Genomic DNA, 57,671 nt, shown 5'->3' on the forward strand with positions numbered 1-57,671 from the left:
CTCTCCGTCTGGAGTTTTAACATTAAGCACTAATACTTCTTGCTGCTCTACCTTGGCTTGTTTTGTTTCTGATTTTTTCTCTGGTTCTATTGCCTGTGGCTGAGTAACGTCTTTGGTGTCTTCTTCATCAAAATCAATTTTCATTTGATCTTCAGCAATTTTGGGCTCTCGACGTTTTCGAGTATTTTCAGACTTTTGACGTTTTACCAAATTACGTGCTTGTTCACTAAGGCTAGGCTTTTCAGTGACACTTTTTTCTGAGCCAACGGATTTAATATCTTTAACTAGTGGCTCGTCATCGGCTTTTGGAATGTCTTTTGTAATTTCAGTCTCGGGGGAGGTATCTTTTTTAAGTAAAAATGGGGGGGGCTCTGGCGCTTGATATCCATCAGAAATCGAATTAGTACTACTTTGGCTTGTGCCAGTGCTCATTGATGGTTTTGGGTTTCCAGTCGTGCTAGAAGACACTACTTTATGCTGCTGTGATAGGTCACTGTTTTTAGACTTAGAAACGTGGCTTTGTTTTGTGTACTCAGGCTTAGGTTGTGTTACAACCGAAGCATAAATTTTACTTGGAGATTCGTTAGATTGCTGTTCTGTTTTAGACTCTTGTTGATTATCAATTTCAGTATTGGCGATACTTGGGGAGCTCTGGTGTTTAATTTCAGTTGCCTCATTGGGCTCTGTTGAAGTATTACCCGACACCACTCGAACACTACTTAGTCCTAAATCATCGAATTTAGAAGAATTTACAGATGTACTAGTAACCTCAAGCTCAACAGAGGGCTCTTTAAAATCATTGTCAAAGTTTATGGAAACATCTGCGTCTTTTTCAGCGACATCATTAACTGGGTATTGATCTTCTGTTTGTAACTCTGGTCTAGTTCTAGTTTTTTGGGAGGTTTGCTCACTATTTTTACGCGACACCCATATACCATGCAAGGCCACACCAATGATGGCACAACTTCCGACAACCACTAATGACCAACGTAACACATCTTCCATTTAATTCACTCGTACTTTCTATTTATTGTAATTGTTAGGACTAACGTCATTTAAGCATTTGCAATAGCAACGGCTTCTTCCACATCTACAGCGACCATTCTAGACACACCAGGTTCCGCCATAGTGACACCCGTTAAATGGGTGGCCATTTCCATGGCTATTTTATTATGAGTAATGTAAATAAATTGCACACTTTTCGACATTTCAGATACCAGCTTACAAAAACGCCCTACGTTAGCATCATCTAGCGGCGCATCCACTTCATCTAACAAACAAAATGGCGCTGGATTTAATCTAAATATCGCAAACACTAATGATAAAGCGGTCAACGCTTTTTCACCACCCGAAAGCAGGTGAATTGTACTATTTTTCTTACCAGGAGGTCTTGCCATAATACTCACCCCTGTTTCTAATAAATCATCCCCCGTTAATTCCAAGTAAGCGGAACCGCCTCCAAACACTTTTGGAAATAACATTTTTAGGTCGTCGTTAACGATATCAAAGGTCTCTTTAAATCTTGTGCGAGTTTCCTTATCAATTTTGCGTATAGCTTGCTCAAGAATATCCATAGCAGAAACAAGATCATCGTTTTGGTCGTCTAAATGTTTCTTGCGTTGAGCTTGTACTTCGAACTCTTCAACTGCCGCCAGGTTTACCGCACCCAATCGGCTTACTGCTGCTGATGTCTTGTCCAGCAATTTTTGCCATTCATTTTCTTCTGCCTCATCAGTTAACCCATCTAATACAGTTTGTAAACTTAGCTGCATCTCTTCAACTTGCTCGAAAAAACCATTTGCTCGAACTCGATATCCTTCACATTCTAATTTAACACTTTGCAATTGGGTTAACATAGCTTGAATTTTGTCAGTTACACCTTGTTGCCCTTTTTCTGCTTCACGTAGCTTTTCTTCCATCTCAGACAATTTTTCTGATAAGTCGTTCTGTGTAATTTCCAGTGTCGCCTTTTGTTCTAGACTTTGCTGTAAACTCTCGACTTGATCTTCAAGGGGCATGGCCATTTCCGCCAATTCGTTTTGTAATAAATCTAAATTTTGATTGATAGAATGAAGACGTTTCTGCTCTCTGTCTTGTTCGCTTAATAAGGCTTGGTGCTGACCTTGAATAGTCTGTAAATGCAATGCCAGTTGATGCAATTTAGTTTTACCACTTTCCAGCGTACCGCGACTGTCGGTAATATTTTGTTGCAAGCGTTCACGACTTTCTTCGATAGAAGCTTGCTGTTCCTGAAATTCATCAACGGCTAAATCTAATTCCTCAGCATGCATAGCTAATTCTTCTAGTTGTTCACGTTCGTCCTCAAATGTTTCTTGATTGCGAATCAACTCTTCACTCAAACGGTTACTTCGGCTAAGTGTTTGTTGCTGCTGACCACTATACAGTTGCAACTGGTTTTTAAATTGTTGCCAATTTTGTTTTATTCCTTCGAGCTGCTCGTTTACTCGCTTAGTTTGCTGTTTTGCATCATCTAATTTGAGTGTTGCTTGCTTTAGATCTAACTCAGCCTTTTCAAACTGCTTTATGGTGATGTCTTTTTCTATGCTCAACTCTTTAATCTGACTGGCTCGCTGTAACACTCCAGCTTTTTGTTCACGTGTACCGGCAACTACCCAATCAGGCCCAAACCAAATGCCGTCTTGGGTGACTACGGATTGATAACTTTTTAAACTAGGTAAAAGCTGTTTGGCTTCTTGCTGATCTTTTGCATACATTATATGCGTTAGCCATGTAGGTACTCTTTGATTGTTCAGTTTTCTGGCTAAAGAGTCTGGAGGTACTTCGTCAAGATAGTTATCAGAGTACAACCAAATCCCATTAGCTAACATTAATGATTCAATGGCAGCACTATCCTTAATTTCATATGCACTATGCCAACCTTGAGTAACTGTCTCAAAAGCCTTTTCCCATCCAGAGCTAATATCTAAGGTTTGCCACCAAATAGTAAAATCAATACTTTTAGATTTAAGGGCATCAGTTAGAGAGCTCTTGTCTTCGGTAGCTTGTTGAAGTGCATGTAACGCGGCAATTTGCGCATGTAAACTTTGCAGCTCACCTTGAATACTAACTTTAACTTTATCAGCTTGTTGCTGTTGTTCGATACAACGATTTTCAACTTTGAGTGCAACATCAGCCTGCTCTGTTACCTCAGCAAGCTCTTGTTCTATATCAAGTATTTGTTCATGGCATTGTTCAATTTGACTACTTAGATTTTCATCTGACTCCATAGCTAACTCATCTTTGAGCTCGCCAATACGCTGCTGAGTACGCATTTGCATTGACATCATGGCTTGAATTTTACCATGGCAGCTTTGGGCCTGTTGTTTACTATGATTAAACTTTTGGTCTTGTTCACGCCACGCAATTTGCGCTTGGCTAAACTTCTCTTCACAATTAACTAATGTAAATTGAGCCTGTTCTACTTTTTCATGTAACAGGTATTTTTCTGGTTCAGCAAGTTGTATTTGTTGCTCTAACTCTTCAATGGTTTCTGTATGTTGCTCACGGGATATTTCAATATCTCGGATTTCTTCTCGTAGCCCTTGAGAGTCTTTCTGTATTTGTTGCTGCCGTTGTTTGGTATGTATCTGGATCTGCTCAATACGAGTGATATCTGTGCTGACTTTGAATAATTGTTGCTGTATATCAGATATTTTTTGCTTTACATCACTCTGTTGCTCTTTATAGAAGGTAATGTCTTTTTCTTCATTGCGCTGAGTGGCAACATACGCTTCAACATCTGCATTTTTTTTTGTAATATCCGCTTCTAGCAGCTCTACTTTTTTACTATGTTTAAGCCACTTAATGGCTGCAAGCTCTACTTTAAATTGACGTTCGCTCTTCTTTAATTCTCTATAGCGATTTGCTGCCGCGGCTTGACGTTGCAGTTTTTCTAGTTGTTGGCCTAATTCACCACGAACATCTTCGAGCCTTTCTAAATTTTCTTTTGTATGGCGAATACGGGTTTCTGTTTCTCTACGACGTTCCTTGTACTTAGAGACACCTGCCGCCTCTTCAATAAATACACGTAACTCTTGAGGTTTTGATTCTATTAATCGCGAAATCATGCCTTGTTCAATAATGGCATAACTACGGGGCCCTAACCCAGTGCCCAAAAATAAGTCAGTTACATCACGGCGACGACATTTAGCATTATTTAGCAGGTAGCTTGATTTTGCTTCTTTCGTAACAATTCGTTTTACCGAAAGTTCATTATACCCTGCATACTCTCCTTGAATCCGGCCTTGAGAATTATCAAAGACTAATTCGACACTACACTGCGAAACTGGTTTTCTGGCAGTTGAACCATTAAAAATAACATCTGTCATAGCATCGCCACGAAGATTTTTAGCTGAGCTTTCACCCAGCACCCAACGCACAGCATCAATTACATTAGATTTACCACAGCCATTAGGGCCTACGACAGCCGTCATGTCGTCGGGAAAAGGGATAATGGTTGGATCTACAAATGATTTAAACCCGGCCAGCTTTATTTTTTTCAGGCGCATAAATTGAAAGACACTAAGTCGTAAAGTCCCTAAAAATATTATAATTATTATTAATTAGTAAGAGAATGTACCAAAAGTCATCAAGTGTAACAATTGACGTTTTGAACATCCGTTAGAGATCCGTATACTTCCAGTAAATAAATTAACGTTTGTACCGATAAAAACCAGGGTTAATTCAAACAAAACAAAAGGTTATTAAAGCATATTATGCATTATTTTTTCTTGGGATTTAGTCTAATAACAACCAAAGGATTAAAACGCTTTGTGTTTTTCCCCCTAGCAATTAATCTAATTTTATTTTCTGTTGCGCTGTATTTCTTATTTGGTGAAATTAGTGCGAGTATTGTATGGATGGTTGATCTCATTCCTGATTGGGATTGGTTAAGCTGGTTAAAACAAGGCTTAAGTTACATTATCTGGCCCATCGCGGTTATCAGCATTTTATTGGTATTTTCCTTAATTTTTGGAACGTTAGCAAATTGGATAGCAGCTCCATTTAACGGTCTACTGGCTGAAAAAGTTGAACAACATTTGACAGGCCAACGAATGGATGACACTGGCCTTTTAGATATTTTTAAAGACATTCCTCGTACCTTAGGCCGTGAATTGTCAAAGCTTACTTATTACATACCTCGGGCAATTGGTTTTTTATTGTTATTTTTCATGCTACCAGTAGTAGGACAAGTTCTTTGGTTTCTATTTACAGCTTGGATGATGGCAATACAATATTGCGATTACCCTTTTGATAATCACAAAGTTTCTTTTACCAAAATGAAGCATATTTTAAGAGACAATAAATCACAGAGTTTTAGCTTTGGTATCACTGTTAGCGTGTGCTCTTTAATACCCATTTTAAATTTTTTGGTAATGCCAGTTGCAGTTTGTGGCGCAACGGCTTTGTGGGTTGAAGAATTGAAAGACCAAGTTTAGTTCTCCTTAAAAAGGCAAGACCCGTAACTAGTTATAGTTGCGGTACACATCTATCTAAACTCACTTTTTTGCGACATAGGTTTGAGCGATAGCCACCTTTTATCCGTTGATAGTAGGATTGCCATGTAAAACCCAAATTTTAAATTAGAACTAGTTGCGCCCAACGCGCGAGTGCAATAGGTCTGTTTGCTTTTTCACAGCATATAGTATTATATATTAATACTTATAAAACACTTATATGATACTAATCGCACAAAGGTTTACCTATGAGGAACCATTGATTACTTTAGAGACAGTTAAACAATACTACTGAATCTAAAGAAAGGAAATATTCATGAAAATCCAAGCTCCGACAAAATCATATACGTTAGCGTCAATCGTTACTTTAATCACTGGTGGTGGCGCTTATGGAGTTGGCTTATTTAACGCAGAAATGGCATTAAATGAAAAAGGGTATTACTTGGCGATAATTTTATATGGTTTATTCTCGATGGTATCCTTACAAAAAACCATCCGCGACAAAGCAGAAGGAATTGCAACGTCTAAAGTTTATTATAGCCTTTCTTGGGCCTCGGCGGGGATATCTCTTGCTTTGCTAATTATCGGTTTGATTAACGCAAATTTATTATTGAGTGAAAAAGGCTTTTATGGGATGGCTTATGCTTTAAGTTTATTTGCTGCTGTTACCGTACAAAAAAACGTACGGGATCTACAAGCTTTTAAACCAGACGAAAAAGAAGACAAAGCCGAATTATCTGAAACCCTCATCACGCCATAGTATATTTAAACATTAAGAGGGAATACGATCCCTCTTAATTGTTTTTAACACCACAATGGTGTTTTGCTCAAACAATTTTGATAGTAAAACTTTCATTATTAAATTCTATAATATCCCCTGTCATAATTTTTTTACGACGCCTAGTTTCGACTTCACCATTGACTAATACTTGGCCATTATCAATTACGCCTTTGGCCTCACCTCCGCTAGACACCAACGCCTCAAATTTTAGTAGTTGATACAAAGCAATTGGTTCTTTGTTAATTTCTATATTTTTCATATAATTAATTTTAGTGTAATAATGTTATCTATCGTTGAAATTAATTTACTCTATCGAGATTTACAATTACAGTATTTATATATTGTGGATACAATATAAAATTTTTCTAATCCCTATACTTGATTCAAAGAGCCCAATAAATGAAATTCTTTATTAACCTTTTACGTAACATGCTAGGCAGCATTATTGCTGCCATTGATTTAGTCACACGAGGGCCTAAAAAGAAGCGCACACCAGAAGCTCATCAGGAAATTGCAAAAGACATTGATAAATTATCTTTGTACCAGTTTTTTGCTTGTCCATTCTGCATCAAAACTCGTAGAGTAATGCATAGGCTTAACCTGCCAATTGTGAGGCGTAACGCATCTAAATCTCCCTACAGAGAGGAGTTGTTACAAGGCGGTGGCAAAGTACAAACGCCTTGTTTACGAATTGAGCATGAGGATAGTGTTGAATGGCTTTATGAGTCATCTGACATTATTAGCTATTTAGAAAAACATTTTTCGTAAAAACAAAACACTACATATTGACTAAGAAATAAGGCCACATAAACCAGTTAGTTAGATGTGGCCTTATACGTTAATTAAATTTAGATAGGCGCTCTGCCCTCATCATTTAATTTTTGCCCTTTTACAAATAACGATATTCTACGGCACATAATGTAAAACACTGGAGTAAACAGTAAACCAAATAATGTTACCCCTAACATTCCACTGAATACAGTTACACCTAATGCTTGTCTCATTTCAGATCCAGCACCTGTTGCAATAGCCAAAGGTACAACGCCTAAGATGAATGCGAATGAAGTCATTAGTATTGGGCGTAACCTTAATTTACCCGCTTCAACAACCGCTTTATACATAGGCATTCCTTGCATCTCTAAGTGCCGAGCAAACTCAACAATTAGAATTGCATTCTTACTCGCTAGACCAACCAATACAATCAAGCCAATTTGGGTCAGTATGTTGTTATCCATGCCTAATAACCACACGCCTGTAATCGCACTTAGTAAGCACATAGGTACAATTAAAATAACCGATAACGGTAATGTCCAACTTTCATACAGTGCGACTAACAGTAAAAATACAAACACCACCGCTAATACAAACGCAATAACCGCTGTATTGCCAGCCTGCTGCTGCTGATAAGCAAGCTCTGTCCATTCAAAATCAATACCTGGTGGTAGAATTTCAGCAGCCAGCTTTTCCATTGTAGCTATCGCTTCACCAGAGCTATACCCAGGCGCTGTATTTCCCAATAAATCAGCTGCTGGATACAAGTTATAACGTGGTACTCGAGATGGACCAGACCGGTACTCAAATGTGGCAACTGAGCTTAAAGGCACCATTCGGCCATCATCATTTCTAACTCTAATACGACCGATATCTTCGGGGGTCATTCTAAAGGGAGCATCAGCTTGGGCTGTCACCCTAAATGTTCGACCTAAATAACTAAAATCATTTACAAAGGCACTGCCAAGGTAAACTTCTAAAGCTGAAAATACTTCTGATACAGGCACCCCTAAACGCTCAACTCGCTCCCTATCAATATTCGCATATAACTGAGGGGTATTCGTTTCAAAAAGACTGAAAACTTGTGTAGTAGCAGGGGCTTGATTAGCCGCTCCTGCAAGTTGCCACATGGACTGCTCTAGATAAGGTAAGCCATGCCCTGCCTTATCCTCAATCATCATTTTAAAGCCACCACCATTACCGATACCACGAACAGAAGGCGGTGGAATAACCACAATAAAAGCCTCTTTTATTTGGGCCATTTGAGCTTGCACATCCGCATAAATTTTTTCAAAAGTCAGGCCTTTCTCTGCCCTATCTTCAAAAAACAGCATCTGAGTAAATATCGCAGCTGAGTTAGAGGCACTGGTAAACGTTGCCCCAGAAAATCCTGCAAAGGCAACAGAAGTGCGAATACCATCAACGCTTAATAAGCGTTCAATGGCTTCGTTTACCACTTCATCAGTACGAGATAGTGAAGACCCTGGAGGCAGCTGAATACTAACAATGACATAACCTTGATCTTGTTGTGGGATAAACCCTTTTGGAACAGATGAAAATAGATAGCCTGCTAGTATCATTAAACCAACATAGACCAATAACACCAATGGAATCAAACGAATAAGTTTGCTAGTTATGACGCCATAACCATGTGCTAACTTATCCATAAAGTTGTTAAATCCATTGCTGAGGATTGTGGTAATTTGTCGCTTATCGTTTTTTTCGTTATTTGTTTTGTGGGCCTTAAGTAATACTGCAGACATAGCCGGGCTTAGAATAAGTGACACTGAAACAGAAATCATAGTAGCTATGGCAATAGTAATACCGAACTGGCTATAAAATTGGCCAGATATCCCGCCAATAAATGCAGTGGGCAAGAAGACTGCAACCAATACCACACCTATGGCAACAACCGCTCCGCCCACCTCTTTCATTGTTTCTTGCGCCGCTTCAATTGGCCCTTTGCCTTTGGCTAATAAACGCTCCATATTTTCAACCACGACAATAGCATCGTCAACCACAATACCAATTGCCAAAACTAATCCAAACAAAGTTAGATTATTAAGGGAAAAACCAAGGGCACTCATGATTGCAAATGTGCCAATTAAGGAAACAGGAATAGCAACAACAGGAATAATAGCAGCTCGCCAGCTCTGTAAAAAAATGATGACTACCAAGACCACCAAGGCAATGGCTTCATATATCGTCATCTTAACTGCATCAATTGACTGGCTGATAAATTCTGTTGGATTATAGGCAATCTTATAGGCTAAGTCTGGTGGAAAGTCTTGTTCAAGTTCTTCCATTATACTTTTTATGGTGTCTGCTGTTTCTAAAGCATTTGTTCCTGGACGCTGGAAAATGGGAATGGCAATAGCTTTTTTGTCTCCAAGGTATCCACGTGTCGTATAGCTTTCAGCTCCAAGCTCTACTCGGCCTACATCTCTTAACCTTACTATTTTACCATCAGTGTTCTTTATGATGACATTTTCAAATTCTTCAGGTTCTTGCAAACGACCTTGGGTTTGTACTGCTAGTTCAAACGCTGTTTGTCCTTGTAAAACTGGGGCTTGATTTAATGTTCCACTAGAAACCTGAATATTCTGACTCTGCAATTCTGTTACAACTTCAGAGGCTGTCATCCCTATTGAAGCGACTCGGTCCGGATCTAGCCATACACGCATAGAATATTGACTTGCTCCAAAAATTCGTAAGTTACCCACTCCGTCAACTCTTGATATACGGTCTTGAATATGTAGTGCAACGAAGTTGGCAATATAAGTTTGATCATATGTACCATTTGGTGAAAACATGTTAACAACTAACATTAAATCAGGAGAGTTTTTAGCTGTGGTAATACCAATACGTTTAACGGCTTCAGGCAGTCTTGGTTCTGCTATGGCTACACGGTTTTGTACCTGTACTTGGGCTTTGTCTAAATCCGTACCCAATTTAAAAGTAACAGTGATGGCAACCGAACCATCTGCGGTAGATTGCGAAGATAGATACAACATATCTTCAACACCATTAATTTGCTGCTCTATCGGCGTTGCGACAGTTTTAGCTGCTATCTCCGCATTTGCGCCTGGATAAAATGCGGTAACTTGAATAGTTGGCGGGGCAACTTGTGGATACTGCTCTATAGGTAGACCTGAATATGCAATGCTACCTATTATCATTACCATGATGGCAAGTACAGAAGCAAATTTGGGGCGGGAAATAAAATATTGAGTGAAATTCATGTGTAACCCTATTTAGATGTCATATTGTTTGCTGATATCGACAATATTGGGCGAGACCGTGGCTCCAGGACGTGTACGAACAAAGCCATTAACAATGATTTTATCTTCTGCTGTTATGCCTGACTCAATTATCCTTAGCACTTGAGTGTGTAATTTACCTACGGTTACATATTTCCTCCCGACTTTGTTATTGCCATCAATAACGGTTATATATTTACGGGATTGCTCTGTTCCAATTATGGCATCTGGCACTAAAATTACCTTTGTGTTTTTTGTCTCAATTAAACTAATTCGTCCAAATAATCCCGGTAAAATAAAACCATCTTTATTTTCAAAAATAGCGCGCCCTTGGATAGTACCAGTACTGTTATCTACTCTATTATCGACAAAGTCCATTACTCCAAAATGACTGAAATTAGTCTCGTCTTGCAAGCGAACTTTTACTTCATTCGGGTACGTTCTGGAGCTTTTTCTGGTATCAGATTGAGCTAAGCGTAAATATTTCAGTAAGTCACGCTCACCTGCATCAAAATAAAAATGGATAGGATCCACAGATACAACCGTCGTCAACAAAGTACTACCAGAGGCTCCCCCTGTTACTAAATTGCCAATATTAACTAAATCTCGAGAAACCACACCGTCTATTGGTGATTTAACCTCAGTAAACTCTAAATCTAACTTTGCTTTCGCATAGGCAGCCTTAGCTAGTTGGTATTCCGATGCTCGACGGTCAAATTCTTCTTGTGAAATCGAGTTATTAGTTTTTAATTCTATACCACGCTTATACTCTTTCTCTGTAATGTCCAGTTTCGATTGTGCGCTTTGTAACTCTATTTCAAAAGGACGCTGATCGATGACAAACAATATGTCTCCAGCTTTTACATTTTGCCCATCTTCAAATTTTATCTCATCTAAATACCCGCTAACTCTCGCCTTTATTTCTACAAAATTAACCGCTTCAAAACGGCCAGTATATTCGTCCCAAATATCCACTACAGCAGAAATGGGATTACTAACGTCAACTTCAGTTAAAACTGTTGCCTGTACAACGGATTCTTCTTTATTGCAGGCAACTAAAACTATGCTTGCGGCAACCACAGCAAACGTGCAAAAAGCCCTAAGTTTTTGAATAGGCATAACTAACCTTGTATGTTTTTAATGTGTTTAGAAAATAATACTCACAACGACCTACACATTAGTGTGATGTTAGCCGTTATGAGAGATAGACCATTGGAAAATAATTGAAGTAATTTGAAAAATTACGATGTAATACAACTGCAACAAAACCTCGGAGGCTGTGCAGCTATTCTACTTTTTAAAGCAATATCTGAACTCATATATCTATTAGATATCACGTTTCGCATCCACTGAATAAGAGTCATATTCCTTGAAAGCAATCAATACTAATGAAGCAAATAACAATGTTGTAGATGGGAAGAAAGTCAGTTTGGATGAATCAGCGATATACTTTCCAAATGGGTCTATTATGTAGGGTAAGATCGGTAATAGTCCAATTATATACCATACAAGTTGACCATAATATGAAATACGCCTAAACAGACCAATGACCACTAAAGCCCCGACTATTACTTGCAAAGACCCTAAACCAAGATTAATGACGTCTCCGCTTAATAAGCCATTGTAATATTTGTCAGAGACTGCATTTGCCTTATCAGCTGCAACTAATTTAACTATGCCCCAAAAAATTAAATATAAACCAGTAGACACCCTAAGTAATAGTAAACTGACAGCCTGCATGTGTTTCCTTTGTAAAATAAAATTGATAGTTGAGCGTACATGACCAGATTGTTTCTAAAAACCTTTCGTCAAAATAAAAATTATTATAGAAAGCGTAAAGCTATCTTCTACGTTTTCTATTAGAAGGTTTATTCTTTCGGCTTTTAGGATAGTTACTATCAGCCTCAAAGTTACCATAAAGCTCATCATCAGTTTCTTCCTGTGATAGCTTTGTGTTTCTCTTTGATGGTACAAACCCAGATACAACTTCTCGCTTGAGTTTTTGCCTTATTACTTTTTCAATAGACAAAAGCTGTTTAGATTCTTCTTCATTAAACAATGTAATAGCGACACCCGACGCTCCCGCCCTACCCGTTCGGCCGATTCGGTGTATGTAATCTTCTGCAGCAAACGGTAAGTCAAAATTAATCACGCAGGGTAATTGGTTTACGTCGATCCCCCGAGACGCTATATCAGTGGCAACTAATACTGATAGTTTGCCACTTTTAAAGGCATCTAACACATTAACTCTTGCATGCTGACTTCTATTAGCATGGATAGATGCGGCATTAATCCCTGACTTTTCTAGTTTCAATACTAACGATTCTGCACCATGCTTAGTGCCAACAAATATAATGACTTGCGGCCATCGGTGTGTCTTTAACAGGTAAATCAACAAGGCCGATTTACTACTTTTATCAACGGGATGTACCACCTGTTTAATATTATTACCTGAAGTATTAACGTTATTAATCTTAATGATGTTAGGTTGGCTAAGCATGCTCAAAGCTAGCTTATTAATTTCGTCAAAAAATGTAGCAGAAAACATTATGGTTTGATGCTTTCTTGCCAAAAGACCTTTAAGTTCAAGAATATCGTCAATAAAACCCAGCTCCAACATACGATCTGCTTCATCTAGTACCAAAATATCTAGCTGCTCAAAGCATATCGATTGCTGTCGATAGAGATCTAATAAGCGCCCGGGTGTTGCAACTAATACATCAACGCCGCCACATAATCGCGTTATTTGGGGTTCTATTCTCACCCCCCCATATACTCCAAAGGTGTTTAGATTCAAATCAGAACCGTATCGCTCAAAACTGTTAGCAACCTGTGACGCCAGTTCTCGTGTTGGCGTAATCACCAATGCTCGTATATGTTTACTAGAGATACTTGGTTTTGAAGCCATCAATTGCAAGACAGGTAAAGCAAATGCGGCAGTTTTACCAGAGCCTGTTTCTGATATAACCACTAAATCTTCATTATTTAGTAGCGCAGGAATAGCCTTCCGTTGCACTAACGATGGTGCTGAATAACCTAATTTTTTAGCCGTATTTGATAACACATCACATAGGCCCAAATCAGCAAATGACATTAAATTTCCTTAGGATTAATAACTAAAATTAAAAAACATTGGCAATTTTAATACGCCACCTTGCCACATGTAAGTCTTAGATAATTCATTTGTTACTTTGTTTTAGTAGAAAACGAGCTGAACTGGAGGGAGTGGTTCATCTAACAACCATTATATTAACGTGGTTCAGAACTGATTGATTTAGATGCCCACTAACTTTAAGTTTACCTTAGTATATATTTATTTATATGAATGGCAGTATAACGGGAATTACTTCTAACAAAGTTTTAGCTACTAGTGGTTTTCATATGCCATTGATGCATCAACCTTCATTTAGTAATCTTACAATTAAGTAGATAATAACAAGCAAGTATACCGATGTTTGTAATATGCTTTACAATAGCCGTATTTTTGTGAAGAAACCAAGTCAAACAAAGATAAGATTTTGTCCCAAACATTAGGGTAATGGGTCTTATAGCACCTCAACAAGTATTAAATTGATGAATAAAGAGAATGTATTAGTTTTAGGTTATGTATGGCCTGAGCCCAACTCATCTGCCGCGGGAGGTCATTTATTAAGTCAACTACAGTTATTTTTAAAACAAGGGTGGAAGGTAACATTCGCAAGCCCAGCACAATTCGGTGAGCACAAAATTGATTTAAGCCAATTTGGAATTGAACAAGTACTTATCAAAATTAATTGCAGCAGCTTTGACAAATTTTTACAGGAGCTTTCCCCATCTATCGTGCTATTCGACCGTTTTATGCTGGAGGAGCAATTTGGTTGGCGAATAGCAAAGCTTTGCCCCAATGCGCTAAAAATTTTAGATACAGAAGATCTGCACTCCTTACGCAACGCTCGTCACCAGGCTCTTAAACAACAATCCGAAGTAGACCTCAATAGTGAGATGGCAAAACGTGAAATTGCGGCAATATATAGGTGTGATTTAAGCCTAATCATCTCTGATTACGAACTTGAATTACTTAAGAATTATTATGGAGTACCGCAACACCTATTGATACATAGCCCCTTTATGTTAGAAGCAATGAACCTGACTATTCCTGATGATACTTTTATTAATCGCCAACATTTTATCAGCATTGGCAACTTTCGCCACGCACCTAATTGGGATGCAGTACTATGGTTAAAACAAAAAATCTGGCCATTAATTCGTAGGAAGTTACCTAAAGCAGAGTTACATATTTATGGAGCCTACCCTCCTCCAAAGGCCACACAATTACATAACCCTAAACAAGGTTTTCTAGTTAAAGGTTGGGCTACTGATGCAAAAGAGGTAATGCAACAAGCTAGAGTATGTTTAGCACCATTACGTTTTGGGGCGGGTATAAAAGGAAAGTTAGCTGAAGCGATGGCCTGCGGCACGCCAAATATCACCACTCAAATGGGCATAGAAGGCATGCAGATGGGGCATGCTTGGCCAGGCTTAGTCACGGACCTATCACAGTTCCCAGATTTAGATTATGCAGCTCAGCAACTGGCGAACGACGCTGTCAAACTCTATGAAGACCAAGCCTTATGGAAAAGAAATCAAGCGTTAGGATATTCATTGCTAGCTATTAATTTTGATAAACAAGCTATAGAAAATAGAATTATGACTAAAGTCGAAGATGCACTAAATGATTTAAGAGAACATAGAAAGAAGAACTTTATTGGTCAAATGTTACAACATCACCATTTAAAAAGTACTCAGTATATGTCTCAATGGATTGAAGAAAAAAACAAGTAAGCATTCGCAGTGAATGCTTATTTAAATGACTATGAATTTAGTATTGATAATCTAACTATAAAAAGCCTCTACATTACCTTTTTGAGTCATAAGTAAAGGTTGACCACGTCGGTCTAACGCTTTAGGAGAAGGTATTTTAATCCAACCTTCGCTAATACAATACTCTTCAACATTAGTACGCTCTTTGCCATTCAAAAGAATACCAATTTCATATTCAAAAAAATCTTCGTTATAGAAAGGGCTTCGGGAGTTGCTAGAAAGGCGGTCCGGGAGTTCAGGTCGAGTCGTAGTATCTGTCATGTTTATTACCTAAAGTAGAAAATCACGCCATTGTAGACGTAATAACTACCGTGCTCAAGTAACTAAAATACACCGTTACTATAACTCAAGCTTAGGTATGAAGTCTCTGTGTGACCAACCAATCAATTAAGTTTGGATCTAGAAAAAAGTTTTCGCCGACTTCATGCCCTACGTCTTCTAATTCTTTATAAATCACTTTGCCACCGGCATCTTGAATTGCTTTAACATTTTGCCGCGCTAAAGCATTGGTACTAATATGGTCTTCTGACCCTTGATACATCCATATATTCATTTTAGCTAGTTTTGGCGCATCACTTGGAACAATCACTGCTGACCCTGCCGAGGCAGCTATCGCTGAGATTTTATTACAGTGTTGTGCACCATATCTCATAGCTCCTTCACCTCCCATAGAATGTCCAGTGAGACTAACTCTTAATTTGTCAATATTGTAATGGCTTAACACATATTGAATAGACTCAGTTAAGTAATCTGACACATTAGGAGCTGATTCTGTGCCAAAGGTACTTAACCGCCAATTGGTTTGAATTGGTTTGGCAGGTATATGAGCCCACACTTTATCTCCTAAACACAAAGGTAATAAAATGACAGCAGGAAATTCTTTCTCATACTCATTAATCGCTAAACGAATCAATTGATGATTAGCGAATCGAATATCAGCATCACAAAATCTCTCGCCTCCACCATGTAGGTAGACAATTAATGGCCACTCCTTGGAGGGGGTATAGCCTTCTGGTATAAATAAACCGGCAGTTCGTTCTACACCTTTTAGATTAAAAGTAATTTTCTCAAAGTTCACCCCTCTAGGTGGAATCCCTTTTGAAGGGACCAAACTATAGATCAATGGCGTAATTAGCCTTTTTATGTTTCGAAAAATCCGCCCTATTAACATTCCATATCAACCCTTATAAAAACTCTCATCTATTGTTTTGTCATTGCAGCTTGCAATATAGCCATACAACGTTTTATTACTTATAACCAGCCACTTAATTACTGATTTTTTACATTTGAAAATCATGTACTCCATTTTGCCAAACATCCCAATCTTTAACTATTCGGTCGACTACTTGACTCCCTACTAAAACGATATTTTCTAGGGTTACTGTAAACCCTCCAGCGGTTTCGCCGGGTGCAGGGTCAAGGTGCTCTAAGGTATTTTCGTTTTTATGTCCTTGATCAAAATTAACTGAACCTCGTAAACTTAAAATACGTTCAATGCCATGTAACCGGCTAATCACCTGTGTTATGGCTGCAGCCTCCATTTCAGTCGAAATATACTCATCTGCACCATATAGCTCTGCTATATATTGAGCTTCTTTTGACAAACCAGGTCCATGAAAAAACGTATCACCTGTCATATGGGTACCCACCAATATCTTTGGTGACCGTCTAGCCTGAGGGTGTGAATAGCGCATTCGGTATGCTTGCGCTGAACTCGAATCTTTTAGCCTTACCTTGGACGTTAGCTTATATGCCCAAGCAATTAACTGGGGGTTCAGTTGATAACGTCTTATTTTTTCATAGCCTTTACGAGGCATGAACACCGGAGCACCGACTTCTCCTTCTTCTGGTGCCCATCGATGGCCTAGATCGTAATCAACTAGCCAACTACCCCAAGTTACATCTGCAATGGTACCTTTATTGGGAGGTGTACCACCTACTCCACTTAGAACAAAATAGGTTTTTTCAAAGTCAAATTTTGAATTAAGTAATATAGCTTGCATCGAAGCTGATGATGCGACCTTTCCCATTCCCAATACTGCGCCACACACACCAGATTGATTACAGAAAACAGGCCCATCGGCGCCTTTGATTTCAATGGCGTCTGATTTCGAAAAGTACTGTTGATACCAAAATTGGAATTCACCTGGTTTATCACCGGTATTTGCGCCAACTTCAAACATAGCTGCTACAAAAACCTTTACGTCTATAGGCTTATCATCTGCTCGGCAAATACTGCAACAAAATGCATAAATGAAAACACTACCCATAAATACTATAAGCTTAATCAAAATCACTACCTTTGCACTTTTTGTATGACATTTAATAACTTACCGCTTTAGATACTTTTTGAAGATTATTAGTAAATTCCTGAGGCTCAAAAACTAGCGGCAACTGCACTAATTTATTGGCATTGTCATCTAACACTAACAGTGTAGGAAACCCCTCTACGTCATAGGTATCGCGAAAACTTAGTCCTTCAGGTGTTTCGTATTCAATACGTGCAAATATATAATTCTGTTGCATCTCCGCTTTTACTATTTCACTGCTAAAGACTTCTTTATCTAGTCGTCGACACGTTGGGCACCAAATAGCAGACATATCAGCGAGTACCAATTTTTGAGTGCTTTTTGCGACCTCTAAAGCATCTGTCAATGACATAACCTCAAGGCCAGTAGACGCTATTGCAGACTGTCCAAGGTAGCTTTGTACCGTTTTATTACCCCAATACCCTGCAACAGATAACACAACAACAACGACTAAACCTATGCCGACCTTTTTCAATAAAGGCCTCTGTGTTTGTTTTGATGAACGAATCGACATTTAATACCCCATATTAATTTCTAGTTTTTTGAGTGAGCTTGACAAAATTCAAAAATATTATTAACCACGGCTTTAACACCATTAGCTCTAGAGTCACTCAAATATCGTGCTAAACCAATTGAACGTAAATGCCTATCAAGATCAAATGTTAAAATCGTAGCAGGCGTTTTACCTTCTATTGCTTCAAAAATAATAGCCAGTAACCCCCTCACAATTTTACTGGACGAGTCACCTTGAAGCCTTAGTATTGTATCAACCAACTGACACTCCACCCATACTTGACTTTCACAGCCAAACACCTCTAAGTCATTAGTATGTTGCTCTTGTGCTAAGCGAGATAAGGCTTTGCCGGCTAGCATTATTTGCCGGAATTTTTCGTCCCAACTTTTAGCATCAGCAATGGCTTGAGCTAACTTGCCTTGAGCATCAATCTTTTTATCTACTGACTTAACGGCCTCACCATTAGTAAACAAATGAATGCCTGCAACTAAAGCCTCTATAAACTTATCTAATTCTTGTTCGGTGTTATAACAATGAATTGATACACGTATCGTGCCATTAATACCTAGAAATGCCATTAATGGCATAGCACAATGGTGACCGACTCTTACAGATATATTTTGTGTATTTAAATAACTTCCTAAATCATAGTGAGTCACCCCACTAACAGTGAAAGAAAATGTCGCTATTTTATTATTATGATCGCCCCAAATAGTTAAGCCTTCAATCTTAGATAAACGGAGTTGTAAGTAAGACCTTAAATGATCCTCTTGTTTTACAATCGCTTCTCTATGCTCTTGAATAAATGAAGTAGCAATAGCAAAACCTAATACACCCGCGACATTAGGAGTGCCTGCTTCAAACTTAAGAGGCGAGCCAAGAAACTCAGTGCCTTCAAAACTCACTGTTTTAATCATTTCTCCACCTGTTTGGTAAGGCGGCATTATTTCCAATAAAGCTAGCTTGCCATAAAGTACGCCTACCCCAGTAGGCCCAAACATTTTATGGCTACTGAACACGTAAAAATCACACTCTAGTTCTTGTACATCGACTTGAATATGACTAACAGCCTGAGTGCCATCAACAACGGTTAGTGCCCCTACAGCTTGAGCTCTAGCGATAATAGGTTTTACAGGGTTTATATTTCCAAGGGCATTCGATACATGGCCTACGGCAACCAAGGCTGTATCTTGATCAATAACCTCTAAGCCTCTCTTTATGTCTAGCACACCTTTATCGGTTATTGGCATCAATTTAATCTGTAAGCCCATTTGTTGCGCCAGTATTTGCCAGGGTACTATGTTCGCATGGTGCTCTAGGGCAGATATAACAATATTTTGCCCTTTTCTAAATGACGTTCGAGGTATACAGGCAGCTAATAAATTAATACTCTCAGTCGCCCCTTTCGTCCAAACAATTTCTTTACTATCTGCAGCATGAATAAACTTTTGTAAGACGACCCTAGCCTCTTCAAACTTTTGAGTCGTCTCTGACGCCTGTTTATAGCTCGATCGATGCACATTTACAGATGATTGATAGTATTGCTCTGTAATGTCTATAACGGTTTGCAATTTTTGAGTAGTTGCTGCGCTGTCTAAATAAACCCAGCTTGCATTAGCTGAATGTGTAAAAGCGGGAAAGTACTGCCTGAATGGATTAGGTGACATATTCAATTTCTATAGATGTTTGGTTGTATTATGATGGCCACTTTGTTGTCGAATTAATTCGACCAAAGTCACAATTTTAATATTAGATAATTGGCGATAATCAAAATATGGGCAAACTATCAGCTTTGCCTTAGGTGAAATTGCAAAATCATCATTAATCCACTCAAGCGATAACCCAAGGCTTTTAGCATAGGCTTTCCCCATAACTATATGAATATCATTATTAGTTAGTTCAGGGGGGCTAAATAACAAACTGGTATTTGACGTCGCTTGCAGCAGATATTTATCTCTGAACTCTTGCCAAGTTGTAGCCTCATGGACAGAAACTAGGTGCTCACAGTTAAGTGCGAACAATACCTTAGCGTAAACATTAAATACTTTTCGCCAACCATTTCCGCAAGTTTTACCTATTGCTTCTAATTCTCCGCGCCCTAAAGGGACTACCCTTTGGGTAGTCTGAAAGTCTGCAAAATTAGGGCGGTTGGCTATATACACCTTAAAATGTGCGTTTATGTCACCAAGGCCTGTGTCCATCATGGAACCCAATACTTATTCAGTGTCGGGGTTTGGCAAGGTTCCTAAATCTTCCTCAATACAATCCAGCATTTCTTGGGCGTCTAACATAATGCCTTCTTCTTCATCAGCAAGAGGAAAAACCAGCACTAAGGTATTATTCTTTTTCATGCCTGGTAACCAGGTACCTAACCATTCTGGAAAATCGATTTGTTTGGGTTCACTTGCGGGGTCATCGGCTTTTTTCCAGGCTAAGGCAAACTCTTTGTGGGGCCAAACAGGAAAACACGCATCTTCATCGGCTCTAAGCATCACCCAGCCATTTTCACCATAAAGTCCCCATAGGTTTTGCGTTTCGTACATTTTTTCTAATGTATACTCAAACCTTTGTTCAGGGGGCATTTTACTTAAGTCTTGGAATACGTCTTTTGGTAAATCACTCATTATCAAGAGCCTTTCTTAATTACTTTATATTGGCGGTATTTTAACGTGGAAGCAGCATAACTGTCTTGTTTAGTTTTGACTATTTGCAGCTACACTTGGGTTATTTTTAAATTCACTGTGCAAGATAGAATAAACAGCATGATCCACAAATTTGTCATATAACCATTCGCATTCACGCAAGGTCGCCTCAAAGGTTAATCCTAAACGTTCTATTACGGCCATACTTTTATGGTTCTGTGTTGCACAGCGAATTTCAATTTTATGTAATTGTTGTTCGTTAAATCCATAATCTAATAACTGATTCACAACCTTAGTGGTAATTCCTCTTCCCATGTAAGATTGACATAACCAATATCCTATTGTGCCCCAGCGATTTACGTGGTCCAACTGATTAAATCCCGCCACCCCAACCAATTCTTGGTTATATAAAATAACGAATGTTGAGGCTTGGTTATGATTATGTTGATGTATAGCGGTTTCAATAAAGGTTTCCGTATCTTCATAGGTTTTTACCAGATCAATCCAACCGAGCCACTGTTTTAAGTGATCTCGATTTCTATCAGTTAGTTTGAATAGCTCCTGAGCATGCTCGGGGTTAATATGTGTGATTTGAATACTTGAGTTCACCTGAAATTTCATGTTTTAACTGTTCTATATCACCAAAAAAAGCGATGATATTACAATAGCTCATACTTTTTCACGGGATATTTTTGCCGCATATTAATTCTGTAGATATTCTACGTAAACAACAACAAGCATTATCTACTAAAGATTTTAGAGCCAGAGGCTACAAAGTTACGCGTTGTGATAGATGTCTGATCCCTGTCGATAACTGTATCTGTTCACAAAGACCGACTATTGAAAGTAAAGCAGCGTTTTGTTTATTGATGTACAAAAGTGAATATTATAAGCCTAGTAATACCGGCAGAGTGATTGCTGATGTCATAACGGATAACTATGCCTTTAAATGGGATAGAGTCGCACCAGATCCGCAGTTTTTAGCGCTGTTGGACAACCCAAAATACGCCCCCATTTTAGTGTTTCCTCACCAACATGCCACGCCAGAAAGATGCATAGATACCCCCCAACAAGCATTGATGAATCAAGCACAGAAAGTCCCTTTGTTTATTATGCTTGACGGCACATGGAGAGAAGCGAAAAAGATGTTTAAAAGTTCTTCTTTATCTGACATCCCGGTATTAGGAATTGCACCAGAAAAAGCGTCTTCTTACCAATTGAGAGAAGCGGCCCACGAACACCAATTATGTACGGCAGAAGTAGCTATAGAAGTATTAAAATTAGCAGATGACAAGGCTTCAGCTGAAGCATTACATGACTATTTTCAGATATTCAGACGGGCATATATTAAAGGTAAACCTCATTTAACGTTCGTTTAAATCATGCTCCTTTAAAAGCAAAGTACTTACGGCCTTCCCTACCTGATATGTTGGAATGAACCTTATTGATATGTTTAATTTCTTTCCAATGGTCCAATCGCCTCCCCATATTTAAATGCGGGAACACTTGGTTGTTAGTTTGAGGCAAGTTTAAAAAGCCTAATAGTTGCGGCATGCTATTGCTATCAGCTATATCGATGCTAAGCAGATTGTCTCGGTCATTAAAATAATCTTGCACAGCATTTTCGTGTTCCTGATAACAAGTTCTCAAATCCGTGTAATTAGGAGCAGTAACTGCATCTATCAGCTTAAATGTCTGCTCAAAACAGCGTTTTAAAATAGGGCTAACATACGTTTGATTATGAAATGTAGGTATCAATTTATTTAGGAGCATAACAATAGACGGCAACCAAGCATCCAAATTACGCCGTAAATATATGAACTTCGAATTTGGAAACTGCACATCAAGCTGTTGATAATCACAAAAGCAAGGGCAATCTGAAATCACATCAGCCAATTCAAAGGTACGTTTAGTGTAACCAATATGTGCCACCTTAAAGTAATCCAACAAAGCGACACTAATACTCGTTGTGCCAGTTCGAGGTAGGCCGATGACAAAAATTTTACTCACCAAGTTTCATTCAAAACACCTTTTTATTGATTCCGCGAAAGTGTTATACACAGACATTTAATTAATATCAAAAATCACACATACCTTATTGCAATAAATCACATCAACTTACCTGCCTTTAATTTGAGCCAATGGCCAACTACAGGCTATGGTTGATTAACACATTATTTACAAAAACGAATAATGAACCCAACAATCGCTGTACTTGAAGAGCGAGTTGCTGCAATGGAAGGAGGAATTGCAAGGTTAGCCGTTGCCTCTGGAATGTCGGCTATTACCTATGCGATTCAATGTATTTGTACAGTAGGAGATAACATCGTAAGTACTAGCCAATTATATGGTGAAACTTATAACTTGTTTGCCCATGCTCTTCCTAATCAAGGCATTGAAACTCACATGATAGCCCATGATGATTTTGCTGGATTTGAAGCAGAAATTGGGACAAAGCATGGTGTACCACTGATAGTTTATAATACAGTTGTCACACCGCTTTTATGTCGCCCCATTGAACATGGCGCAGCGATTGTAGTGCATTCACTAACCAAATATATTGGCGGCCATGGAACGTCTATTGGCGGTATAATTGTTGACTCAGGTCAGTTTTATTGGGTTGCAAATAAAGAGCGTTTCCCTGTACTGAACCAACCAGCCCCGTCTTATCACGGTGTGGTTTATACCAACGCTTTAGGCCCAGCTGTCTATATTGGTCGCTGCAGAGTTGCGCCACTTAGAAACACTAGTGCCGCTATCTACCCTACCAATTCATTGATATATTCTTACGGGCTTAGAAACCTTAGGTTTACGAATGGAAAGTCATTGTGAAAATGCAGAAAAACTCGCTGAATATTTAAACCATCACCTTAAGGTTAGTTGGGTAAATTAAGCCGCATTAGCAGATAGTCCATACAATGCTACATGTGGAAAATTACTTCAGGCAAAGCCTCAGGAATACTAAGTTTTGGTATCAAAGTTAGTCATAAGGTTGATAGTAAAGTCGCTGGCGAGCAATTTATCGATGCTTTACGAATGATTTTAAGATTAGTGAAGATTTAGTGAGATCATCTGTGGGTATAGAAAACATTGACGATATCATTGCAGACGTGAGCCAAGCCTTAGAAGCGGTCCATTAAATTAAGCTAAGCCGAATAAAAACCACTTATCGTAAGAATACGATAAGTGTTTTTTTATAATAAGGATAATTAAGATGTTTTACAGGCTAACTTGTAATAATTGTTATTGTTATAGTCAAACTCCTTGATAACTCGTAATGGAGTTTTTCTAGTATGAGCTTCGTAAGATCGGGGGTTTATCTTGTTAATAAAGGTCACCAATATAGGGTAACGTTTAGCCATTTCTGCACGGGCAAACTCAAAAATAAGCTCAAACACGCCTTGCCCTCTTACGGCTTTATCTACACAAACAGGACCATATTGATAAGAGTTATCTTGGGTAACTTCGGCATCTAAACACTTTGAGTCATCTAAGTGCTCAATCATATAAGCAAACATGGGCCACTAGCTCCAAAACTGCCAAGACGCAGCCATAGCATATGCAACTATTTTATCGTCTACACTGGCAATAAACAGCCCACCTTCATCTTTGATTAAACTGGTTAGGTGATCCTCTGTAAACGCAGTGGTGATAAAGCCATCAGATTTATCATCGTCATTAATAGAGTCAATCTGATATCGGTAGTGAAGGGCCAAGATTTCTTTAATATTAGCTAATGTGGCAATACTTAACTTTATATTCATTCTACATCCATAATGTGTACTGTTTTCATATTCAGGACCATTTAAGATAGAAATAGCCGTGATTTAATTGAATACTTTAACAAAAAAATGAATTCCGTAAGCACCTAAAATTCTCTTAAAAATTAATATTTAATCCAATCAAACCTATTCCACAGTTTTTGCACATTCATCAGCAGTTAGCTTGTTATGATTCATATACAAATTATTACAAATCGTTGAGATGACTTGATGAAAAAACTCCCTATGCAAACATTGTTTATAACGTCTACTTTAGCCTTGGTTGGTTGTAGTGATTCAGTTGATGATTTGACTGGTGCTATAACTGAAGTAATAGTCGATGAAACAACAGACAGTGACGACTCAACCGATGTAACTATCTTATCGGTAGACACTTCACTTTTTGCGTCTGAATCACTAGTTTCAGTTGAAACAGTTGACTGTACCCTATCAAACGGCTCATCAAGTAGTTGCTATTCAATTACAATTTCAGGATTTCCATCAGACCGCACTGAACTAGGAGACTTTTGCCCCGGCACTATCAATTCAACCGCAAGCGAGGCTGGAAAATGGTTTGATGATGGTGTCCTTTATGATCTCACTGGAGAGTTTGTTCAAAACTTAGATGTATTTTACGGAGATAGTTATTGGCAGTTATATGATACTGATACAGGGATTATCAACATAACAGATACCCAAGAGTCTTGCGAAGCGGCGGCACAACCTCAAGTAGAAGCTCAATATTATAATCACTGTGTACAGTGTGATCTAGATTACTTTGCTGATGAAGCCGGAGGTAGCGTTGAAAGTACCTATTTAATCCCTGTTACGCCGGTATTTAGTAGTAGCCCAAGTGATCTTAGTGGTAACACTGGTCTGGCGTTAAATGGAGTAAATTTAGCCGCAGCAGCACCAACACATGCAATTTTAAGTGCGTATACCATAGCAGCCTTTGATGATTGTGTTGGCCATGTAAATCCTGCCGCAGGTTATCACTATCATGGAGCTAACCAAGGTGATGGAGATTGCCCCGCTATTGAATTTGAAGTAGATGGTCACGCAGGCATGATAGGTTATGCAATGGATGGCTTTGCTATTTATGGCATGCTTGATGAAAATGGAGAAGAGCCAACAGATTTAGATGATTGCCGAGGGCAATCTGACGATGTCCGTGGATATCATTATCACTCGGCCGGACCTGGTGAGAACACTTTTATAGGATGTTTCTCTGGTGTAACGGCAAATTAATCATTCAAGGTCATATAATGTACAAAACTAAAGGTAGTCTATTAATTTTAACACTTGGCTTAGTGGCTGTACCTGCAAAGGCGCATAATGGTCATGGAGATGAACTACCATGGCAGGCTTGCACGCTGGCCCAAAAAGGGGACTTATGTGAATACACCAACAGTCATAACGACTTGTATCAAGGAAGTTGCCGGGTATTTAGTGATGCCCTAATGTGCGTTAGAAATAAACCCATTGTTCATTTAGGTGAAAAAGCTAACGCTTCCATTAAGGCCACAGACGTGAGCGAAAAAGCAATAAAAAACTCATCCCCCTTTTGAAGCTAACACCCAACACCGGTACTATAAAACCTAGCTACCGGTGTAGTTTACCTTACAGGAACACCAATCAGGCTTTTAAAAAAAATACAGGTAGTTGTATTATGGCATTACAAAATTTACAAACTAATGAACGTAATGCTTACCGCTCGTATCAAACAACGCAACTTCAGTGTCGTTAGTGGGTAAGGCAACAGGCCACTCATTGGCTCTATTTTTCCACAACCTAGTTGCTTGTGCATATGCACTGTTCCAACTTAAGTTTTCAATTAATACCAACATTGCTGCCGCCGTACCTAACACAGCACATTGCGCATATTCATCTTGAGTATTGCCGGTCCAAACATCAACAAGCTTTAATGGGTCCAGCTCTTTAGGCTTTGTCACAAAGCTATCTAAAGTATTGGCAACCTCTATGTTCGATTTATCAGTGCCACGGTTTATAAACAAAGTCACATCACGTAACGGATTAAACTCTAACTCCCCTCCTTCCCCTCTAAAACACAAGGTATTGGCATCTTTTAAAAGGCATGAGGTATGTTGATGTTTTTCATCTACTTTACGATGAAAAATCCCTTGTAGACTGTGTGTCGCATTGGATGGGTTTAGCAATCTTGCTAATGTATTGGCGCATGATCGCAAACCAAATAACTCTCTAAGTTGGATCACAGAGTCAAGCTCAGGGTTAATTAACTTTAAATCCATATAACTAAACCCAAATTTTTCCAATGCCTTGTCAGCCTGTAAAACCGTTGTAGGAATATCAAAACCTAACTGCGGCAAGACTTCTTTCAAATATAAGCGTTTAGAGTCAGGCTCATGGGTTCCGTGTAGAAAAACTCGCTTACCATTTTGCCCTAGCAGTATAGCTGCTAGTAAAAACCATGGTAAATGCCGGCGCTTACCTGCATAACACCCTAAGTCTAGATCAATATTAAGTTTGCCCAAGCCTGGATGATTAAACGCTCTAAATGCTTCGGTGAAACCAGCTAACTCCTCTGCAGTTTCTTCTCTGACTCTAAGTAGCATTAAAAATGCGCCTTTTTGCTCAGCCGTTGCTTCACCATTAATCAGCATACTCATAGCTTGCTTGGCTTCTAATTGAGTTAAGGTTCGCCCTGCCCTTTGGCCACGACCAATAATGCGTATAAAATCTTTAAACTGTATATGTGGTTCTGACATGAATATCTATTAACGATTTTAATATGAGCGTAATTTTACTGATTTTGAAGTCACGAGCCTAGAATTATTAACCTAATAGTTAAACAAATAGTCTCAAGACAAAAAATATACTAGGACGTGACACCATGCCCTTCATTGGCAAGTAAAGATAAATCGACTCTATGTCGTTTGTTCACTACTTCACCCACTATAGTGACAGCTGGACCTTGAAATTTTTCAGCTTGTACTTTTGTAGCAATATCCATAAGAGTCCCTACACAAACCCGTTGCTGACTCGTAGATGCTTGGTCTATTACCGCCACAGGCATATCTGGCCGCAATCCATTCTGAGCAAGCCGCTGCATGATAGTATCAATACGCTTTAACCCCATATAGAACACTAGCGTCTCACCGTTTTCATTAGTACCTTTAGCTCCCTCAACTATGGCACACCAATTAGGCTCTGCTTTTGTCGATTTTAAATGAGCCGTTATAAAGCGTACTGATTGAGCGCATTCGCGATGGGTTAATGGAATACCGGCATAAGCTGATGCACCAGATGCCGCAGTGATACCCGGAACAATGGCAAAATCGATTTGATGTTTAGCTAAAATGTCACACTCTTCACCAGCTCTCGCAAATATGGCTGGGTCGCCACCTTTGAGGCGAACAATGTTCTTGCCAGTTTGCGCCACCTCAACCATGAGTTCGCAAATGTCAGCTTGCTTCATACTATGGTTGCCGCATTTCTTGCCCACAAAAATACGCTCTACCTTGGCAGGGATCATTTCGATGATGTCTGGGTTTACTAACCAGTCGTACATCACCACATCAGCTGTTTGAATTAACCTGTACGCTTTTAAAGTTAATAGCTCAGCATCACCGGGACCTGCTCCAATCAAGTGCACGTATCCCTTTTCTGGTCTTGGGGCCCTATTACCCACGGCTTTCTTATCAAACACCTTAAATTTTGCCGTATTATATAAAGTATCTATATTTCTAAAAATCAAGTTAGATACTTTTTGAACCATAGTGATAACACCATGTTCACCGGCTAATTTATTAGTATTCATTACACGGCCTCTAGCGTGATCAGCTTGTCTTCATCAACAGGCAGTATAGTGGGTTTATGTTTGGTAATTAATTGACTCAACTCTGATTTACATGAACCGCAGTTAGTACCGCATTTCAAGCTAGCCCCTAAGCCATCCACACTACAATTTCCTTGCTTAATCGCTTCAACAATAGTGTTTTCGCCTACTTTAAAGCAGCTACATATTAACTTCCCTTGCTTAAAACTGTCATCGGGTTGTAAATTTAACAAACCATGCAATTTTTCAGGATTAATATTAAGCTCTCCAATCAAACTACTAATCCAATTTTGGTCTAACTCTAATGCCCTGTTTGAAGTCCCCATTGAAAGGGCCAGCTGACCCTCACGCAAACCACAGGTACTGCTAAACACTTCACTATTCGCCCCAACCCATTCCTCAAATAGTGGAAAGTTGTTTACTAACCAAGTGCGTAATACCGTTAAATTTTTGTTGGTTGCAAAAGAAACTAAGGTCCCTTTGTCAAAAGGTGTTGTAACAAAATACTCAAACGCTTGCTTAAGTAACGCAATAGATAAATTTTGCTGTACAAACAGCTGCCCTTGATGAGCGAAGTCTACTTTTACTATCGATATTGCGGCATGTTTTAATTCTGGTTGCCCTGATATTTTATCATTAGCATCAGTATATAAAGCCGCAATATTTGAGCTGGAGCTATTAGTTGCACTCCAATGTATAGGCGCAAACAACTCACCTATCCTTTGATTATTATCAATCTTAACAGGTAAACAAACGTTCAAATTCTCACTACATAAATGTGCAGCATTAAGCTGCACTAAGTCATTGTCTTTGAGGTTTAACTTATCAGCATCTTTAGGGTTAATAGCTAAAAATGGGCGTCCAATATGAGATGTTAGCTCTGCTGTTTTTCCGGTGCGAGTCATGGTATGCCATTGATCTCGAATACGCCCACTGTTTAAAACAAATGGGAAATTTTCTGAGGTCAATTGCTCAGGTTGTGTATAACTTATATCTACAAACTGTGCTTTACCAGTTTCAGTATAAAACTGACCATCAGTAAATAACCGTTTTGTACCATCAGGCTGTTTAGTTTCAGCCGAAGATATAACCGGCCACTGAATAGGTTTTAATCGATTATATTCACGGTCTGACAAGTTACATAAACCAGATAAATCTAGGTCCCGAGTACCATTATTTTTAAATGAGGTTAACCCAGTATATTCAGCAAAAATTTCACTGGGTCTACTAAAGTTAAAACCACTATCAAAGCCCATCGCTTTGGCAACGTCGCAGATAATTTGCCAATCGTGCTTAGCTTCTCCACTAGCAGGCATCAAGCCTCGCTGTCTTGAAATACGCCTCTCAGAATTAGTGACTGTTCCGTCTTTTTCTGACCAACCAGTAGCTGGCAATGCAATATGGGCATAATCTAAGGTGTCATTTTTCTGTACGCAATCTGATACCACCACTAATTCACATTTAGCTAACGCAGCTGCAATTTTTTGGCGATTAGGCATACTCACCATAGGGTTAGTTGCCATGATCCAAACAGCCTTAACTTTGCCTTGATTAATGTCGTCAAACATATCAACAGCCTTTAAACCCACTTTAGTAGGAATAGACGGTGAGCCCCAATAGCTTTGCACTGTGTCACGATGCTCTGGATTGTCAATATCCATGTGGCATGCCAACATATTCGCTAGGCCACCGACTTCACGACCACCCATTGCATTAGGTTGACCCGTTAATGAGAACGGTCCACAGCCTTCTTTACCCAGTTTTCCTGAAGCTAAATGACAATTGATAATACTATTAGCTTTGTCGGTTCCAGATGTAGATTGATTCACCCCCATACAATATGCAGTAACCACTTTTTTTGTAGTCAAGAAAAGTTCATAGAAATGAGTCAAATTCGTTTCTGATACGTCACATTCTTTTGCTACATGTGCAACAGTAGAATCTAGGCAAGATTCTAAAACAGCGTCAAAACCTTCCGTATAAGAATTGATGTAATTCTTATCTAACCCATCTTCTTTAGATAAATATTGTATTAATCCATTAAACAGGGCGACATCAGAGCCAGGTTTAATGGCTAAGTGTATATCTGCTAGTTCAGCACTCGAAGTGCGACGCGGATCAACGATCACCACTTTCATGTCAGGGTTAATTTTTTTGGCGCGCTCTATACGTTGAAACAGGACAGGATGAGTCCAAGCTGCATTGGAACCAACTAATATTAATAACTCAGTTTGCTCCAAATCTTCATAACAACAAGGTACAGCATCGGCGCCAAAAGATCGTTTATAGGCGGCTACCGCTGAAGACATACACAAGCGGGAGTTAGTATCAATATTAGCGCTACCGATATACCCTTTCATAAGTTTATTGGCAACGTAATAATCTTCGGTCAACAATTGCCCTGAAACATAAAACGCTACGGCATCTGGGCCATATTGAGCGATAACGTCATTAAACTTAGTGGCAACTTGCCCAATAGCTTCGTCCCAGCTTACTTGCTCACCCATGACAGTAGGGCTAAGTAAACGTCCTTCAGTTGAGTTGGTATCCAAAAGCTTACTGCCTTTGACACACAAACGGCCATAGTTAGCAGGATGATCTGAACTGCCTGTCACAGAAGCCAGATTACCTTTTATATCAAAACTAACATCTACCCCACATCCTACCCCACAATAAGGGCAAGTTGTGGTAGCTAAAGACGCGGCACAGGCGCTTGCTTGTTCAACATTAGATGAGCTAGAGGACATAAGTTATCCTGCCAACTGTAACTGCACTTGATTTTGCTCAATACGAACAGGGTAAACTGTTAGATTTACCCCCTCGTCTTCTAAACAAGTCCCCGTTTCTAAACAAAAACGCTGCTTATATAAGGGAGATATAATTACTTTTTTATCTTCTACCGAGCCTAACAGGCCTCGGTATAAAACGTTTGCCTTGCCAAAAGGGCACCAATTGCTAGATGCAAACACTTGCTCGTCACTACCCGTGCTAATTTTATAAATGGCAATTTGTTGTTCGTTTATCAAGGCACACACGCCAGAGTTAGCAACTAGGTCGGTATCACTACAAACCGTTATCCAATTATTTTGAGTCGTCATAGTAAATCTCCTTAAACCAGTTCTGTGGCAAGCTTTTCAACTTGTTCGTCGCTAAATTCCAGTTTTTCTTGTTCAGTAGCAGGGCGAATTTGCTCTCGCTCTTCAACAAATACAATATTCATGTCTTTGTCTTCACTATTCACAAACTGACGGAAACGTTTCAATGACTGCTCACTTTCAATAGTTGATTTCCACTCACACTGATAGGTATCAACTACATTCTGCATCGCTGCTTCTAATTCTTCACCTAGGCCTAATGAGTCTTCAATAACGACTTTCTGTAAGTACGCTAGGCCACCTTCAAGATTTTCCATCCAAACAGAGGTACGCTGTAACCGATCAGCGGTGCGCACGTAAAACATCAATACTCTGTCAATATATTTAACTAAGGTGTCTGTATCTAAATCTGTTGCGAATAAATCAGCATGGCGAGGTTTCATCCCCCCGTTACCACATACATATAGGTTCCAACCATTTTCTGTGGCAATCACACCTATGTCTTTACCCTGCGCTTCTGCACATTCACGGGTACAACCTGATACACCAAATTTAATTTTATGAGGAGCTCTAAGACCTTTGTATCGATTTTCTAAATTAACCGCTGTTCCAACTGAGTCTTGAACACCATAACGACACCAAGTGCTACCAACACAAGATTTAACGGTACGTAAGGCTTTTGCATAGGCATGGCCTGTCTCAAAACCAGCTTTAACAAGTTTTTCCCAAATATCAGGAAGCTGATCAACACGGGCACCAAATAAGTCAATACGGGTGCCCCCTGTTACTTTTGTATATAACTTGTATTCTTTGGCAATTTCACCAAGAGCTATAAGTTTTTCAGGAGTCACTTCGCCACCTGGCATACGAGGTACAACTGAATAAGTACCATCTTTTTGCATGTTACCTAGGTAAGTATCATTAGTATCTTGAAGACTAACGTGGTCAGGTTTTAGAATGTAGTCATTCCAAACAGAGGCTAAAATAGACCCGGCGGCAGGTTTACATATTTCACAACCTAAACCCTTCCCGTGTTTTTCTAGTAACTCTTCAAACGTTTTAATACCGCCTACTTTTATTAGGTGAAACAATTCTTGGCGCGAATAAGCGAAATGTTCACATATGTCCTTTTTTACCTCAACTCCTCGCTTCTCTAGTTCACAGTCAACAACAGATTTAAGTAAAGCCGCACAACCGCCACAACCTGTGCCAGCTTTAGTGCAAGATTTTACAGAGCCCACATCACAGGCACCTTGATCAACAGACTCAATAATGTCACCTTTTGAAACATTATGGCATGAACAAATGGTAGCCGTATCAGGCAATGCATCAGGACCTAAGCCTACTGGCGCATCACCACTTGCAGGTAAAATCAAACTTTCAGGGTTAGTAGGCAATTCAATGTCATTTAATGCATATTGCAATAAAGTATCGTAATCACTTGTGTCACCAATCAGTACCGAACCAAGAAGTTTCTTCTGTTCTGCATCAACAACAATCTTTTTATACACTTCATTGGGTTGGTTCTCGTAGGTATAACACAATGCCCCTTCTGTCTTAGCATGTGCATCACCAATAGAACCTACTTCAACTCCCATTAGCTTAAGCTTGGTACTCATATCAGCACCTTGGAAGGTCAGGTCACCACCAACGATATGACTCGCAGCGGCTCTAGCCATAGTGTATCCAGGCGCAACCAAGCCAAAAATAAAGTTATTCCAAAGGGCACACTCACCAATGGCATAAATATCTGCATCGCTAGTGAGGCACTGATCGTTAACCACTATGCCGCCTCTCGGGCCTATTTCTATATCAAACTCCCGAGCTAGAGCATCAGACGGACGAATACCTGCAGAAAACAGAATCATGTCTGTTTCTAATTCAGTTCCATCTGCAAACACCATTTTGTAACGACACACATCACCTTTCTCAATAACTTGAGTGGCTTTTTGAGTATGAACTTGCACGCCTAAATTTTCTATTTTACTACGTAATAGACGACCACCACCTGCATCGACTTGCACAGCCATTAATTGCGGTGCGAACTCAACGACATGGGTTTGTAACCCCGCTTCTTTAAGGGCGTTTGCCGCCTCTAACCCGAGTAAACCGCCACCCACTACCACACCAACTTTACTTACGGCAGAAGACGCACTAATGTTTTCTAAATCTTCAATGGTTCTGTAGACCAAACAATGAGGTTGTTCATTACCAGGTATTGGTGGCACAAACGGATAAGAACCAGTTGATAAAACAAGTTTGTCGTATTCGTACACATCGCCTGATTCTGTCGTAACCGTTTTAGCCAATTTATTGATATTGACTACCTTGGCACTTAACGCGAAGTTAATACTGTTTTGTTCATAGTATTCAGGAGTAGTTAAAGCTAACTCGTCTGCAGTTTTACCGCTGAAATATTCTGATAAATGAACACGATCATAAGCTAGCCTAGGTTCTGCTGATAAAACGGTGATGTCTATCTGAGTATTATCATCAGCTTTATTAGCCTTGATTAATTCATCAACAAAATAATGGCCAACCATGCCATTACCCACCACCACCACTCGCATTTTTTGTGCGTTACTTGCATTCATCAAACTTGACATTGGGTCACCTCTGGTCTTTTTTTTTAAGCAAAAAAAAACCCACTAAATTCATCAAATATAATGAATTTGTGGGCTTCTTTGCCGATTTGCAATTACACGCAATTATGTAAAGCAAACGATTTTAAATTAGTACTGTAATTTTCTGCGATTTATAAAGCAGGAAAGATGCCAACTATAATAACCATATAAAACAACAGGTTAAAATTAACTCTGATATAAAACCAAGTAAAAGAACAAATAAAATAGTGCAATGGCACCATATTGGCGCACTAAAAGTGCGGGTATTAATAAACACCAATTTAATATATCCACGATTATTCGTAAGCTTACTCATTTGAGTTGGCACATAGACATTAAAACAAGTATTCTCATGCAATCATTAAATACTTGAGCCATCGGAAATAATTTTACATGACGTTTATTAGAACCTTATCTAGTATCTTCTTATTCATCTTCGCATTCAATATTCACGCTGCATCAGTTTGGAAAGTTTCTTCAAAAACTCATAGCCTATATATAGGAGGTACGATTCATATATTGACGCCAGATGACTATCCCTTACCTAAAGCATATGACATTGCTTATCAAAACACTGATAAGTTGGTATTTGAAACAGATATGGTTGCGGTTAGTCAAGCTGAATTTGCACAAAAAATGATGAGGTTAATGACTTACAGCGATGGCACTACCATAGATAAAATTTTAGAAGCCGATACCTATCAAGATTTAGTGGTATTTTTATCATCAAAAGGCGTTCCTATTCAAGCTGTGGCGTCTTATAGACCAGGCATGATTGCCATAACGCTGAGTATGATGGAACTAAATGCTATGGGTTACACTAGCGAAGGTGTGGATGTATTTTATTCAAAAATGGCGAGTGCCCATAATAAGCCCCAAGAATGGCTTGAAACGCCAGATGAACAACTACAGTTTTTAGCTAATATGGGTCAAGAAGATCCAAATGAAATGATTCATTACACACTTAAAGATATAGCTACAATGGACGATACCTTCGGAAAACTTCACAAAGCCTGGTTTAAGGGAGATATGGCCGCTATGGCTAATGTCGGAATTTACCCTTTCAAAACAGACTATCCAGCTATCTACAATGATTTAATTGCCACTCGAAATAACAATTGGCTACCGCAAATAGTAAATATGTTAAATGACGAACCAAAGGAATTGGTCTTGGTTGGTACGTTACACTTATCTGGGCCAGATGGTATTTTAACTAAATTAAAAACGAAAGGTTACGCAATAGAAAAAATGTAAGTCATTCAAAGCATAATAAAATTAAAGTGTTGTAGTTAAAACGATGCTTTAATTTTTTCTCTCTTTAACCATGTTTTTACGTTAGTCTTTACATAATATCCTTACCTTAAAATATTGTTAACTTACCATGATACAAACCTGTGATACCCCTGGTCTTTTGCCCGTAGAAACTGCTATTTCAAATATGCTTAAAAGTGTTCCCCCTATCCTTGAAAGCGAGAGGGTAGATATAGAAGATGCATTGGGTAGAGTATTGTCTGACGACGTCTTGTCAGAAATTGACGTTCCCCCTGCCGATAATTCGGCCATGGATGGTTACGCGTTACGCGGTGGAGATTTAAGTAAAACCGAACACCTTACTCTGGTAGGGACCGCCCTTGCAGGCTCTCCTTATGATGCTCTGGTATCTAGTGGCCAATGTATTAGGATAATGACAGGAGCTGTCATCCCACAAGGTGCAGACTCAGTTGTAATGCAAGAAAATACTGAAGTTGACGGTAAACGTATCACTTTTAAACAAAAACCGAGTGTTGGAAATAGCGTTCGTAAAGCTGGTGAAGACATTAAAAAAGGGCAAATAGTTATCGGTAAAGGCACGCGAGTTAATGCAGCTAATTTAGCATTACTTGCATCAATTGGTGTATCAGAAGTTGCCGTTATTCGCCGCGTGAAAGTAGCACTAATAGCAACAGGTGATGAACTAACACCTGTCGGACAGCCATTACAAAAAGGCGCGATTTACGAAAGTAACCGTTACGCATTAAGTGCCTTGCTCCACTCTTTTCCTGTTGAAGTATTAGATTTTGGCATTATAAAAGACAATAAAGAAGAGTTACGCACCCACTTTGAGCAAGCAGGTAACCATTGTGACCTAGTGCTATCTTGTGGTGGCGTGTCGGTTGGTGAAGCTGACTATGTGAAAGACATTCTAGATGAGCTAGGTACAATAAACTTTTGGAAAGTAGCCATAAAGCCAGGGAAACCTTTTTCATTTGGGCAATTAGAAAATGCTTGGTTTTGTGGCTTACCCGGTAATCCGGTTTCATCTTATGTCACCTTTGAAACCCTAGTGACGCCTCTATTAAATCAATTGTGTGGTGAAAATCCTAGAACGCCACAGTACTTTCTAGCCAAGGCAGCATGTACTATTTATAAACGTCCTGGGCGAGCTGATTATCAAAGGGGTATATTTTATCGTGATAACAATGGTGAACTAGTCGTCAAGCCAAATGGCAAGCAAGGCTCGGGTATTATGAGTTCAATCGCCAATGCAAACTGTTATATACTATTGGATCAGGATTCAGGTAATCTAGAACAAGGCAATACAGTCAAAATTCAACCATTTTAACTCACAAATTTAAGCCTAAACATTTTCACATAAACCAATTATAAATGACTAAGTTAATTTACATTTGGTGCTTGATTACAAACTGCGTTAACAAAAGAGACACAAGTGGCATTTAAACAAGAACTTAAAACTATTATCCAACTTGCTTGGCCGCTTTTAATTGCGCAAATTACCCAAACCTTAATGGGTGTGTCAGATACGATTATGGCTGGGCGCTACTCTGCCACAGATATGGCCGCTGTTGCCATTGGGTTTGGTTTTACTTTTCCTGTTTTAGTTTTTATACAAGGAATAACCTTAGCGCTTCCGCCAATAATTTCTCGTTTTAATGGCTCAAAACAACTAGATAAAGTAGCTAATGTTACCCAACAAATGATTTGGTTAGCCTTTGGTATTTCTGTCTTGGCACTGCTGTTTTCTTTTGGCTTCGAACCTTTGTTAAAGTTTATTGATATGGATGCGGAATTACGCAGCATTACCATCGATTATATTCATTATGTGCTTTATTCCATGCCAGCCTTTGCCATATACCAAGTCCTCCGAAACTACTGTGAAGGCCTGTCGGTTACTAAACCTAGTATGCTTATTATGGTAATTGGCTTATTGATAAACATACCCGCAAATTACGTTCTTATTTATGGAAAGTTTGGACTACCAGAAATGGGAGGTGCTGGCTGTGGTATTGCCACCGGGTTGGTATTTGTTGCCATGTTATTTGCCACTTGGTTTTATACTTTTAAGTCGAGTAAATTAGCTAAATTTAACCTGTATCATAAAGTGTACCGACCTCAGATAATAGATATGTGGAATAACCTAAAGTTAGGTGTGCCTATTGCCCTGACTATCTTGTGTGAAGTGACATTATTTGCTGCGGTACCAATATTGTTAGCCCCTTTTGGCGCCACTATAGTTGCATCTCACCAAGTAGCATTAAACTTTTCAGCGTTAATGTTTATGATACCCCTGAGTATAGGGATAACTACCAGTATCCGCATAGGATTTTTATTAGGTGAACAAAAAACCCAGCAAGCAAAATTAGCAATAAAATGCGCCTTTACCTTAGGGTTTTGTACTTCAGTATTTGCCGCACTGACAACTATAGTACTCAGAGGCCCCATTTCTCAGTTGTATAGTATTGATCCAAAAGTGATAGAGCTAGCATCTAGTCTTCTATTATTCGCAGCTATGTTTCAATTTTCTGATGCAATACAAGTTATATCCGGCCATGCTTTACGAGGTTACAAAGACACCGCGGCCATGTTTTATCTAAGCTTTATTTCGTATTGGGGCGTGGGTATGACTATAGGTTGTATTTTGGGCTTAACTGACTGGATAGTCCCTAAAATGGCTGCTAGTGGCTTTTGGATTGGGTTTATTTGCGGCTTAACCACAGCAGCCGTGTTACTCGGCTTGAGGTTAAGGTATGTTCAAAGGCAAGACCACTCACTGGGTTAAATAAAAAGGTAAAAACTAGCATGCAATTACTTGATATTGCCATTCGTAAAAAATCAAAGGCTCCCATGGAGCGCAAAACTGAAGCTATGATCACCAAAGTCGCTGGGGTCGATGGCGACTTTAGAGGTAAACCGGGTAAGCGCCAAGTAACAGTCTTGAGTAAAGAGCAATGGGATATCGCCTGTAGTCAGATTACCACGACACTTCCTTGGACCATACGACGCTCGAATTTATTGATATCAGGCGTCAGATTTACCCCAGATATGGTTGGTCAGCAAATTAAAATAGGGCAGTTAATACTCTTAATTACTCGTGAAACTGACCCATGTCCGCGGATGGACCAACAACACCAAGGCCTGACACAGGCTTTAACCCCTGACTGGCGAGGTGGAGTATGTTGCCGCGTTTTAGCCGATGGACGAGTGACCATAGGAGATAGCATCGATATAATTGCCTAAATATTTTACATTAAAACATCGACTCAACAGCCATCTTAATGTCATTAACTTACAGCTTATGGATACCGAGCATTGGACACCACGATGTGAGAAAAGCCCCCAGATCGGGAGTACCAAGTGAGACAGAATCTAAGATATTAAATTCATCAGCCCATTACTTAAATCGCAAATGACCACTCCTTTAAAAACCATGAATATGAAGCAGGTATTGAACATGCCTTTTCAAGCTCACCTGACAGGCTCCATTTTAGGAGGTTTATTAGAGTAGGAAACCTTAGGGTACTGAAGTTGAAGTTGCAGTAAGCTTTATTCTTGATGAAATAATGGCGCAGCTTCCGGACATAGGCGCTTAAATTTTGAGCTTCACTTCCTTGTTATTTTCATATTAGCCGCTATGAGACCTATTATGATAAGGTTTTTATAAAACTTTAGTCTTAATAATAGGTGTTTAAGACAAAATAACTTAACCAAAATGGATAAATACGTTTATTATCCACCGCAAATTTTGAAACAAAATAGGATTTTAATATGAAATTTTCTGCATTAATCGTTTTAGTTGGCGCCCTTTCTTTCTCAACGGTAAGTCTAGGGAACAATTTGTTAAGCTCAGCTAAAAGCTTGTTAACCGATGACAAAACCGAAACCACTTCAAGTTCATTAAGTGTTACCGACATGGTTAGCTCTGTTTCTGACTCTCTAGGCATTACTGAGTCACAAGCAACAGGTAGCTTGGGTTCACTTTTTGATTACGCCAAAGACAACGTTTCAGCTGAACAGTTTTCTTCTTTAAGCGACTCTTTACCTAGCTTAGACACAATTATGGCAGCAGTACCAGCAATCACTGGCGATAATAGTGAAAGCAACAGTGGTCTAGGTGGTATGTTAAGTAAAGCGACAGAATACAGTGATACATTAAACGGGCTTGCAATGTTACAAAGTCAATTTGAGTCTCTTGGACTTGACGCAGACATGATCTCTAAAGTGTTAGAAAGTGCCTATGCTTATTTAGATACAGAACAAGGGCAACAAGTTAAAACTGTATTACAGCAAGGCTTAAGCTCTCTTTCATTGTAGTAGGTGAACGTTTGATTAACTAGTTGGTAGATATATTCAACTTTAGCAAAGGAAAAATAATGGAAAATTTAGACGAAAAGTTACAAGTATTTTACGACAAAGCAATAGCTATGGGTACCGAGTACGGAACACAATTTATTCTTGCTCTTGTAGTATTAATCATTGGTCTTTGGATCATTGGCAAGCTTAGTGATGCGGTGAGAAAGTACTCAATCAAAGGATTACCAGACGAAACGTTAGCCAAGTTTCTAACAAATATTTTTGAAGTAGTATTAAAAGTATTACTGGTTATAAGTGTTGCATCAATGGTCGGCATAGAGACAACTTCATTCGTAGCCATTTTAGGTGCTGCTGGCCTAGCAGTTGGTTTAGCTTTACAAGGAAGCCTATCAAACTTTGCTGGCGGTGTGATGATTTTAATTTTCCGTCCTTTTAAAGTTGGAGATTATGTTGGCGCTCAAGGTTTAGAAGGAGCAGTCACTGATATCGGTATTTTTGTAACTACATTTGAAACATTTGATAAGCGAATTATCATTGTTCCTAATGGTCCTCTTGCGAATGGCAACATTACCAACTACACAAAAAGTAGTATTCGTGCTGTAGAAATCTCTATTGGGATTTCTTATTCAGACGATATCGCTAAAGGAAAAGCTGCTATGGAAGCCGTTTTAAAAGCTGATCCTCGTGTATTACAAGACGAAGGTAACGTTGTAGAGGTTGTTGATTTAGGATCGAGTTCTGTTGATTTCCTAGTTAGAGCATTTGCAAAAACCGAAGATTACTGGGCATTAAACTTTGCGCTACGCCCTGCACTTAAAGCAGCAGTTGAAGCTGAAGGGTTAAGTATCCCATTCCCTCAACGAGACGTACATATCTTTCAAGAAAGCGTTTAAATTTCGTGATAATTAAAAAAGGAGTGCACATTATTGCACTCCTTTTTTGTATAAATTAGAACGCTGGTTGTTTTTGAAATAGCCACATCACAGCTTCTGCAAACTGAGACTTCCATAATGCTTCTCGTTGCTCACCACTTTTTACCCTTTTAAATTTAAAATTATCTCTCGGATGCCCTTGAGATTTTAGTTGCCTCGACATTCTGTCAGTATCAGCAATCATTCCATCCCCTTCTTTATCACTATACAAAATAAACAACCTACTATCTAATTTAGCCTTTTTAAGCTTTGTATGAGCGAATACATCTTGAGAGTACCAGTAAGCTGGTGAAAAAATACCTGCCTTACTAAACACATCAGGATAAGCGTGTAGAGCATAATGAGAGGATAATCCCCCCATATCGCCTCCCATAATCGCGGTGTACAAACGTTCAGGCTTAGTTCTATAGTTATTGTCAACATAGACTTTGACCACCTCAACTATAAAATCCATGTATGCTTGACCTTGAGCTATACCAAAACGTTTATTCTCCCATGGAGATAACTCGTTCATACGCTCTTCTCCACCATGGTCAATAGCCACAACAATAACCTCAAACTTTTGGACGGCCGCAAGAGCATTTAATGACTCATCAACCTCCCACTCGCCATTGTCAGACGTATGATTATCAAACATGTTTTGCCCATCATGCATATAGATAACAGGATAAGACTTTACAGAATTATCGTAACTAGGGGGGAGGTACAATCGCACTGTCCTTTGTTTATCTAGCTCTGATATAGCAAATTGAAAAGGTAATACTTGAACGTTTTTCGCCGCACTACTCTCGCTCGCCTGTTTTGTACAAGCTAAAAAAGTACAAGTTATCACTACCAATCCATATTTTAATAAGGTTAAGGACTTCATCATTGCAAATTGTAAACTCTAAAACTAATCTGACACCATTATCTACTATTACTAAGGATTAATCGCGCTTCTAAAAGTTCATAGACAATTAATCACCATATAACCATTAAATTTTATAGAAAATATGTATGACAGATTCAGTCCATGGTATTAATAATATGATAGATATCAACCATACTATTTTAAACAAACTGCATTACATAAACTTAACGATGCAAAAGGGATTTAAAAATGAATACAAAACTAATAATGTCAATTTGTGTTTCAATGCTGCTTTTATCATGTTCAAGACATGACGCTTCAAAACCAGAAAATATCAAAGTGGCTTCAGCTAATGTTTTTCAAAGTTATTCCGCTGAAGCATTTTTTCAAACAACGAGTTATGGATTGGCTAATGCAAAGGGTTATGCTTGGTCATCTGATAATAAAAAGCTGCTAATTCAATCAGATAAGTCAGGCGTTTTTAACGCCTACACTATTGATAAAAAAGGCACCCAAACGTTACTAACAGAATCAGATTCAAACGCTTACTTTGTTAATTCTTTTTTTCCACAAGATAACAAAATAATTGTTTCTGCCGATCAAGGCGGCAACGAGTTAAACCATATTTTTGTACGAGAATTAGATGGAACTTTAATAGATGTAACGCCTGGTGAAAAGTTAAAAGCGTTTTTTGGAGGCTGGAACAAAGATAACTCCGCATTTTATGTTTGGCACAACGGTCGCAGCTCGGCGAACTTTGATCTATACAGTATCGATATTTCTAACTATCAAGCTTCCCTGTTATTCGAAAACGCTGGTTTTCAACCGGGCCCCATAAGCAAGTCTGGAAAATGGTTAGCACTAGATAAACCTCGAACAAGTGCAGATTCTGACATTTATTTAGTTGACTTATCAAGTGAGCAAAAAAAACCAGTACTCATTACAGAACACCAAGGCAACATTGCCTACTCCACTTACGACTTCACACCTGATGAGAAACATGTTGTATTTAGTACCAATGAACACGGCGAATTTAACCAAGCATGGACTTACAACATTAGTACAGGTAAAAAGTCGCCCCTAATCGCAGATGATTGGGACGTCAGCTTTGTTTTTTATTCACCAAGCGGACGGTATCGTATTCACGGTATCAACGCTGATGGGCTAACAGATATTACGATATTTGATCAAGACACCGAGAAAAATCTTGACCTTAAAGGTATTCCAGAAGGCGAGTTAGGACAAATTAGATTTTCAAGGGATGAATCTAAGCTGGCGTTTGGACTGAACACAGACACCTCGCCATATAACTTGTACATTGCAAGTATTAGCAATGAAAACGACAGTATTAAGCTAACGAATGCCCTTAATCCTGAAATCAACGAAAACAATCTCGTAACCGCCACTGTAGAGCGTTTTAAAGCATCTGATGGGACAGTTATTCCTGGTATTTTGTATAAACCTAAGCAAGCTTCAGCAGCCAATCCAACCCCTGCGCTTGTATTCGTTCATGGTGGTCCAGGTGGACAAAGTACCCGTGGCTATAGTGCATTAATTCAACATTTGGTGAACAATGGTTACGGAGTTTACGCTGCGAACAATCGGGGGTCATCAGGATATGGAAAGACATTTTTTCATATGGATGACAAACGTCATGGCCAAGAAGATTTAAGAGATATTGTAGAAGCTGGACACTATCTTCGCGGCTTAGATTGGGTTGATAACAAGAAAGTTGGGGTGATGGGTGGCTCTTATGGTGGCTATATCACAGCAGCCGCTATGACTTTCTACCCAGAAGAGTTTGAAGTTGGTATAAACATATTCGGAGTGACCAACTGGGTAAGAACCTTATCTAGCATCCCTGATTGGTGGGAAGCATTTCGTGAAGCGTTATATGATGAAATGGGAGACCCTGCAACAGATGCGGTCAGACATAAAGCCATATCACCTTTGTTCCATGCTGAAAAAGTCCAAAGACCAATGCTAGTGGTACAAGGTGCAAATGACCCAAGAGTTTTGCAAGTTGAAAGTGATGAGCTTGTTGAAGCGATTCGACGTAATGATGTATATGTAGAATATGTACTATTTCCTGATGAAGGGCATGGGTTCCTCAGAAAAGCCAATAGAATTAAAGCGTCTGAAGCCTACTTGAACTTCTTGGAAAATCACCTCAATTAAGATTAATCAAAAAGGTATGCGCTTGTATTAGCAAGTGCATACAGAGTATAACGTTACCCACGCTTATACTGTCAATTTAACACAGTTCAATTCATTAAATTGCATGTCTGCTCTCTGCATAATCCCGTGGTTTAACAACCCCAAAACTAAATTTCTTGAGTGTAGCTAGATATTTATTACAACGTCAAAATCCAAAAACCATAATAAAAAGTCCAAACATTAAGCAATTGAGAGGCCATAATCTCATAAAAATGAGTATTCAAAGGTTTTATCCTTTGCACTTTATTGCGTAAGGGCGATACTTGTTTTAACGTAATACAATGATCATAATTAAGCAGTTTGATTATGCACGTCGAGATAAAGATTTTATGTCAGTGAACCAATACTTTATTGCTTTTATATTATTAGTAAGCGTTGGTGGGAGCTGGGCGAAAGAGCCAAACCAAGCTCTATTAGACCAAGCATACGAGATAAGAAACCAAGACAGAGATGAATTTAATCGTCTACTTTTTGTGCTTGAATCAGAAACCTTATCGACTATTCAACAAGACTTTCTGACTTATCTACAAGCTAGAAAGGCCCTAATTTCTGATGACGATATAGCTAAGGCCATAGAACTGGCAAAAAAGTCAGCTCAAAGTACTGACGTCAGGACTGCTATTATTTCTGACCAATTGCTTTCAAATATATACAACCTTAATTTTGATTTAGAACAAGCATTCAACCATATTTTTAATGCATTAGCCCTTGCACAAGACTATGACGACTTAGAATTGGTTGCCACCGTTTATGCAGGAGCAGCCAATCTCTATGCAGAGTTAGAAGATTATGAAACAGCCGCATTGTTTGGAAAAAAGGCGATTAGCACTTCAAATACATCAACACAACATTGTTTTGTTTATGCCACTGTTGGCTTATATGGAAAACGCCAAATAGACAGAGATACGCTAAAAAAAGGAGTAACCGCCTGCAAAGCAGCCCAACAAGATTTGTTTATTTATTTGTTGTATTTAAATCACGCTGAGTACTTACTTGAAAATCAAGAGCCCCTAGCAGCTTACAATTTCATCACCAAAAACTTTAAAGACATAGCATCACAAGGTTTTGACAGCTACACCTATTCTGCACGTATGTTAATAGGTAGGTCGGCACGACGTATTGGCAAATTTGATGAGGCAAAAGAAAACCTAAACCAATGTTTGCAGGCAAGTAATGATGATGACAGCGAACAGGTTGCTTTGCGAGAACTTGCACTAATTTCTTTACAACAGAAAGAGTTTGAACAAGCTGCTGAATATTTCTATCGATTAGACGATGTTTCTAAGCGCGTTATGGATAACAAACTAAACAATCAATTAGCGTTCCAAGCAGCGAAATTTAAAAATTTAGATAAACAAAATCAAATCGGCAATCTACTTCGTACCAATGAACTGAACGAATTAAGAGCACGGCTAGACGACAGTAAAATTAGATTATTAATAATCTCTATCGTACTTGTTATTTTAATTGCCATCATTTCTACAATTATTATCTATAAACGATCTGCTCGCTTTAGACGAGATTCGTATAAAGATAGCCTTACCAACATTGGTAACCGCCGTTGGTTTGAGCATCGTTTACGTAAGTTACTTAACTCCCACCGGAAAAAGTTAAACCATTGTTTGGTTATATTTGATTTAGACAAATTTAAGCTAGTAAACGACAAATACGGCCATGCAGCGGGTGATATTGTGCTAAAGAAAGTATCTGAAACTGTTAAAAGTCAGATTAGAACAAATGACCCCTTTGCCCGAATTGGCGGTGAAGAGTTCGCAATAATTTTAGAAAACTGCACCTTAGATGAAGCCCAAGAACGAATTGAAAAATGCCGAGCAGCTCTAGCTGCTATATCTTTCGAAGACGAATTGAGAAACTTAAGTGTTTCAGCAAGTTTTGGTATATGTTGTAATTTTCAAGGAGAAAATAACTTTGAGACCTTATTTAATCATGCAGACGAAGCTCTTTATCAAAGTAAAGAGAATGGTCGTAACCGAGTGAGTGTTTTTGTCGAAGAATAAAGCATTGCAGCTTGCCCAAACGATTGTTGTAGAAAAGGAAGACTAAATTAAAACGAAACGAGCACTCATCACACTATAAGTGCTCTCTTTAATTACCTTAAAACTTTTGGTCAATTACAACCGCATTGTGAGCATGAAGGCTTTCTTGGTGTTCTACTTTAAACCAATAATCCTCTATAAAACTCATTGTATCTAATCCTCTTTTTATGTTGCGTGCTGCATCTTCACAAAACATTAAATTCTCTGCATTCAACTTTGCGAAGGCTTGCTCATCAAGCCTTTTTACCGCGGTTTGTACTGGCGTGCCAATGATATCCTCAAGATTAAAAATAAACTTCGAAAACTCTGGCCAGTCATTATCACCTACACAGAGTTGAATATATGCAAATGACCTTTGACTATGTGGAGTAGCAACTGTGCCTTCTGGCGACTCTATCCACTCCAACAAATGAGATTTTTCAATCATCTCATTTTGATATTTACTATTTATCGCGTCAGCATAAAGCTGACGCGCCAGCGATGCTGAGCATGGGCAAGTACTTGAATAAGGTATAGTGAGGTCTAATTTACAAGAAAACCCCTTACTTGTTTTTTCTGCATTAATAGTCATGGGGTAAGACTGAAAACCACTTTCACCACTTAATAATGCTGGCTTCTTAAGCAGTGCATCAAACGTTAGTTCTAGCTTTGCTTCAAAACCAATTCCGTTTTGCGACTCGATGATTTCGTTTAATAGGGTTGCTATTGTCTCTTTATTACACTCTTGCTCCGCAAGATGATTAATAGCAAAGTGTAAACGGGACATGTGTATCCCTTTAGCATCTGCTTTCTCAAGGCTGACATAAACCTTAGCTTTAGCAGCAAATATTTGTTGTTTATCTTGTAAACACAGAGTTATCGGTACTGCGATGCCCTCCATTCCTACCCACTTTAGTAATGAAGGGGCATCTATAACGGAGTCTGAAGTTACATCGGGTAAAACACGGCTTTGCAAAATATAGATCCTAAATTATCGATTAAACATGAGTCGCATAGAAGAATTCGCTTTATCATTAATCTGATTACCATCGAAAACTTGTTGGCCGTTGACCCAAGTACTTTGGATTTTTGATGAAAATTGATGCCCATCAAAAGGTGTCCAACCACAGTGGTAATGAGTGTTATTATGGCTCACTTTTGTAGTTTTATTTGTATCTACTAATACTAAATCAGCAAAATATCCTTCACGAATATAGCCTCGTTTTTCTATGCCATAGCGCTTAGCTGGGTTATGCGCCGTTTTTTCAACCACTTGCTCCAAGCTCAGTCGATTATGCTTTACATGATCAAACAAACTTAATAGTGCATGCTCAACCAAAGGCAAACCTGCTGGAGCTTGAGAATAATCGGTTTGTTTTTCTTTCCATGTATGAGGAGCATGATCGGTAGCGATAATATCAATCTGATTGCTATGTATAGCCTTTATCAGCGCATCACGATCATTTGCAGATTTTATAGCTGGGTTACATTTTATTAAGTTGCCTAAACGAGGGTAATCCTGATTACTAAACCATAGGTGGTGAACACATGCTTCTGCAGTAATATGTTTGCTTTCAATAGGCCCGGACTCAAAAAGCGCTAATTCTTTTTTGGATGTGATGTGTAAAACATGTAGTTGACTCTTATATTTCTTTGCCAATGCTACTGCATAGGAAGACGAGGCATAGCAAGCCTCTGTATCTCGAATAATAGGATGATCAGCTATATTAGGGGTACGCCCTTGACTATGAAATAACTCTAAATTGCTACTAATTATGGGACTACTTTCGCAGTGGGTTACAATCAATACTGGACTATCTCTAAAAATCGCATCTAACGCTTCAGGATGTTCTACCAATAAATCGCCGGTTGACGCTCCCATAAAAATCTTTACACCACAGTGCTGTTTTGGGTCGAGTAATTTAATTTGCTCTAAGTTGTCCTCGGTTGCTCCTAAATAAAAAGAATAATTAGCGACAGAATGCTGCGAAGCAATTTCAAACTTCTTCTCTAAAGCCTCAATAGAAGTGGTGGCTGGATTTACATTAGGCATCTCCATAAAGCTTGTAATACCACCCACAACAGCGGCACGTGACTCACTAAAGATGGTGCCTTTATGAGTTAAACCCGGTTCACGAAAATGAACTTGGTCGTCAATCATACCTGGTAATAAAAGCAGACCGTTTGCATCAATAACGTTATCTTTAGGTGACGCTAAAATTTCACTTTCGACTAGGCTAATGTGGTGGTTTTGAATCCTTACATCACCTTCAATCGTTTTACCCTCATTGACTATTTGGGCGTTTTTTATAAGCGTAGACTGTGTCATATACTCGCATCTCCACAAACCATCACTTCTTTATTTTCGATATCTACATCAAAATAAAAACAGTTTGGACGACCAGTGTGACAAGCAGGGCCAGTCTGTTCGACCTGGCAAAGCACAGTATCTCCATCACAATCAAATGATATAGAAACAAGGAGCTGTGCATTTCCGCTCGTTTCACCTTTTACCCATAACTTTTTTCGACTACGTGACCAATATGTCATCTTTTTAGTAATCAAAGTTTGCTCTAACGAATGTTTATTCATCCAAGCAAACATCAACACTTGTTTAGTCGATACATCTTGCGTGATCACAGGGATCAAACCTTGTTCATTAAATGCTAAATGACTAACAACTTCCGATAATTTTAATAACGTTCGATCAGACAACTTTTCTCGTGCCTGAAAATATTCATTCTTCATTCTGAAACACCCTAATTTTAGTGAGCTAATACACCCATATCAACGTCTAATTAAGACTAAATATTTGACCTTCAAAAATTTAAGAGGTCTTTGCGCAAATACATTTACTAATGATTTGCTTGATAAACCTTTTAAGCTTGACTCGAAATACAAGCATCACATATACAGTTCATTTCTAGTTGAGGACTATCAAGGCAAAATCCTACTTTCTCTACGTTTCTCTGAAGTCCTGTCATGACTGATTTGTCTATATGGATTTCTTTCACTTTTTGACATTTAACACAAATAAGAAACTGAGACACTAGGTGCTTGTAGTTGCAGTTTATGTGTTCGCATGCAACATACTTATTCAATAGGTCTAATTTATGAACCAACTCCTGATCTTTAAGGAATTCTAAAATCCGATAAATAGACATAGGTTGTAATGTTTCACCAAATTCTTTTTTACAAAAATCTATTAACTCATAGGCAGATAACGCTCTTTTTGAAAGTACTAACCCCGATAGCACTCTTTGACGCTTAAGGGTTAAACGGGAACCATTATTTATACAATGTTTCTCTGCATGAGCAATAACTTGTTTTAAGTTCTGCATGTCCTTATCTTGCTACTTTTGCCTTCCCACCACCAAATGTTATGTTATATTATAACGCTTTCAATTAAAACCTTTTAGCACTAAACGATATAACGCAGCTCATGCCTGCATAGATTACTTTCTCTACGTAGTTCTGGCCTTTCATTTTTAGGAGTGCATTTAAGTGAGTGTTTGTACTCCCCATCCTTGTTACCATTAAATCACCATATGTCATTGAGGCATATTCACCTAAGTATGATTAAAGGACACAAGATGAAAAAAGCACTCACAATTATTGCCATATTAGTATGTATAGCCGTGGCGGGAGTTTGGTATGTTATCAACGGTGCAGGAGGGATTATAAAGGCACAAATCGAACAGCAAGGTAACAAATACCTTGGTACAGAAGTCACTGTTTTAAGTGTTGAACTTGCCTTATCTGACGGCCGATTAACAATTAATGACTTAGACATTGAAAACCCTGAAGGGTTTAGTAACAAAGATGCGTTGAGTATTGACGCTATTACACTGGACCTTGGTGACATAACTGATGAACCCTATACAGTACAAACCATAAGCATCACAGCACCAGAAATGCTCTATGAAATAGATGCCAATGGACAAGGTAATTTGATCGTACTGAAAAACAATATTCAAAAGAATCTACCTACGAGTACTAGTGCCCCACAGCCCGAAGCTACTACAAGTGATACGCCGTCTCCTCTTGTGATTGTTGAAAACGTCACCGTTAGCGATTTACAACTACAACTTAATTTTGAAAATCTAGATATAGGGGATTATGAATTAGATACCAAAGCCTACAAACTAACACTACCAACGTTTAGTGCGGGCTCAATAGGTAATCCAAGTGGCATTCCAGCCGATCAAGTAGGCCTAGCGATAGCCAACGCTATGCTAGACAACGCGATAGCTGAAGCTAAAAAAGAAGCTAAAAATTTGTTGAAAGACAAAGCCAAAGAAAAACTCGATGAGGAAAAAGACAGGTTACTTGAAAAAGCTAGCGACAAATTAAAAGGTTTACTGAACTAAAGTAGTTTTTAAGCAGGTAAAGATTAAATTAAATGCCCATTTAACTTAGAAATAGTTAAGTCTATGGGCATTGTTACTATATTTTAAAGAAATGGCACACCTCTGTATTCAACTCTTGCTTCGCTTTTATTTAAGATGAACAACTGTAATGCGACACTCCACCTGCATCAAAATACGCTTGGGGTTTTAGGGTATTGTATTTTTGCGCAATTTCAACAGTTTGCTCATCAAAAGGCTGAGTTAATACTTGTTGTAACTCATGCACTATTGAGAAATCCCCCTCGCTTGCAAGCTTATACGCCGGAACCACCAACCACTCTCGCCACGTATATTTTGGGTTAACTTGTTGCATCATTTTAGTTACGAGCGACTTCTGATGTTTGTCTTCTCCAATATCCATTAATTCATGCCATTTTTGAAGCCATGTGGTCCATTTAACGGACAAGGTTTTGGTTAGAGGACCATAGAAACTTTTACTTAACGCTGTTATATCCTCTGAAATATTCGAAAGTTCACGGAAGAAAATAGTGTAATCCACAAAGGTTTGCCTCATGAGATCAAGCAACCCATTAAACAGTTCATCATCAAAAGACTTGAGCCCAAGTTTAGAAGCCCACATAGCTTCCATTTTGTGTCTCATAAGGTCATCGAACCCTTGATTTATATGTTCTAAGGATGCCAACGCAGCGGAGTCAGTTGCAAGTAACGGTTGCAGTGCTTTACAAAACATATCAAAGTTAGTTTTAGCGGCAGCCCCTTGATTGAAAAACGAAAAGTGTTGCCCTCCCCCAGTCCACGGCTGGTAATAGGGCTCAAAACATTCCGTAAAACCAAATGGACCATAATCAAGTGTATAGCCACCACATGCACAGTTATCACTGTTAAAGTTTCCTTGGCAATAACCTACCCGCATCCAATGACTGATTAAGGTAGTCAAGCGTTCACAAAAGGCCTGTGATAATTGTAAAACTTGCTCTGTAATGGGTAGTTCTCGATTGACTTCTAATGAGTATTCGCGCTCAATCAAATGTAATACTATTACCTCTAACTCTTTAAGCGCATTTTCATGTGCGTTGAAGCGGGCGCGACGGCCAAATAGTTCTAGTTGACCCACTCGCAAAAACGATGGCGCGACTCGAGTAGAAATGGCAACAGGGTTAGTGACATTTCTATCTGGATTTGTGGCATATGAACCTTCAGAATACCAAGGGCGCATAACTTGCTCTGACGCAGATACAAACAAGCACAATGAGCGGGATGTCGGAACTCCTAAAGCATGCATGTGCTCCTGAGCTAAAAACTCTCTAATACTCGAACGTAACACCGCCCTGCCGTCACCTCCTCGACAATAAGGTGTTGGCCCTCCCCCTTTTAGTTGCATTTCCCACCGGTTGCCATTGATCACAGCCTCGACAACAGACATTGCGCGACCATCACCATAACCATTACCTGTTCTAAATGGACATTGCTGAATATATTCAGTGCCATAGATAGAAAGCGCATAACCTGTCGCCCAGCCCACTGGTCTCATGGGTGCTGGCACTTCAGACACATCACCAGAGAACAACCGAGTAAAAGCTTTAGTTTTCGCTAGGACATCATCAAACCCTAACTCTGCAAAAAAGGATTTACTGTGAGCCACATAAATGGGATTAGCTAAGGGCGTAGGCTTAACGGGTACATAGTGTCCAGAAAACACCTGCCTAGGTTCATAATCATCACCCGTTAAGGTGGCATCGGGATCACAATTAAGATTATCCAGTAATGAATAATCCGTTAGGTTAGCGAGATCATCAAGAGTGAAAACCCTGACTGGAATATCCGGATTTGGTTGGTTAGGCATGCTACTCAAACACCTTCTTAATCATTATTTTATGAAAAATAGTATATTTCATTTAGCGCAGTCATTCTTACAATTTTAAAATGGTTGAAAAGAATACGATAAAAACTTTAAGCTAAACGATAATATAAAAAGGCCGGCCATCAGTCATTTGGCAGAATCAATAAATACTGCCTTTTATAAACGTTGTTTCCCGCCTTCGATACTAAGCTCTATAACGGCGAGAGATTATTGGTGCCAATAACAAGTAAAACACCCAAGCAAACCAAGAAATAAAAATCACAGCTAAGATCCATGCAAACTTTTCTCTGCCGCTTGTTCGGTCAGAGACACTTATAGCAATGATAGGTATGCTCCAAAGTACTAAAAAAACGATAACACATAAAAATGAAAACATTTTACTACTCCTATTATACCAACATTCAACAAATACACGGTTGGATTAATTATAATGAGCAACAAATGCACCAAAAAAGTAAAATAACTATTATTCAATAACTTACATGCACTCATATAATATTGAATCTGTAGATTTTGCTAAAAAATACGTTTTTAAACCAAATATTGAGAACTAAGTATAAATCAACTCAGCCACATAGTGTTTATGCTTCTGAATTTCTTCATCGGTCAAGCCTTTGAGCTCATATGGAAAAACCAACCAGTCTTCAGTTTCGTGCAAACAAAAATCAGGTTTTATAGTGGTACGCTGGTAACTTGGTCTGTTAAACAAAGTTGCAATTTTTACTTCTTTCGGAAAATTTCGTTTTAACTGCCCCTTTAGCCTCTGAATAGTCGCATCAATACTGTGGCCTGAGCTATATACATCATCAACAATCAACAAAGAGTCTTCTTCATTTAAGTTTTCGATTAGATATTGAGTACCATGAATACGAATATTTTCTGGCTCTGCCAGCATAGACTCATAGCTTGGCAAACCTCTATAAGAAGTGCGAATAGATATATGGTCAGTCTCAACACCTAATGTCTGCAAACATTCCTGAACATAAATACCAACAGCACTACCGCCTCGCCATAACCCAACAATAAATGTAGGACGATAGCCTTGTTCAAATATTTGTACCCCAAGGCGGAAGGAATCTTCAATTAACGTGTTCTCATCAAGAAAAACTTTTTTCATACTCATATCAACTTTCTTGTTCAGGCAGATAGCTTTATTATAAGGCTTATATCGTAATTAATTCGACACATTATGAGGTTCTAATGGAAAAAACCTATCTAACTGGGGAGCAATTGCTAGCTGATTCTTTCAAGCTTGCTAAGCTAGTTTTTGACAGCGGATACCGCCCTACTTTTATTATAGCTGTTTGGCGTGGCGGAGCCCCTATTGGAATTGCAGTGCAAGAATTTTTAAGTTATCAAGGCATTGAGACAGATAATATCGCCATTAGAACCTCATCTTATGCGGCAGGTATAGATAACCAATCTCGAGAAGTAAAAGTACATGATCTCAATTATTTAATAAAAAAAGTACAACATACTGACAAGCTACTTATTGTCGATGATGTGTTTGATACCGGCCGTTCAATTGAAGCCATTATCAAAAACCTACAAGAAAAAACCCGCTTAAATATGCCACAAGACATACGTGTGGCAGTGCCTTTCTATAAACCAACCCGTCGTGAAGTAGACCGAATTCCAGACTACTACGTACACGAAACAGCAGCTTGGCTTAAGTACCCCCACTCTTTAGAAGGACTGAGCGTAGAAGAAATGGCAGAACATAGGCCAGAACTTTACGATATTGTAAAAAATCACCTACCTTAACCGTAGCTTTTAATCCACCTAAAAATGTAAAAGTCGTATTTTTTAAAAATTATTTTTAAAGTGCAGTAAAATAAGCTACACCATTAAATTTACGACTCAAACGCTATACAATAACTATATCTACAATTATAAAAACAAGAGGTACCACATGCTTTCCAAATGGCGATTAACACTTTGCACATTTTTACTTTTACCCTTATTTGTCGCATCACAAGCGAGTGATGAGCCAGACATCTTTGTGATTTCTAAAGAAGTAAAAACAAACTCAAACATGCTAATGCAAAACGCACAACATAGTGATTTGGCACTAGATATTATTGAATCTATAACAACTGAAGTAGGACCACGTTTAGCTGGTACACCACAAGAAGCAAAAGCGAGAAAATGGGGAATAGCAAAGCTTAAAGCCCTTGGATTTGAAAATGTAAGAGAAGAACCTTTTGAATTAGATTTATGGACACGTGGTCGCTCGGTATACGAAGAGGTAATATTAACTAAACCTTATCCTCAACCATTATATGCTATTTCATTAGGTGGTGCCGCTGCCACACCTGAAGGAGGTGTTGAAGCTGAAGTCGTTTATTTTGATAGCTATGACACATTAAAATTAGACAATAAAAGCGATTTAACTGGAAAAATTGTATTTATCGGTGACCGCATGACCGCAGCTCGAACGGGTGAAGGTTACGGCTGGGCCAATAGAAAACGTCGAGATGCTTGGATAATGGCAGAAGACCGAGGTGCTGTCGCTCTATTCATTCGCTCAGTTGGCACATCAACAAACCGGTTTGCCCATACTGGCATGATGAGCTTTCCTGAAGGAAGGCGTCCTAATATTCCTGCCCTAGCAGTTTCAAACCCAGACGCAGACCAAATTCAGCGTATTTATGCTGAAGGCGACACCATGAGTATACGCTTAAAAACTTATGCTGGGTGGCGTGGCAAAACCATGTCTGGCAATGTAATAGGTGAAATAGTTGGCAGCGAAAAACCAGAAGAAATAGTAATAATTGGTGGACATCTTGATAGTTGGGACACAGCAACGGGTGCCCTTGATGACGGCGCAGGTGTTGGTATCACAATGGCAGCGGCTAAACTGATAGGCGATTTACCTAAAGCGCCTCGCCGTACAATAAGAGTTGTATTATTTGGCGCTGAAGAAGTAGGCCTAGTTGGCGCACGCGCTTATACAGCAGCACGTATCGCAGACGGTACACTGAAAAATCATGTCATAGGTTCAGAGTCAGATTTTGGCGCACGTGAAGTTTGGCGTTTTAGTTCCAACGTAGCTGAAGATGCACTACCTGCAATTGAAGCAATTTGGCGTGAACTAGCCCCCCTTAGCATTATTCGCGGAAATAACAAAGGCGGCGGCGGGCCCGATATGTCGCCACTCAAGGCTGCAGGTATGCCGGTAGCTAGGCTTGATCAAAATGGAGAAGACTACTTTGAATTTCACCACACGCCTAACGATACATTTGACAAAATAGACCCAAAAGAGCTTCGTCAAAACGTAGCAGCATGGACAGTTTTCACCTACCTTGCAGCTGAACTAGATGTAGATTATCGAAAAGATAAAAATAAGGCAGATAAAGAATAATATTCTTGCAGTATGCAAACTAGCATCATTTCAAAAAGCTCCCACATAGGGAGCTTTAATGAATTTAAATGCTTTTAAGGCTTTGGGCACAATACGGCTAAGTATTTTACTAAGGCATACAAAACAAAATACCAAGGGAAGTGCCAATACACAAAAGGTACTAAGTTGATAATAAACAGACACTCTAGGGATGAACCACACAGTTCACAGATGACCCAACCCAGCTAATTATTGCAAAGCGTTACCAATCCCTATAGCAACAGTCGATAATACCAACGCTGCGATACCGCAAAATAATAATACCCGACTCTTACGATTACTGCCTTTCCATTCCATTAAAGCAATGCCCCAAATGGTTGAGAAAATAATGATGCTGGCCATATGTAACGTCCAACTTGAAAATTCATATTTCCCCATATGACTTTCGCCCATGGTGTACATGAAAAATTGGAAATACCACAGCGCACCACCACAGGCCGCAAGTAAGTAATTTCGCAGCATAGTAGATGAAGCCAAAGTAGATTTACCACCTTCAACCTTGCCAATAAACTCTCTGCCTGTGCGATTTTTAATAATAAGGTAACAACACCAGACTAAATTGGTGGTTAAGCCGCCAGCTAATACTACGCACAGCACAGGCAACCCCTGCCACAAATGGTCAGTTCCAGCTTGTAAGGTTAGCTCTCGAATAGGTTTGCCTGCGGCAATACCAAAAGCAAAACAACTCGACATCACACCAGAAAAAAGCGCAATACCAATACCTTTTTTCATATCAATGCTGTCTTTGGTTTCAGTTGTAGGCTGGTTTTTGTTCTTTTCAGCTGTAGCTTTAGACACAAGTACCACCCCACCAAGGGTGATAAACACACCTACGAAAGCAATTTGTCCACTAATGGTAGATAACACATCGCCTATTCTGCCAGCTAGTATGGGCGGCCCTAGTGTACCTATAACAGTTGTCAGTCCTAACACGATAGCCATACCAGAAGAGATACCCATGTACCTTACTGCCAAGCCAAAGGTTAAGCCACCAAAGCCCCAACCAGCTCCCCACAAATAGCACTCTTGAAGTGTACTCATTGGCGTATCGGCTAACACCCCAAACAAATCTTCAGTCTGAATAGCAGCAAAAAACCAAGGGCAAACTAACCAGCTAAATATACCGCCAGTTAGCCAGAACACTTCCCATGACCACCATTTTATTTTCTTATAAGGGACATAAAAACTGGCTGAAAAAAGCCCTCCTAACCAGTGAAAAACCACACCTAACAACGGATTTGCTACCACAATATTTATCCTTTTTTATGCCTGTTATCTCACAAGCTGGGGTTAATATTTATCGTTTAAGGTTTTGACCTGCCACACGCTAAGCGAGAGTGTGACTGCCGATATCTGTTAATTTGTTGCAGCCTGACAGCGCCATAGCCACACGCATTTCATTTTCAAAAATAGTCAGCACATCAAGTACGCCTTTCTTTTTTGCAGCCGCCAAACCATAAACCCAAGGTCTGCCCAGCATCACAGCATCTGCACCTAACGCCAGCGAACGAACAACATCCACTCCGGTTCTAATGCCGCTGTCCATGAGAATACGAATATCACCTTGCACTGCATCTGCAATTGCAGGTAACGCACGGATTGAAGACAAGGCACCGTCTAGTTGTCGTCCACCATGGTTAGACACAATGAGGCCATCAGCGCCTAGCTTTGAAGCCTCTTTAGCATCTTCAGGATCGAGTATGCCTTTAATGATTAATTTCCCAGGCCATTTGGCTCTAATCTGTTCCAAAGTCTTCCAGGTAACACTGGCATCAAAGTTTTGATTCAACCAACTCCAAAACTCATCAATACCTGCATTTTCGCCCAACACAGGTGCAATATTGCCTAAAGAATGAGGGCGCCCCATGACACCAACATCCCATGCCCATGCAGGGCTAAATGCTGATTGTATAAACCTCGTACTCATGCGCCGCAGCTTACTACCACCAGACAAACCAGAACGAATGTCACGATAACGAGTGGCAGGCACTGGCATATCCACGGTAAATACTAAAGTGTCAGTACCAGTTAGTTTGGCTCGTTCAAGCATGGCATCCATAAAACCGCGGTCTTTGATCATGTAAAGTTGAAACCATATGGGAGCTTGTGTGCCTTGACGCACTTCTTCAATTGAACAAGCCGACACAGTTGATAAACAAAAAGGCACATTTTTTTGTTCGGCCGCCTGAGCCGCTAATACCTCTCCACGTCTTGCGTTTAAACCTGCAATGCCTACTGGTCCTAAAATAATCGGCAAGTCCCATTTTCTATCAAACAAAGAAACCGACGTGTCTACTATGGATATATCTCTGAGTACTCGCTGTCGCAGTGCAACTTGTTGAAAATCAGCAGTATTATTACGCAGGGTCGTTTCGCTAAACGCCCCGCCATCTATATATTCAAACAGATATTTCGGTAAACGTTTTTTAGCAAGTAATCTGTAGTCATCTATATTTGCAGGGATCAATGCTGAGGCCTCAAGGTTATAAGTTAATAAAAAAC

General features: G+C 39.1%; 51 protein-coding genes and 1 pseudogene (1 of these 52 cut by a window edge). 19 read left to right on the top strand and 33 right to left on the bottom strand.

Translation table 11 applies throughout. The annotated features are described in order from the left end of the window. Nucleotides 1-1,005 carry the 5' portion of a cell division protein ZipA gene (gene zipA, locus ABJD71_RS04505; protein WP_348165160.1) on the bottom strand. The gene continues 387 nt to the left of window position 1, outside the view, so the window shows 1,005 of its 1,392 coding nt (coding positions 1-1,005); its start codon is at nt 1,003-1,005; its stop codon lies off the left edge, out of view. A gap of 50 nt (nt 1,006-1,055) precedes the next feature. Further along, nucleotides 1,056-4,529: a chromosome segregation protein SMC gene (gene smc, locus ABJD71_RS04510; RefSeq protein WP_348165163.1), complete on the bottom strand. Its 3,474-nt coding sequence runs from the start codon at nt 4,527-4,529 to the stop codon at nt 1,056-1,058. Between the two features lie 207 nt (nt 4,530-4,736). Here smc and cysZ point away from each other — a divergent pair, with 207 nt between their 5' ends. Together cysZ and yiaA are read left to right on the top strand one after the other, a co-directional pair. Beyond that, nucleotides 4,737-5,459, top strand: coding sequence for a sulfate transporter CysZ (gene cysZ / locus ABJD71_RS04515; RefSeq protein ID WP_348165166.1), 723 nt, complete (start codon nt 4,737-4,739; stop codon nt 5,457-5,459). Nucleotides 5,460-5,793: 334 nt separating this feature from the next. Next, the gene (gene yiaA, locus ABJD71_RS04520; RefSeq protein WP_348165169.1) at nt 5,794-6,237 is read left to right on the top strand and encodes an inner membrane protein YiaA; all 444 of its coding nucleotides are present in this window, start codon (nt 5,794-5,796) and stop codon (nt 6,235-6,237) included. Nucleotides 6,238-6,304: 67 nt separating this feature from the next. Here the strand turns inward: yiaA and ABJD71_RS04525 are convergent, their stop codons facing one another. Then, a complete protein-coding gene (locus ABJD71_RS04525; protein ID WP_348165172.1) occupies nt 6,305-6,517 on the bottom strand; it encodes an RNA-binding S4 domain-containing protein in 213 nt (70 codons plus the stop codon). A 140-nt stretch (nt 6,518-6,657) separates the two neighbouring features. Here ABJD71_RS04525 and ABJD71_RS04530 point away from each other — a divergent pair, with 140 nt between their 5' ends. Further along, nucleotides 6,658-7,026: a glutathione S-transferase N-terminal domain-containing protein gene (locus ABJD71_RS04530; RefSeq protein WP_348165175.1), complete on the top strand. Its 369-nt coding sequence runs from the start codon at nt 6,658-6,660 to the stop codon at nt 7,024-7,026. 80 nt (nt 7,027-7,106) lie between these two features. Here ABJD71_RS04530 and ABJD71_RS04535 read toward each other — a convergent pair whose 3' ends face one another. From ABJD71_RS04535 to ABJD71_RS04550, 4 genes are all read right to left on the bottom strand, one after another. Next, complete coding sequence (locus ABJD71_RS04535) at nt 7,107-10,271, bottom strand: multidrug efflux RND transporter permease subunit (protein WP_348165178.1); 3,165 nt, start codon at nt 10,269-10,271, stop codon at nt 7,107-7,109. 12 nt (nt 10,272-10,283) lie between these two features. Next, on the bottom strand, nt 10,284-11,408 hold the full coding sequence (locus ABJD71_RS04540) for an efflux RND transporter periplasmic adaptor subunit (protein ID WP_348165181.1): 1,125 nt from the start codon (nt 11,406-11,408) through the stop codon (nt 10,284-10,286). A gap of 207 nt (nt 11,409-11,615) precedes the next feature. Further along, nucleotides 11,616-12,029 carry a hypothetical protein gene (locus ABJD71_RS04545; protein WP_348165184.1) on the bottom strand — a complete coding sequence of 138 codons (414 nt, stop codon included), beginning with the start codon at nt 12,027-12,029 and terminating at the stop codon, nt 11,616-11,618. Between the two features lie 100 nt (nt 12,030-12,129). Next, nucleotides 12,130-13,383 (bottom strand): DEAD/DEAH box helicase, encoded by a 1,254-nt coding sequence (locus tag ABJD71_RS04550; protein ID WP_348165187.1) that lies wholly within the window; start codon nt 13,381-13,383, stop codon nt 12,130-12,132. A 479-nt stretch (nt 13,384-13,862) separates the two neighbouring features. Here ABJD71_RS04550 and ABJD71_RS04555 point away from each other — a divergent pair, with 479 nt between their 5' ends. Continuing rightward, nucleotides 13,863-15,110, top strand: a complete 1,248-nt coding sequence (locus ABJD71_RS04555; protein ID WP_348165190.1) for a glycosyltransferase — start codon at nt 13,863-13,865, stop codon at nt 15,108-15,110. Nucleotides 15,111-15,161: 51 nt separating this feature from the next. On the opposite strand, the gene ABJD71_RS04560 is transcribed toward ABJD71_RS04555, so the two are convergent. From ABJD71_RS04560 to ABJD71_RS04595, 8 genes are all read right to left on the bottom strand, one after another. Further along, entirely contained in the window at nt 15,162-15,410 is a 249-nt protein-coding gene (locus tag ABJD71_RS04560) for a DUF3297 family protein (RefSeq protein WP_348165193.1), read from the bottom strand. 91 nt (nt 15,411-15,501) lie between these two features. Continuing rightward, complete coding sequence (locus ABJD71_RS04565; RefSeq protein ID WP_348165196.1) at nt 15,502-16,272, bottom strand: alpha/beta hydrolase-fold protein; 771 nt, start codon at nt 16,270-16,272, stop codon at nt 15,502-15,504. A gap of 157 nt (nt 16,273-16,429) precedes the next feature. Continuing rightward, a complete protein-coding gene (locus ABJD71_RS04570) occupies nt 16,430-17,419 on the bottom strand; it encodes a purine nucleoside permease (RefSeq protein ID WP_348165371.1) in 990 nt (329 codons plus the stop codon). A gap of 52 nt (nt 17,420-17,471) precedes the next feature. Next, entirely contained in the window at nt 17,472-17,972 is a 501-nt protein-coding gene (locus ABJD71_RS04575) for a thioredoxin family protein (protein WP_348165199.1), read from the bottom strand. A gap of 20 nt (nt 17,973-17,992) precedes the next feature. Continuing rightward, a complete protein-coding gene (locus ABJD71_RS04580) occupies nt 17,993-19,639 on the bottom strand; it encodes an aminotransferase class V-fold PLP-dependent enzyme (RefSeq protein WP_348165202.1) in 1,647 nt (548 codons plus the stop codon). A 9-nt stretch (nt 19,640-19,648) separates the two neighbouring features. Continuing rightward, nucleotides 19,649-20,176: a hypothetical protein gene (locus tag ABJD71_RS04585; RefSeq protein ID WP_348165205.1), complete on the bottom strand. Its 528-nt coding sequence runs from the start codon at nt 20,174-20,176 to the stop codon at nt 19,649-19,651. A 12-nt stretch (nt 20,177-20,188) separates the two neighbouring features. Further along, on the bottom strand, nt 20,189-20,596 hold the full coding sequence (locus ABJD71_RS04590) for a DUF2750 domain-containing protein (RefSeq protein WP_348165208.1): 408 nt from the start codon (nt 20,594-20,596) through the stop codon (nt 20,189-20,191). A 69-nt stretch (nt 20,597-20,665) separates the two neighbouring features. Then, nucleotides 20,666-21,235, bottom strand: coding sequence for a GNAT family protein (locus tag ABJD71_RS04595; protein WP_348165211.1), 570 nt, complete (start codon nt 21,233-21,235; stop codon nt 20,666-20,668). A gap of 71 nt (nt 21,236-21,306) precedes the next feature. Between ABJD71_RS04595 and ABJD71_RS04600 the strand changes: the two genes are divergently transcribed. Next, complete coding sequence (locus ABJD71_RS04600) at nt 21,307-21,993, top strand: DTW domain-containing protein (protein ID WP_348165214.1); 687 nt, start codon at nt 21,307-21,309, stop codon at nt 21,991-21,993. A gap of 1 nt (nt 21,994) precedes the next feature. Here the strand turns inward: ABJD71_RS04600 and ABJD71_RS04605 are convergent, their stop codons facing one another. Further along, nucleotides 21,995-22,624 carry a sulfotransferase gene (locus tag ABJD71_RS04605; protein WP_348165217.1) on the bottom strand — a complete coding sequence of 210 codons (630 nt, stop codon included), beginning with the start codon at nt 22,622-22,624 and terminating at the stop codon, nt 21,995-21,997. A gap of 177 nt (nt 22,625-22,801) precedes the next feature. Between ABJD71_RS04605 and ABJD71_RS04610 the strand changes: the two are divergent. Then, nucleotides 22,802-23,754, top strand: a pseudogene (locus ABJD71_RS04610) (PLP-dependent transferase); the annotation flags it as partial. A 69-nt stretch (nt 23,755-23,823) separates the two neighbouring features. Here ABJD71_RS04610 and ABJD71_RS04615 read toward each other — a convergent pair. Together ABJD71_RS04615 and ABJD71_RS04620 are read right to left on the bottom strand one after the other, a co-directional pair. Beyond that, nucleotides 23,824-24,132 (bottom strand): hypothetical protein, encoded by a 309-nt coding sequence (locus ABJD71_RS04615; protein WP_348165220.1) that lies wholly within the window; start codon nt 24,130-24,132, stop codon nt 23,824-23,826. Nucleotides 24,133-24,138: 6 nt separating this feature from the next. Continuing rightward, nucleotides 24,139-24,378, bottom strand: a complete 240-nt coding sequence (locus tag ABJD71_RS04620; RefSeq protein ID WP_348165223.1) for a hypothetical protein — start codon at nt 24,376-24,378, stop codon at nt 24,139-24,141. 228 nt (nt 24,379-24,606) lie between these two features. Here ABJD71_RS04620 and ABJD71_RS04625 point away from each other — a divergent pair, with 228 nt between their 5' ends. Both ABJD71_RS04625 and ABJD71_RS04630 read left to right on the top strand, forming a co-directional pair. After that, complete coding sequence (locus ABJD71_RS04625; protein ID WP_348165226.1) at nt 24,607-25,623, top strand: YHYH protein; 1,017 nt, start codon at nt 24,607-24,609, stop codon at nt 25,621-25,623. 17 nt (nt 25,624-25,640) lie between these two features. Then, nucleotides 25,641-25,943 carry a hypothetical protein gene (locus tag ABJD71_RS04630; protein ID WP_348165229.1) on the top strand — a complete coding sequence of 101 codons (303 nt, stop codon included), beginning with the start codon at nt 25,641-25,643 and terminating at the stop codon, nt 25,941-25,943. Between the two features lie 123 nt (nt 25,944-26,066). Here the strand turns inward: ABJD71_RS04630 and ABJD71_RS04635 are convergent, their stop codons facing one another. From ABJD71_RS04635 to nirB, 5 genes are all read right to left on the bottom strand, one after another. Next, complete coding sequence (locus tag ABJD71_RS04635) at nt 26,067-27,122, bottom strand: glycosyl transferase family protein (protein WP_348165232.1); 1,056 nt, start codon at nt 27,120-27,122, stop codon at nt 26,067-26,069. 110 nt (nt 27,123-27,232) lie between these two features. Next, nucleotides 27,233-28,174 carry a uroporphyrinogen-III C-methyltransferase gene (cobA, locus tag ABJD71_RS04640; protein WP_348165235.1) on the bottom strand — a complete coding sequence of 314 codons (942 nt, stop codon included), beginning with the start codon at nt 28,172-28,174 and terminating at the stop codon, nt 27,233-27,235. After that, entirely contained in the window at nt 28,174-30,939 is a 2,766-nt protein-coding gene (locus ABJD71_RS04645) for a molybdopterin-dependent oxidoreductase (RefSeq protein WP_348165238.1), read from the bottom strand. Before ABJD71_RS04645 ends, cobA begins: the two co-directional genes overlap by 1 nt. Nucleotides 30,940-30,942: 3 nt before the next feature. Then, nucleotides 30,943-31,290: a nitrite reductase small subunit NirD gene (nirD, locus tag ABJD71_RS04650; protein ID WP_348165241.1), complete on the bottom strand. Its 348-nt coding sequence runs from the start codon at nt 31,288-31,290 to the stop codon at nt 30,943-30,945. 11 nt (nt 31,291-31,301) lie between these two features. Next, entirely contained in the window at nt 31,302-33,893 is a 2,592-nt protein-coding gene (nirB, locus tag ABJD71_RS04655; protein WP_348165244.1) for a nitrite reductase large subunit NirB, read from the bottom strand. 411 nt (nt 33,894-34,304) lie between these two features. Between nirB and ABJD71_RS04660 the strand changes: the two genes are divergently transcribed. From ABJD71_RS04660 to ABJD71_RS04685, 6 genes are all read left to right on the top strand, one after another. Next, entirely contained in the window at nt 34,305-35,165 is an 861-nt protein-coding gene (locus ABJD71_RS04660) for a TraB/GumN family protein (protein ID WP_348165247.1), read from the top strand. A 127-nt stretch (nt 35,166-35,292) separates the two neighbouring features. After that, a complete protein-coding gene (moeA, locus tag ABJD71_RS04665; RefSeq protein WP_348165250.1) occupies nt 35,293-36,513 on the top strand; it encodes a molybdopterin molybdotransferase MoeA in 1,221 nt (406 codons plus the stop codon). A gap of 105 nt (nt 36,514-36,618) precedes the next feature. Beyond that, nucleotides 36,619-37,968: an MATE family efflux transporter gene (locus ABJD71_RS04670; protein WP_348165253.1), complete on the top strand. Its 1,350-nt coding sequence runs from the start codon at nt 36,619-36,621 to the stop codon at nt 37,966-37,968. A 20-nt stretch (nt 37,969-37,988) separates the two neighbouring features. Continuing rightward, nucleotides 37,989-38,426, top strand: coding sequence for an MOSC domain-containing protein (locus ABJD71_RS04675; protein ID WP_348165256.1), 438 nt, complete (start codon nt 37,989-37,991; stop codon nt 38,424-38,426). A gap of 528 nt (nt 38,427-38,954) precedes the next feature. Beyond that, nucleotides 38,955-39,500, top strand: a complete 546-nt coding sequence (locus ABJD71_RS04680) for a DUF2780 domain-containing protein (RefSeq protein ID WP_348165259.1) — start codon at nt 38,955-38,957, stop codon at nt 39,498-39,500. A 59-nt stretch (nt 39,501-39,559) separates the two neighbouring features. Next, nucleotides 39,560-40,393: a mechanosensitive ion channel domain-containing protein gene (locus ABJD71_RS04685; protein WP_348165262.1), complete on the top strand. Its 834-nt coding sequence runs from the start codon at nt 39,560-39,562 to the stop codon at nt 40,391-40,393. A 55-nt stretch (nt 40,394-40,448) separates the two neighbouring features. Here ABJD71_RS04685 and ABJD71_RS04690 read toward each other — a convergent pair whose 3' ends face one another. Next, nucleotides 40,449-41,303, bottom strand: a complete 855-nt coding sequence (locus ABJD71_RS04690; protein ID WP_348165266.1) for an alpha/beta hydrolase-fold protein — start codon at nt 41,301-41,303, stop codon at nt 40,449-40,451. Nucleotides 41,304-41,531: 228 nt separating this feature from the next. On the opposite strand from ABJD71_RS04690, the gene ABJD71_RS04695 reads away from it, so the two are divergent. After that, the gene (locus ABJD71_RS04695; RefSeq protein WP_348165269.1) at nt 41,532-43,460 is read left to right on the top strand and encodes a S9 family peptidase; all 1,929 of its coding nucleotides are present in this window, start codon (nt 41,532-41,534) and stop codon (nt 43,458-43,460) included. Between the two features lie 320 nt (nt 43,461-43,780). Continuing rightward, nucleotides 43,781-45,517, top strand: coding sequence for a GGDEF domain-containing protein (locus ABJD71_RS04700; RefSeq protein ID WP_348165272.1), 1,737 nt, complete (start codon nt 43,781-43,783; stop codon nt 45,515-45,517). Nucleotides 45,518-45,614: 97 nt separating this feature from the next. On the opposite strand, the gene folE2 is transcribed toward ABJD71_RS04700, so the two are convergent. The 4 genes from folE2 to ABJD71_RS04720 all read right to left on the bottom strand — a co-directional run bounded on the left by folE2 (nt 45,615) and on the right by ABJD71_RS04720 (nt 48,876). Further along, a complete protein-coding gene (gene folE2, locus ABJD71_RS04705; protein WP_348165275.1) occupies nt 45,615-46,511 on the bottom strand; it encodes a GTP cyclohydrolase FolE2 in 897 nt (298 codons plus the stop codon). Between the two features lie 15 nt (nt 46,512-46,526). Continuing rightward, nucleotides 46,527-47,864, bottom strand: coding sequence for a dihydroorotase (locus ABJD71_RS04710; protein ID WP_348165278.1), 1,338 nt, complete (start codon nt 47,862-47,864; stop codon nt 46,527-46,529). Beyond that, entirely contained in the window at nt 47,861-48,283 is a 423-nt protein-coding gene (hisI, locus tag ABJD71_RS04715; protein ID WP_348165281.1) for a phosphoribosyl-AMP cyclohydrolase, read from the bottom strand. The genes ABJD71_RS04710 and hisI overlap by 4 nt, the downstream gene beginning before the upstream one ends. A 131-nt stretch (nt 48,284-48,414) precedes the next feature. After that, the gene (locus tag ABJD71_RS04720; RefSeq protein ID WP_348165284.1) at nt 48,415-48,876 is read right to left on the bottom strand and encodes a transcriptional repressor; all 462 of its coding nucleotides are present in this window, start codon (nt 48,874-48,876) and stop codon (nt 48,415-48,417) included. 252 nt (nt 48,877-49,128) lie between these two features. Between ABJD71_RS04720 and ABJD71_RS04725 the strand changes: the two genes are divergently transcribed. Continuing rightward, on the top strand, nt 49,129-49,905 hold the full coding sequence (locus tag ABJD71_RS04725; RefSeq protein ID WP_348165287.1) for a hypothetical protein: 777 nt from the start codon (nt 49,129-49,131) through the stop codon (nt 49,903-49,905). A gap of 130 nt (nt 49,906-50,035) precedes the next feature. On the opposite strand, the gene ABJD71_RS04730 is transcribed toward ABJD71_RS04725, so the two are convergent. From ABJD71_RS04730 to ABJD71_RS04740, 3 genes are all read right to left on the bottom strand, one after another. Then, on the bottom strand, nt 50,036-51,748 hold the full coding sequence (locus ABJD71_RS04730) for a protein adenylyltransferase SelO family protein (protein WP_348165290.1): 1,713 nt from the start codon (nt 51,746-51,748) through the stop codon (nt 50,036-50,038). 202 nt (nt 51,749-51,950) lie between these two features. Beyond that, complete coding sequence (locus ABJD71_RS04735) at nt 51,951-52,142, bottom strand: hypothetical protein (protein WP_348165293.1); 192 nt, start codon at nt 52,140-52,142, stop codon at nt 51,951-51,953. Between the two features lie 174 nt (nt 52,143-52,316). Next, complete coding sequence (locus ABJD71_RS04740) at nt 52,317-52,889, bottom strand: phosphoribosyltransferase (protein WP_348165296.1); 573 nt, start codon at nt 52,887-52,889, stop codon at nt 52,317-52,319. A 77-nt stretch (nt 52,890-52,966) separates the two neighbouring features. On the opposite strand from ABJD71_RS04740, the gene ABJD71_RS04745 reads away from it, so the two are divergent. After that, nucleotides 52,967-53,530 carry a phosphoribosyltransferase family protein gene (locus ABJD71_RS04745; protein WP_348165299.1) on the top strand — a complete coding sequence of 188 codons (564 nt, stop codon included), beginning with the start codon at nt 52,967-52,969 and terminating at the stop codon, nt 53,528-53,530. 148 nt (nt 53,531-53,678) lie between these two features. Continuing rightward, on the top strand, nt 53,679-55,130 hold the full coding sequence (locus ABJD71_RS04750) for a M28 family peptidase (protein ID WP_348165302.1): 1,452 nt from the start codon (nt 53,679-53,681) through the stop codon (nt 55,128-55,130). Between the two features lie 228 nt (nt 55,131-55,358). Here ABJD71_RS04750 and rhaT read toward each other — a convergent pair whose 3' ends face one another. Both rhaT and lldD read right to left on the bottom strand, forming a co-directional pair. Further along, complete coding sequence (rhaT, locus tag ABJD71_RS04755; protein ID WP_348165305.1) at nt 55,359-56,417, bottom strand: L-rhamnose/proton symporter RhaT; 1,059 nt, start codon at nt 56,415-56,417, stop codon at nt 55,359-55,361. 79 nt (nt 56,418-56,496) lie between these two features. Continuing rightward, the gene (lldD, locus tag ABJD71_RS04760) at nt 56,497-57,636 is read right to left on the bottom strand and encodes an FMN-dependent L-lactate dehydrogenase LldD (RefSeq protein WP_348165308.1); all 1,140 of its coding nucleotides are present in this window, start codon (nt 57,634-57,636) and stop codon (nt 56,497-56,499) included. Nucleotides 57,637-57,671 lie beyond the last annotated feature (35 nt).

This window comes from Paraglaciecola sp. (genome assembly GCF_039943935.1).
Lineage (GTDB): Bacteria > Pseudomonadota > Gammaproteobacteria > Enterobacterales > Alteromonadaceae > Paraglaciecola.

Excerpts from the sequence above, each read along its gene's own strand:
- smc (WP_348165163.1), bottom strand. The coding sequence starts at position 4,529 with ATGCGCCTGAAAAAAATAAAGCTGGCCGGGTTTAAATCATTTGTAGAT.
- cysZ (WP_348165166.1), top strand. The coding sequence starts at position 4,737 with ATGCATTATTTTTTCTTGGGATTTAGTCTAATAACAACCAAAGGATTA.
- yiaA (WP_348165169.1), top strand. The coding sequence starts at position 5,794 with ATGAAAATCCAAGCTCCGACAAAATCATATACGTTAGCGTCAATCGTT.
- ABJD71_RS04525 (WP_348165172.1), bottom strand. The coding sequence starts at position 6,517 with ATGAAAAATATAGAAATTAACAAAGAACCAATTGCTTTGTATCAACTA.
- ABJD71_RS04530 (WP_348165175.1), top strand. The coding sequence starts at position 6,658 with ATGAAATTCTTTATTAACCTTTTACGTAACATGCTAGGCAGCATTATT.
- ABJD71_RS04535 (WP_348165178.1), bottom strand. The coding sequence starts at position 10,271 with ATGAATTTCACTCAATATTTTATTTCCCGCCCCAAATTTGCTTCTGTA.
- ABJD71_RS04540 (WP_348165181.1), bottom strand. The coding sequence starts at position 11,408 with ATGCCTATTCAAAAACTTAGGGCTTTTTGCACGTTTGCTGTGGTTGCC.
- ABJD71_RS04545 (WP_348165184.1), bottom strand. The coding sequence starts at position 12,029 with ATGCAGGCTGTCAGTTTACTATTACTTAGGGTGTCTACTGGTTTATAT.
- ABJD71_RS04550 (WP_348165187.1), bottom strand. The coding sequence starts at position 13,383 with ATGTCATTTGCTGATTTGGGCCTATGTGATGTGTTATCAAATACGGCT.
- ABJD71_RS04555 (WP_348165190.1), top strand. The coding sequence starts at position 13,863 with ATGAATAAAGAGAATGTATTAGTTTTAGGTTATGTATGGCCTGAGCCC.
- ABJD71_RS04560 (WP_348165193.1), bottom strand. The coding sequence starts at position 15,410 with ATGACAGATACTACGACTCGACCTGAACTCCCGGACCGCCTTTCTAGC.
- ABJD71_RS04570 (WP_348165371.1), bottom strand. The coding sequence starts at position 17,419 with ATGGGTAGTGTTTTCATTTATGCATTTTGTTGCAGTATTTGCCGAGCA.
- ABJD71_RS04575 (WP_348165199.1), bottom strand. The coding sequence starts at position 17,972 with ATGTCGATTCGTTCATCAAAACAAACACAGAGGCCTTTATTGAAAAAG.
- ABJD71_RS04580 (WP_348165202.1), bottom strand. The coding sequence starts at position 19,639 with ATGTCACCTAATCCATTCAGGCAGTACTTTCCCGCTTTTACACATTCA.
- ABJD71_RS04585 (WP_348165205.1), bottom strand. The coding sequence starts at position 20,176 with ATGATGGACACAGGCCTTGGTGACATAAACGCACATTTTAAGGTGTAT.
- ABJD71_RS04590 (WP_348165208.1), bottom strand. The coding sequence starts at position 20,596 with ATGAGTGATTTACCAAAAGACGTATTCCAAGACTTAAGTAAAATGCCC.
- ABJD71_RS04595 (WP_348165211.1), bottom strand. The coding sequence starts at position 21,235 with ATGAAATTTCAGGTGAACTCAAGTATTCAAATCACACATATTAACCCC.
- ABJD71_RS04615 (WP_348165220.1), bottom strand. The coding sequence starts at position 24,132 with ATGTTTGCTTATATGATTGAGCACTTAGATGACTCAAAGTGTTTAGAT.
- ABJD71_RS04620 (WP_348165223.1), bottom strand. The coding sequence starts at position 24,378 with ATGAATATAAAGTTAAGTATTGCCACATTAGCTAATATTAAAGAAATC.
- ABJD71_RS04625 (WP_348165226.1), top strand. The coding sequence starts at position 24,607 with ATGAAAAAACTCCCTATGCAAACATTGTTTATAACGTCTACTTTAGCC.
- ABJD71_RS04630 (WP_348165229.1), top strand. The coding sequence starts at position 25,641 with ATGTACAAAACTAAAGGTAGTCTATTAATTTTAACACTTGGCTTAGTG.
- ABJD71_RS04635 (WP_348165232.1), bottom strand. The coding sequence starts at position 27,122 with ATGTCAGAACCACATATACAGTTTAAAGATTTTATACGCATTATTGGT.
- cobA (WP_348165235.1), bottom strand. The coding sequence starts at position 28,174 with ATGAATACTAATAAATTAGCCGGTGAACATGGTGTTATCACTATGGTT.
- ABJD71_RS04645 (WP_348165238.1), bottom strand. The coding sequence starts at position 30,939 with ATGTCCTCTAGCTCATCTAATGTTGAACAAGCAAGCGCCTGTGCCGCG.
- nirD (WP_348165241.1), bottom strand. The coding sequence starts at position 31,290 with ATGACGACTCAAAATAATTGGATAACGGTTTGTAGTGATACCGACCTA.
- nirB (WP_348165244.1), bottom strand. The coding sequence starts at position 33,893 with ATGTCAAGTTTGATGAATGCAAGTAACGCACAAAAAATGCGAGTGGTG.
- ABJD71_RS04660 (WP_348165247.1), top strand. The coding sequence starts at position 34,305 with ATGACGTTTATTAGAACCTTATCTAGTATCTTCTTATTCATCTTCGCA.
- moeA (WP_348165250.1), top strand. The coding sequence starts at position 35,293 with ATGATACAAACCTGTGATACCCCTGGTCTTTTGCCCGTAGAAACTGCT.
- ABJD71_RS04675 (WP_348165256.1), top strand. The coding sequence starts at position 37,989 with ATGCAATTACTTGATATTGCCATTCGTAAAAAATCAAAGGCTCCCATG.
- ABJD71_RS04680 (WP_348165259.1), top strand. The coding sequence starts at position 38,955 with ATGAAATTTTCTGCATTAATCGTTTTAGTTGGCGCCCTTTCTTTCTCA.
- ABJD71_RS04685 (WP_348165262.1), top strand. The coding sequence starts at position 39,560 with ATGGAAAATTTAGACGAAAAGTTACAAGTATTTTACGACAAAGCAATA.
- ABJD71_RS04690 (WP_348165266.1), bottom strand. The coding sequence starts at position 41,303 with ATGATGAAGTCCTTAACCTTATTAAAATATGGATTGGTAGTGATAACT.
- ABJD71_RS04695 (WP_348165269.1), top strand. The coding sequence starts at position 41,532 with ATGAATACAAAACTAATAATGTCAATTTGTGTTTCAATGCTGCTTTTA.
- ABJD71_RS04700 (WP_348165272.1), top strand. The coding sequence starts at position 43,781 with ATGATCATAATTAAGCAGTTTGATTATGCACGTCGAGATAAAGATTTT.
- ABJD71_RS04710 (WP_348165278.1), bottom strand. The coding sequence starts at position 47,864 with ATGACACAGTCTACGCTTATAAAAAACGCCCAAATAGTCAATGAGGGT.
- hisI (WP_348165281.1), bottom strand. The coding sequence starts at position 48,283 with ATGAAGAATGAATATTTTCAGGCACGAGAAAAGTTGTCTGATCGAACG.
- ABJD71_RS04720 (WP_348165284.1), bottom strand. The coding sequence starts at position 48,876 with ATGCAGAACTTAAAACAAGTTATTGCTCATGCAGAGAAACATTGTATA.
- ABJD71_RS04725 (WP_348165287.1), top strand. The coding sequence starts at position 49,129 with ATGAAAAAAGCACTCACAATTATTGCCATATTAGTATGTATAGCCGTG.
- ABJD71_RS04730 (WP_348165290.1), bottom strand. The coding sequence starts at position 51,748 with ATGCCTAACCAACCAAATCCGGATATTCCAGTCAGGGTTTTCACTCTT.
- ABJD71_RS04735 (WP_348165293.1), bottom strand. The coding sequence starts at position 52,142 with ATGTTTTCATTTTTATGTGTTATCGTTTTTTTAGTACTTTGGAGCATA.
- ABJD71_RS04740 (WP_348165296.1), bottom strand. The coding sequence starts at position 52,889 with ATGAGTATGAAAAAAGTTTTTCTTGATGAGAACACGTTAATTGAAGAT.
- ABJD71_RS04745 (WP_348165299.1), top strand. The coding sequence starts at position 52,967 with ATGGAAAAAACCTATCTAACTGGGGAGCAATTGCTAGCTGATTCTTTC.
- ABJD71_RS04750 (WP_348165302.1), top strand. The coding sequence starts at position 53,679 with ATGCTTTCCAAATGGCGATTAACACTTTGCACATTTTTACTTTTACCC.